The following is a 57,375-nucleotide window of genomic DNA, read 5'->3' on the forward strand; positions in this document are numbered from 1 at the left end:
GAGCCGGCCTGGATGTCCAGGTAGGCGTTATTCTCGTCCATTTCGCCGGAAAACATGCGGCGGAATTCGAGCTTTTCCAGGTCTTTGTCCAGCTCCGCCAGATCCGCCTGGACATCGGCACCCGCCTGCTCGTCCTCTTCCTCGGCGGCCATCTGGATCAGATCCTCGGCATCGGACAGCCCGGTGGTGAGCTTGTCGATCGTCGTGACGATCAGCTCCAGGTTAGCGCGCTCCTTGCCCAGGTTCTGGGCCCGTTCCGGATCCTCCCAAACGGCGGGGTTCTCCAGCTCGCGCTCTACTTCGACCAGTCGTTCACTCCGCTGATCGTAGTCAAAGATACCCCCTAAGCGCTTCAGTGCGCTCCCGGAGATCCTTGATGGTATTCAGTATCGGATTGATTTCCATGTAGCATCCATTTGACGAAAAGAATAAATCGGATACATGGCCGGAGGCTCCGGCCAGCCGGGCATTTTACCGGACTTCCGTCCCAAAATCAGCCGGCTCGATGTAGTCCACCAGCAACTGCAACTGCGTGCGCCCGCGGAAAGTGTTGGCGTCCGGCTTGTAAACGATGCGGGCGCCGGTTCGGGTGAAGTCGGGCACATCGGAGCCGGTATTGAACGCGATGCCGTCGATCACATCACCACCGCCCTGTGGACGCAGCACCATCTTGAGGTGCTTCTCGCCCACAATCCGCTGGTTGATGACTTCGAACTCACCATCAAACGCCGGCTCCGGGAAATGCTGCCCCCAGGGGCCCGAGCGTTTCAGCGTGTAGGCCGTATCCAGGTTCAGCTCGTGCGGCGCCAGCGTGCCGTCGGTGGTGATCGACGCCTCCAGCGCGTCGGCCGTGATGGCTTCGCGAACCACCCCGTCAAACGCCGCCGCGAAGGCATCCAATTGATCGGCGCCAATCGACATGCCGGCCGCCATGGCATGACCACCAAACTTTTTCAGCAGGCCCGGATGGCGGGCGTCCACGGCCGCCAGCACATCGCGGATGTGCAGGCCAGGGATCGAGCGCGCCGATCCTTTCAGCAGCTCGCCACCGTCATCCGGTGCAAAAGCGATCACCGGACGATGGGTCTGCTCGCGGATGCGCGCGGCCAGGATCCCGATCACGCCCTGGTGCCAGTCCGGATCGTACAGCGCCAGCCCCCAGGGCAGACCGTCGATATCCAGCGAGAGCGACGCCAGCAGTTCCTGGGCCTGCTCCTTCATGCCGGACTCGATACTGCGGCGCTCGCGGTTCATCTGGTCGAGTTCGGTGGCCAGGCGACGCGCTTCGTCCCGGGAGTCCGCCAGCAGACAGGCGATGCCCAGGCTCATATCGTCCAGCCGGCCTGCCGCATTCAGGCGAGGACCCACTACGAAGCCCAGATCCGTCGCGCTGATCTGGGTATGATCCCGGCCTGCCACGTCAAGCAACGCCAGGATACCGGGTCGTGCTTCGCCCTGGCGGATCCGGCGCAGCCCCTGCTCGACGAAAATGCGGTTGTTGTGGTCCAGCGGTACCACGTCAGCGACCGTGCCAAGGGCGACCAGATCCAGCAGACACCCCAGGTTCGGCCCCTTACCCTCAAGCATGCCCTGTTCCGCCAGATGGCGCCGCAAGGCAGTCAGCACATAGAACATGACGCCAACGCCAGCAGCGTTCTTGCTCAGGAAAGGACAGCCCTTCTGGTTGGGATTGACGATGGCATCCGCATTCGGCAGTTCGTCGGCTGGCAAGTGGTGATCGGTGACCACCACGCGGATACCCCGCTGCACGGCTGCCGCCACACCGTCAACCGCAGCGATGCCGTTGTCTACGGTAATCAACAGATCCGGCAGTGCGCCCTCCTCTTCCAGGCGCTCGATAATGCCCGGCGTCAGGCCATACCCGTCGGAGAAACGACTGGGGACCCGGAAATCCAGGGAAACAGCACCCATCATCTGGAGTCCCAGCATGGCGACGGTGGTGCTGGTAGCGCCATCGGCGTCGAAATCCCCCAGGATCAGGATGCGCTGCTTTTCCCGAATGGCTTCTGCAATCAGCGTGACTGCACGACCGATGCCGCGCAGGTCAAACGGCGACGCCAGCTCCCGCAGGGTGTAGCTCAACTCGGCTTCGGACCGGACTCCGCGCGCCACATAGAGTCGCTTGAGCAGGGGTGGCAGGGCATGGCCCCAGTCGGCTGGCTGGTCCGGCAGGGGACGCCGGACGATTTTGCGTGGCGTCATAGTGTTTTTTCAGACAGTTGAATGCAATGCGGCCCCGACGGGGCCGCACAACGATCAGGCGTGTTTCCAGTGGGAAGCGATGAAGCCCTGGACGGCGTCCAGGTCATCCTCCAGTACAGTGTAACGCTCCTCCCGATCGAACAGATCCGCGAGATGCTGGGGCAGTTCGGGTGTCGCCCCCACGCCCGACTGTTTGACCGCGTCCGGGAATTTGGCCGGATGCGCAGTTCCCAGCGTAATCATCGGCACGGCAGGATCGCGCCGGCAGGTCCGGGCGGCCTTGACGCCGATCGCTGTGTGCGGATCCAGCAGGTATTCGTTGGTCTCGAAGACATCGCGAATGGTATCGCAGGTGCCGGCATCGTCCACGGCGGCACTGTCGAACAGCTTGCGCGCGTTTTTCCAGCGGTAATCCTCGATGCTGACCGGCCCTTGCTGGGCCCGCTCCAGCAGGTCACGCACCGCATCCCCGTCACGACCGTGCAGATCGAAAAGCAGTCGCTCGAAGTTGCTGGAGACCATGATGTCCATGCTGGGCGACAGGGTATGTTCCAGCTGCTGCTGCTCGTAGCGGTTGCCGCTCATGAACCGGTGCAGGATGTCGTTCTGGTTGGTCGCGATAACCAGCTGGCTGATGGGCAGTCCCATTTCCCGCGCCAGATAACCGGCAAAGATATCGCCGAAGTTACCGGTGGGCACCGAGAACGCCATGCTGCGATCCGGACCGCCCAGCGCCAGCGACGCCTGGAAGTAGTAGACGATCTGGGCCATGATCCGCGCCCAGTTGATCGAGTTGACTGCCACCAGCTGGGTCTTGCCGTTGAGGAAAGACTGGTCGCTAAAGCTGGCCTTGACCATGCGTTGACAGTCGTCGAAGTTGCCCTTCACCGCGAGATTGTGGATGTTGTCGCCCTGCACGGTCGTCATCTGGCGACGCTGCACCTCGGACACCCGCTGGTAAGGGTGGAGGATGAAGATGTCCACGTGCTCGCAACGGCGACAGCCCTCAATGGCCGCAGAACCGGTATCGCCGGATGTAGCGCCCATGATGACCACGTGCTGTTTGCGCTTTTCCAGCACATAATCCAGCAAGCGGCCCAGCAGCTGCAGGGCAAAATCCTTGAACGCCAGGGTCGGACCGCGGAACAGCTCCATCACCCATTCATTGCTGTCCAGTTGCACCAGCGGCGCGACGGCCTTGTGGGCGAACTGGCTGTAGGTGTCGTCGAGCATCGCCCGGAAATCGTCTGCGGGAATGGCCTCCTCAACGAATGGGAACATCACCTTGAAGGCCAGCTCGCTGTACGACAGCCCCCGCCAGCTGCGGATTTCTTCCAGGCTGAACTTGGGCAGGGACTCCGGCACGTAGAGGCCACCATCGGTGGCCAGACCGGTCAGCAGAACATCTTCAAACCCCAGGGAAGGCGCGCTACCGCGCGTACTGATATATCTCACGATCAAATCCTGTCTGGGGTGGCGGCGCCCGGCCGGCCACCCGGATTACCAATGGACAGCAGCGCTGTCTCAGTTGAAGTTTTCAGCCCGGATACGAACCACTTTTTCCTGGATGTCGGACAGGGCTTCCAGCTCTTCAATGGCGCGGTTGATCTGCCGCTCCTGCACCGTGTGGGTGAGGATAATCACCGGAATCTTGCCCTCTTCCAGCTCGGATTCCTTCTGCATGATCGACTCGATGTTGATGCCATGTTCACTGAGAACGGAGGCGACTTTCGCCAGTACGCCCGGCCGGTCCAGAGCCTGAATTCGCAGGTAGTAGGCGGACTGGATATCTTCCATCGGCAGCACGTCGAGGTTTTCCAGGGCGCTGGGTTCGAAGCCCAGGTAAGGCACACGCTGCTGGCTTTCGGCGGCAACGCTGCGGGCCACGTCGACGATATCGGCAATCACTGCCGAGGCGGTGGCTTCGTCGCCGGCACCCGGACCGTAGTACATGGTCTGGCCAACGGCATCGCCATCAACCAACACGGCATTCAGCACGCCGTCGACCTGGGCAATCAGGTGGCTCTGGGGCACCAGCGTCGGGTGAACCCGTAATTCGATGCCGTTCTCGCGGCGGCGCGCAATGCCCAGGTGCTTGATGCGATAGCCCAGCAGTTCGGCGTGAGCAATGTCATAGGGGGTGATGCGGGAAATTCCTTCGGTGTAGGCGCGCTCAAACTGCAGCGGCACACCGAATCCAGCCGAGGCCAGGATGGTGAGCTTGTGCGCCGCGTCGATGCCCTCCACGTCGAAGGTGGGGTCGGCTTCGGCGTAGCCTTTGTCCTGAGCTTCACGCAGGACCTCGTCGAACGCTCGTCCGGCCCGCATCTCGGTCAGGATGTAGTTGCCGGTCCCGTTGATGATGCCGGCAATCCAGTCGATGCGATTCCCGGCCATGCCCTCGCGCACCGCCTTGATGACCGGAATGCCGCCGGCGACACCGGCCTCATAGGCAACGATCACGCCGCGCTTGGCTGCGGCTTCAAAAATCTCGTTGCCGTGGACGGCGATCAGCGCCTTGTTGGCCGTGACCACATGCTTGCCGTTTTCAATGGCGGTGAGAACCAGTTCCCGAGCCACGTCGTAACCGCCAATCAGTTCAACCACGATGTCGACATCTTCCGCTTTGGTAATCTCGAAGATGTCGTTGCTGAAAGGAATGTCACCCAGATCAATGTCGTCACGGCGCCGGCGGGACGCCACGCGACTAATTCGAATCGGACTCCCTGCCCGACCGGCAATCAGCTCCGCATTGCGCGTCAACACGTTGTAAGTACCGCCACCGACGGTTCCCAGTCCGCAGATTCCGACTCTGACCTCTTTCAAGCTCACACCCCTGATCCAGATGAATTGCACAGGGGACCACAACACAAACGCGGTCCCAGCGCGGCAGTTTATAACGATTGGCGCCTGAAAAAAACGCTCGCGGCGTTATCCTGTGATTCTGTCGGGATGGGGCCGGGGTCAGAGGATGCCCAGCCCCTTCGCCAGCTGATCGGGCGGAACATAGCCACGTACCATGCGGCCATCTTCCAGTACGATGGCAGGGGTTCCGGTCACGCCGACTTCGCCGCCCAGCCGATACTGTTCGAGCACGGGATTGTCGCAGGTTTTCGAGGGCACGGCATTGCCCGCCTTGGCATTATCCATGGCGGCCTTGGGGTCGTCGGAGCACCAGACCGAAACGTACTTGCGGAACGACGGCGTGTTGGGCCCGGTCCGCGGATACCCCAGGTAATGCACGGCTATCCCCAATTCGTTGAGGCGGGGAACGTCTTTATGCAGCTTGCGGCAGTAAGGGCAGTCGATATCAGTGAACACATAGATATTGGCCTTGGCCTGCCCCTTGGGCGAGAAGTTGATCATCTCGTCCCGATCCACATCGGCGATAAGCTTGGCACGGCTCTGAGCCCGGGACTTCTCCGTCACGTTGTCGAGGCCGCCCTGCTGACTCACGTGATAGAGATCGCCCACGAAGAAATACTGACCGTCTGCGGTCGAGTAGATCATGTCTGGATTGTTCGTGGACACCGCGTAGAAGCCATCAATGTCCGATGGCGCCACACCCTGGACCTGAAGCCCCGGAATAGCGGTTTCAAGACGCTGCGTGATCGCAGCCTCCACATCGCCGGAGGCGGTCTTTTCTGACGCCAGGGCAACGGGGGCAGCGGCCAGGCCGGCCAGTGCAAACAAGCAGACCGCCAGAATACGGCCCTGAATAAACTGTCTCATGAAGCCTCTTTAAAGGTCATTGGCACATCGAAGTCGTGGACAACAATACCCGCTGAAAGTTCGGGGCACCAGCCTCGTTTACACGATCAACCGCGGGGGTGATGTTCGCCGTGCAGGTCTTGCAGTCGCTGACGGGCCACGTGCGTATAGATTTGGGTGGTGGACAGGTCGGCATGCCCCAGCAGCATCTGCACCACCCGCAGATCGGCGCCGTGGTTCAGCAAGTGGGTCGCAAAGGCATGGCGCAGGGTATGGGGCGAGAGCTTCTTATTAATACCGGCGCGACGGGCGTACAGCTTGATCCGGTGCCAGAAGGTCTGCCGGGTCATGGCCTGGGCGCGATTTCCGGGAAACAGGGCATCGGCCGGACGCTGCCGCAACAGCTCGCCCCGTGCTTCCCGCATATAACGGGACAGCCAGTCGAGCGCCTCCTCCCCCATCGGCACCAGTCGCTCCTTGTCCCCTTTGCCGGTGATCCGGACTACGCCCTGGCGCAGATTCACCTGGTCCACGGTAAGATTGACCAGTTCGGACACGCGCAACCCGCAGCCGTAGAGAATTTCCAGCATCGCACGGTCACGCAGCTCGATTGGCACCGTCGGGTCGGGCTCGGTTAGTAGCTGCTCCACATCCTGTTCCGACAGGGTATCCGGCAGGCGCTTGGGCTGGTTCGGACTATCGATACGGAGGGTGGGGTCTTCGGCGATGATCCCTTCGCGCAACAGGAACCGATAGAAGCGGCGCAGTCCGGACAGGCGTCGAGCGGCCGTCGAGGCCCGCGTTCCCGCCGCCATGCCCTCCGAGATCCAGGCCAGAAGATTGATCCGGCTGGCGTCCCGCAACAACGGCTGGTCCGGTTGCTGATCCAGCCACAGAGACAACCGGGTCAGATCTCCCAGGTAGGCCTCCCGGGTCCGCTCCCCCAGACCGAACTCAAGCCAGAGCGCATCATTGAAACGCCGCATCAACGCCTGATTTTCTTCACGACACGTCGTCATGGACAGCCACCCCGAAACGCAAAAAGGCAGCCCCGCAAGGCTGCCTTTTCATTGCTCACAACAATCACGCCACAAGGGCAGTGACGCTTAGTTGAGCTTTTCCTTGATGCGTGCTGCCTTGCCAGACAGTTCGCGCAGGTAGTACAGCTTGGCCTGACGAACGTCACCGCGACGCTTCACGGAAACGCTGTCGATCAGCTTACTGAACGTCTGGAAAGTACGCTCAACACCGACGCCGTAAGACACCTTGCGTACGGTGAAGGACGAGTTGAGGCCGCGATTGCGCTTGCCGATAACCACGCCTTCGAAAGCCTGCAGACGTTCACGGTTACCTTCGGTCACACGGACCTGAACCACGACGGTGTCGCCCGGACCAAACTCCGGGATTTCCCGGGTCATCTGCTCCGTTTCAATCTGACTGATGATGTTGTTCTTGCCGCTCATCGTTAACTCCTGAATACCCAATCTATCAATGCCCTGATGACCCAAAGGCACCCGGTTCGTTCAAAGCCTGCTCCAGCAGCTCTCGCTCTTCATCGGAAAGCTGCCGCTTTTCCAGCAAATCGGGGCGCCTCTCCCAGGTCCGCTTCAGCGACTGTTTCAGCCGCCAGCGCCGGATCTGCTCGTGATGCCCGCCAAGGAGGACCTCCGGCACCCGCTGCCCCTCATAAACCTCGGGACGGGTGTAATGCGGACAGTCCAACAATCCATCGGCAAACGAGTCCTGTTCTGCCGACTGCGCATGGCCCAGTGCACCCGGAATGAAGCGGGTTACCGCATCAATCACGGCCATTGCAGCCAGCTCTCCCCCGGACAGGACAAAATCCCCCAGGGACACTTCGCGATCGACCTCTTCCGAGATCAAGCGCTCGTCAACCCCCTCGTAGCGCCCGGCGACAAGAACCAGTCGCTCGTCGCCCGCAAGCTCTTCAACCAAAATCTGGTTGAGCGGCTCACCCTGGGGCGACAAATAAACCACCGTTGCATCACCGCCCGCCGCCGTTTTTGCAGCGTGGATGGCGTCCCGCAAGGGCTGGATTTTCATCAACATGCCCGGGCCGCCACCGTAGGGGCGATCATCCACCGTCCGGTGACGGTCGTGCGTAAAATCCCTTGGATTCCAGCGCTCCACCGTCAGCAGCCCATCACGAACCGCGCGGCCGGTCACACCGTATTCCAGCACGGCATCGAACATGTCCGGAAACAGACTGACTGCGCCGATCCACACCGATCAGAACTCCGGGTCCCAATCCGCAACCAGCAATCCCGAATCCAGATCAATCCGCTGGACGACCTGGTCAGGCAGATACGGTATCAACCGTTCCCGGTTGTCGATCGAATCTTTGGTCGGCCGCACAACGATAACGTCGTTGGCGCCGGTCTCCATCAGATTCTTGACCGCACCCAGGCACTCGCCACCGGGCGTCTCGACGCGCAGCCCTTCCAATTGGTGCCAGTAGTATTCACCGGCCGGAAGGTCCGGCAACTCGTCCAGCGGGACGGTGATGTCGAGACCACAGTACGACCGGGCAACTTCCCGATCGTCGACGCCCTTGAGCCGGACAACAATGCCGGGCCCATGGCGCTTGCCTTCGGCTACTTCAAGGCTGATCCGTTTTCCCGCCTGGATTGCATGCCAGTGACGGTAATTGAGGATGCCTTCCATGGGATCCGTGTAGGAATAGACTTTCACCCATCCCTTGACCCCGAAAACCGAGGTAATGCGGCCGATCACAGTTTCCTGCGATTGTTCTGCCATACATAAGCCCCGGTTCGTAAAACGTAATGCCAGCGAATTACTGTGCTGCCGCTTCCTTCAGAAGCTTGGCAACGCGATCGCTGGTTTGCGCGCCCTGGCCAACCCAGTGCTGAACGCGCTCCTGGTTAACACGCAGACGCTCTTCGCCGCCGCGGGCAACCGGGTTAAAGAAACCGACACGCTCAATGAAACGACCGTTACGTGCGTTACGGCTGTCAGTGACTGTCAGATGGTAGAACGGGCGCTTCTTGGAGCCACCACGAGCCAAACGGATAGTTACCATTTCGACCAATATCCTGTTCTGTTGATACGAACGTTGTCCTGTTCGCGCCGGCAATATCAGCCCATGGCGCGAAGACCCATACTCGAAAGGGGCGCTATTCTATGCTAATTCCCGGCCAATGAAAACAGCTAAACGCTGCCTTTTTCGCCGGATCGGATCGTGGTTTTCACTGAGGTGCGATCCGGCTCACCGGCAAAGCGATATCAGCGACCGAACGGCGGCATCCCGCCGCCACCGCCACCCGGCGGCATCATACCCTGCATGCCGCGCATCATATTGGCCATGCCGCCTTTCTTGCCGAGCTTCTTCATCATCTTGGACATCTGCTTGTGCTGCTTGAGCAGGCGGTTGACGTCCTGAATCTGCGTGCCGGACCCCGTCGCGATGCGGCGCTTGCGGGAGTTATTGATAACATCGGGGTTGCGCCGTTCTTTCGACGTCATGGAGCAGATAATGGCTTCCAACTGCCCCATGCTCTTGTCGTTCACCTGCTGCTCTGCCATCTGGGCCATATTGCCCATGCCAGGCAGCTTATCCAGCAGACCGCCGACACCGCCCATGCTCTTCATCTGCTGCAGCTGATCGCGGAAATCTTCCAAGTCGAAGCTCTTGCCCTTCTTGATCTTGCGGGTGAGCTTGTCCGCCTTCGCCTTGTCGATCTTGCGTTCCGCTTCCTCGATCAGCGACAGCACGTCGCCCATACCCAGGATGCGTGACGCCACCCGATCCGGATGGAACGATTCCAGCGCCTCGGTCTTTTCGCCGACACCCAGGAACTTCACCGGTTTACCGGTAATGTGACGCACGGACAGCGCTGCACCGCCACGGGCATCGCCATCGGTCTTGGTCAGCACGACACCGGTCAGCTCCAGCGCGTCGTTGAACGCTTTGGCCGTGTTGGCCGCATCCTGACCGGTCATGGCATCGACCACGAACAAGGTCTCGACCGGCTTGACCGCTTTCTGCAGACGACCGATTTCACCCATCATCTGCTCATCCACGTGCAGACGACCGGCGGTATCCAGAATCACGACATCGATGTGCTTTTTGCGGGCCGCATCAATCGCGCCCTCAGCAATGGCAACCGGATCCTGGTCGGTGGAACTGGGAAAGAATTCAGCCTCTACCTCCCCGGCCAGGGTTTCCAGTTGCTGGATTGCGGCCGGGCGATAGATATCGGCACTGACCACCATCACCGACTTCTTGCGACGCTCCTGAAGATGGCGCGCCAGCTTGGCCACAGTCGTGGTTTTACCGGCACCCTGCAGACCCGCCATCATGACCACGGCTGGCGGCTGGGTGGCGAGATTGAGGTCTTCGTTGGCCGAGCCCATGACCCGGACCAGCTCGTCCTGGACCACTTTGATGAACACCTGGCCCGGTGTCAGGCTTCGCTTGACCTCGGTCCCCACGGCACGGCGACGCACGTCCGCAATGAAGTCCTTCACCACCGGCAGGGCCACGTCGGCTTCCAGCAGCGCTTTGCGCACTTCGCGCAGGGTGTCCTTTATATTGTCATCAGTCAGCTTCGCCTTGCCCTGAATTTTGCGCAGGCTACCTGACAGGCGATCGGTAAGATTCTCAAACATGGTGACTCGGCATTCTCTGTGAATAGCGCGTGAATACGAAACAGGCCCGATTTACAGCATGTTGCGGGCCGTCAAAGATTGATTCCAGTTGCACAATCGGCACATTATAACCAGACTGTCGCTCTCAGACGAACCAGCCAACGATAAACGGACTAACCAGAACACGCCATGGGCACCCTCATCCTCGCGGTAACGACACTCTTCCTTTATAGCGTGGGCACTGCCATGCAGACCCTCGTCTTCCGCGGAAGGATCAAGCCCAATCGCGGCCTGACGTCATTGATCGGCGTTCTGGCCCTGGTCAGCCACGGCGCCCTGATCTGGGATCGCATCCCGGAAACCAGCACCATTAATATGGGTCTGTTTCCGGCCTCCCTGCTCATCTCCTGGTTCGTGGTGCTGCTGTTGCTGATTCTCAACAGCCGCAAGCCGATGCAGATCCTGTTCCTGGCCGCCTACCCCCTGGCCGCGCTGACCGTCGTTTTTATGTTGCTGTTCCACTCGCCGCCGCATTACGTATCACAAAGCAACTGGGGCATGCTGGCGCATATCGCACTGGCAATCACCGCCTACAGCCTGTTCACCCTGGCGGCCATCCAGGCCTTTCTGGTCAACCTGCAGAACCGCCAGCTCAAGCGGAACTATAACAGCCTGCTGATCCGTAACCTACCGCCGCTACTGACCATGGAATCGCTGCTCTTCGAACTGCTCTGGGCCGGCGTCATCGTATTGACCCTCGCCATCATCACCGGGGCCCTGTTCATTCACAACATGTTCGACCAGAACCTGGCCCATAAAAGCCTGTTTTCCATCATGTCCTGGTTTGTCTTCACCGGACTATTGATCGGCCACTACACCCAGGGCTGGCGTGGTCAGACGGCCAGTCGCTGGACCCTCGCCGGCTGCGCACTGCTGATGATCAGCTACTACGGCAGCAAATTCGCCCTGGCGTTCATCTTCCACCAGCAATGATCGGCACGAGCGGCGGAATGACGCAGCACAACGCTTGACACCCCGCGCCGCAACTTCCTATCTTCACCTTTCTTATCGTCAGCAATAAAAGGATCCCCCTGCTTGAACGAGGCACCGCTTTCGGCGCTGTTCATCCTCCTCGCCGCCCTCATCGTCATGTCCGCGTTTTTCTCCAGTTCGGAAACCGGCATGATGACGCTCAACCGATACCGCCTGAAGCACCTGGCCAAGACCGGACACCGCGGCGCCAAGCTTGCCAACAAGCTTTTGCAGCGGACGGACCATCTGATCGGGGTCATCCTGATCGGCAACAACTTCGTCAACATTTTCGCATCGTCGATTGCGACGGTCATCGCCATCCGCCTCTGGGGCGATGCCGGGATCGCCATCGCCACCGTATTGCTGACTGTGGTTATCCTGATTTTTGCGGAAGTCACCCCAAAGACCCTTGCCGCCCTCTTCCCGGAGCGCATCGCCTTCCCGGCAAGCTATGTGCTCCGGCCGCTGCTGAAGATCCTCTACCCGTTCGTGTGGCTGGTTAATCTGTTCACCGGCGCGATCCTGAGACTTCTGCGAATCTCTGCCAAAGACGCCTCCAGCGACCACCTCAGCCGTGAAGAACTGCGCACCCTGGTCAACGAAGCCGGCGCGCTGATTCCGCGCAAGCACAAAGACATGCTGGTCAGCATCCTGGACCTGGAGAAGGTCACGGTGAACGACATCATGGTACCGCGCAACGAAGTGGTGGGGATCGACCTGGACGACGACCTGGAAACCATCCTGCGCCAGATGCGCAGCAGCCAGCACACACGCCTGCCAGTGTTCAAGGGCGACATCAACAACATCCAGGGCATGCTGCACCTGCGCAACCTGTCCAAGCTGCTGATGCAGGACGACATCAACAAGGCCATGCTGATGCAACTGTGCCGGGAACCCTACTTCATTCCCGAAAGCACCCCGCTGCACCTGCAGCTGATCAACTTCCAGAAGGCCAAGCGGCGCATTGGCGTGGTGGTGGACGAGTACGGCGACGTATTGGGCATCGCCACGCTGGAAGACATCCTTGAGGAAATCGTCGGTGACTTCACCACCGACTACGCCGCCACCAGCCCCGACCTGATTCCGCAGGACGATGGCACCTACATCATTGATGGCTCGGCCCACATCCGCACCATCAACAAGACCCTTGGCTGGAAATTGCCGACCGATGGCCCCAAAACCCTGAACGGCCTGATCACGGAAACCCTGGAAACCATCCCGGAGAACAACGTCTGCCTGACGGTCAAAGGCATTCGCATCGAGGTCCTGCAGATCAAGGATAACGTGGTCAAGGCGGCGACGGTCCACCCACCCCTGCGCCGCCAGAAGCAACGCGCCTGATCATCTCGGCCGCATTAGTCCGCCAGCGCATAAGAAAAACCGTTTTTGGACGATTAAAATTTAAGCGTTTGCTTGACCGCTCGAACGCCCACTCGGACACTGAACCCATGCTGTGTCGCCGGACAGCCTTCCAATCCGGCAACATGGCGCACCGGGCATGGAAGCGCACCGGATTTGAGCGACGACAGGCATCCACAATGGCCCGGACTGCCCCTGCTTCAGGGCGGTCTGCTCGTCGTTGTGATGTTATATTTTGTTAATGTCTCAGCACGTCCATACACTTTGAGAGGGTTTGTGTTTATTCTCAAAGAACGTGCATGAAGTGATAGCGATTCCGAATAACACCGTACAGGCACCCAGTGCCAGAATAACGATAACGATAAGGAAAGTTCCGCTCGGTCATGTATCCGGTTGAGGCGTAGCAAGGAGTTGGCCATGAACAAGCAGTCCGGCATACATTATCTCCACGAGCACAAGGGCCCGGGGAGCACTGCTGGCTTGCCCAAAGAAATCAGCAAGATACGGGATACCGTCGTGGCCGGTCTGGGTGACCTGCTGCAGGGCGCCTTCGACGCCGTGGACGACTCCCTGTTCGAGCTGGCCAACAACGCGCGCAGCAACAACGAGCAAAATCGCTACTTTGAAGCGATGCGGGAAATCCGCATCAAGCGCAAAGGCGTCGAGAAACACTTCCAGTCCGCCGTCGGCCAACTGTTTGTGACACCGCCGCGGAGCGCCGCCCCGGAAGTGGTCGATCACAGCGCCACGACCGCCGATACCCTGTCCCTGGTCCAGAACGACGAACTGGAAGAACAGGTGGCGATGAACGCCATGATTTCCAAGGCGCGCGCTTACTTTCAGGGCCCCCTGCTCCAGCTTCAGACCCGTTTCAGCTCGGTCTACCCCAACGCCACGGACGATGACCCCGTCAATCCGATGGCGCCCGAGCACCTGTGCAGCGCCTTTGTTGAGGCGGCCCAGGCACTGGAGATCCAGATTCGTGAGCGCCTGATCGTCCTCAAGCAGTTCGATCGCTACGTCGTCTCCAATCTCGGTATGCTGCTGGACGAAGCCAACCGGATCCTGATCCAGGCCGGCGTGATCCCCAATTTCCGTTATCACGGCAAGGCCAGCCAGACGGCCCAGAAGCCGGCTGACAGCAGTACCGAGAAATCAGCGCCGGCGCCGTCGGTCGAGGCGGAAAACGAGGGCGTCGATCGCGGCGCAGCGATCTTCGAGCAGATCCGCGATCTGCTGGCCCAGCAACGCAGCCATGGCGGGCAACCGCGCGCAGCCAACCCGAACGTCCATGTGCTCGGCGGCGCCGAGCTCTATCAGATACTGACACAGCTGCCCCAATCCGCGGATGTCCAGGCCAGCGACAACCTGAGCCGCGGCGAGCCGGTCGTCGTTGACCTGCACTCCATCGTCGAAAACCTGCTACAGCAGCAAAAGACCAGCGACGGCAAACCGGCAGCCCTCAACGAAAGTGACGAGGATCTGATCAACCTCGTCTCGATGCTGTTTGAATTTATCCTGGACGACTACAACCTGTCGGCGCCGATACAGGTGCTCATCAGTCGCCTGCAAATCCCGATTCTCAAAGTCGTCATCAAGGATAAGAGCTTCTTCAGCCGAGCCACGCATCCGGCCCGCAAGTTGCTCAACTCTCTCGCTCGTGCCGGTATCGGCTGGAGCGAAAGTGACGAGAAGACCCGGGACAAACTTTACGAACAGATTCATAACATCGTGTTGCGCATCCTGAACGAATTTGACGGAGACATCAGCCTGTTCGAACAGCTGAATGAAGAGTTCGACCAGTTCCTCGCCAAGGAAAACCGCAAAGCGACGCTGGTGGAACAGCGTACCCGAGAGTCCGAGCGGGGTCGCATCAAGTCACAGAAGGCCCAGGAGACCGTGGACAACCTGCTCCAGGAACGCCTGAACAAACATCAGGTTCCCGATACGATCCACAACATCCTGACCAACGGCTGGAGCCGCGTCATGTTCCTGGCCTATCTCCGCGACGATGTGGAGCATCGCTGGAACCAGTCGGTGCGAGTGGTTGATGACCTGATCTGGTGCCTGCATCCGCATCTCGAAGATGACGAACGGGATCAGTGGGTGCGCGTCGTGCCCGGGCTGCTCAAATCATTGCGCGCCGGACTGGAGGAAGTGTCCTACAATTCCGCGGGCCTCGACACCATGATGCGGGACCTAAAGCACGAACTGACCGAAGCCTTCCGGGCCCATGCCCTTGCCGAGGCCCAGGAAAGCAGCGCCCGCAGCGTGCCGCCAACCCCGACCAGAGCAGAAGAGCCGGAGACCGATGCCGACGGCCCGCCGACAGCGATCCAGCGTCAGCAGGAAATCGAAGACGCCGCCACGGCCGAGTACGTCAGCAAGATCGATGCGATCGACATCGGTCACTGGGTGGAATTCAACCTGGTCAACGGAGCCCGGTTCCGCTGTAAACTCTCGGCGATCATCGAAGAGGCAGACTGCTTTGTCTTCGTGAATCGGATGGGCCTGAAAGTCATCGAGAAAACCCGCATCGACCTGGCCCATGAAATGCGCCGCGGACGGTTAACCGTGCTCGAACAGGGCGCATTGATTGACCGGGCTCTCGATGCGGTGGTCGGCAGCTTGCGGCGCAATACCGGATAGGATAGTGTCCCCTGCAGTTGTTCGTTGATGCAGGAGCGCCATGCCGTTGCGCGGTCAATCCAATGCCCAGCCGGTGTCTGTCCGACTGGCCCTGACGCTGTCACTGGCTCTCCTGCTCCATACCCTGATCCTGGCCGCGGTGGTCCATTGGCTACGCCAGCAACCCGACAAACCGCCCGCGGCGATTCACTTTACCCTGCTTGATCCCGGCGACACGCCCAGCAAAGCCAGCACGCCCAGCGCTTCGGCGGCGCCGTCAGCGTCAACGTCCGCCGACCAGCCACCGAAACCGCCCCGGGAAGCCAAAGAACCCATTGTCACCCGGCAAGGCAAGCAGCCACGTGCTGAGACGCAACCCGAATCGACAGCCAACCGCCAGCCGACACACACGGTAGCGCCAGCATCGACTCAACAGACACAAAGTAGCACCAGCAACGCACGCGCGAGCGCCGCCAGCCCGGCGTCAGTGGCCAGCCAGGAAAGCGGCGCCGGCACGCCCGAGACCGCCCGGCAACCGGTCACACCGGATAAGCACACCCAAATTACACAGCGAAGGGCGGAACAGGATCCCTACGTGGCCCTGCTCTGGCAGCATATCAGCGAGGAACTGGACCACCGGCCCGTCCGCTCCATTCACGAGCTCAAACGGATACGCACGGTGCGACTGGAACTGGTCCTGATGGACAACGGGACACTCAGGCAGGTTGAAACCATCGAAAGTTCCGGGAAGCGGGAGTTGGACAGGGCCGCGGTGCAGAGCGCTCTCGCGGCGAGCCCCTACCCCGAACCGCCGGAATCGGCTCGGGATCAGGGTTTTCGATTTCAGGTGGAACTGCGCTTCTCGCCACGCAGCCCCTGATCAGCCTTCGGCGTCTTCCTGCTTGGCAGAGGCCGCCTTCACCATTTCGGCCAGCTCGCCGTTCTCGGACATTTCCAGCACGATATCGCAGCCGCCAACCAGCTCACCGTTGATGTAAAGCTGTGGGTAAGTCGGCCAGTTGGAGTAGACCTTCAGCGCCTCGCGCAACTCCTGGTTGTCGAGGATATTCACGTACGCAAACCGCTCGCCACAGGCCATCAGCGCCTGCACTGTGCGCGCCGAGAAGCCGCACTGCGGTTGCTGGGGAGAGCCCTTCATGTACAGGATAATCGGGTTGTCCTGGAGCTGGCTCTTGATGGTTTCGTTAATATCCATAGTCAGAATCTACCTCGTGGTCTTGCCGGCGATCGCCGGGAATCACCGTTCATTGGATTAGCGCCATTGTACACGGCTGCAAAAACCCTGGCCATGCGGGCCACCGCCCTGTGACATCGGGCTGCAGGCTTGCATTGTCAACATCCGGAATTACCGATACTATGTCTTGCCTGCTTTACAGCAGGCTCTCTGATCACAGTTCCTGTACGCTCAGCTTACCGGCGCGGACCAACCGCTCGCCGGCGTTTCCTATTTCTCTGAGCCCAGGAATTCCCTGAATCATCCCCGTCGCTGCCCTTCCCGGGCTGCTGTCGCGGGCATTCAGCGGTTACCCGGTTTATCCTGTGTCAGCGGGCCTTTATCCAGAACACCCTTGATGGGGAGAGGCTATGGCGGATCAGCCGCTGCTTAACACCTACGGGCGACTGCCAATCGTCTTCGATCACGGCCAGGGGCCGTGGCTCTACGACGAGGAGGGCAACCGGTACCTGGATACCTTTTGCGGTATTGCAGTGACCGGACTTGGCCACGCGCACCCAACGGTCACCCAGGCCATCCAGGAGCAGGCCGCGCGCCTGATGCACTGCTCCAACCTGTTCCACAGTACCACTCAACAAACACTCGCCCGCAAGCTGTGCGACATCTCCGGCATGGACGGCGTTTTCTTCGCCAATTCCGGCGCCGAGGCCAACGAGTGCGCCATCAAACTGGCCCGGCTGTATGGCCACAACCGCGGTATTCATTCACCGGCGATCATCGTCATGGATCGCTCCTTCCACGGACGCACTCTCGCCACCCTGACAGCCACCGGCAACCGCAGGGTCCAGGCCGGCTTCGAGCCGCTGGTCAGCGGTTTCGTGCGGGCGCCGTTCAACGATCTCGACGCCTTTGATGCCATCGCCCGCTCCAACCCGAACGTGGTGGCGGTGCTGGTGGAGCCGGTGCAGGGCGAAGGGGGTGTCAACGTGGCCGATCCGATCTGGCTGCAAGGCATTCGCGAAGTCTGTGACCATCATGGCTGGCTGATGATGCTGGATGAGATCCAGACCGGCAACGGGCGCAGCGGCCACCATTTCGCCTACCAGGCCTACGGCGTCACGCCGGATGTGGTCACGCTCGCCAAGGGTCTGGGCAACGGCTTCCCCATCGGCGCCTGCCTGGCACGGGGAGACGCCGCCCGGACCTTCCAGCCCGGCCACCATGGCTCCACCTTCGGCGGCAACCCTCTGGCCTGTGCAGCGGCCATGGCGGTGATCGAAACCCTCGAAAAAGACAATCTACTGGCTCGGGCCCGGTCACTGGCCGAGCGCATGCGCTCGCGGCTGGAAGCCGCCTTCGATGGTGCGGACTATGTCCGTGACATTCGCGGCCTGGGCTTGATGATCGGCATCGAACTGACGTCCCCCTGCGCCGAACTGGTCCCCCTGGCCAAGACCCAGGGACTGCTGCTGAACGTCACTGCCGATCGGGTCATTCGCCTGCTGCCGCCGCTGACCCTGACTGACGACGAAGCCGATACGATGATCGATCAGGTTATCCGTATCCTGCGCCTGTACGCTGGCGATGACCGTGACTTGCCGCGCCACGGGCAACCCCAGCCTCCGAAAACCCCCTGATTTTCCCAAGTATGGATGACACGCATGGCCGTTAGACATTTTCTGACCCTATTGGATTTTTCTCCCGCTGAACTGGACCAGCTCATCGACAATGCCATTGCCCTGAAGAAGAGCTGGCGTGCCGGTGATGTGCGCGACTCCCTGAAGAACCGCGTGCTGGCGATGATTTTCGAGAAATCCTCCACCCGCACCCGCGTTTCCTTCGAAGCCGGCATGGTGCAGCTGGGCGGCTCGGCCCTGTTCCTGTCCCCGCGCGACACCCAACTGGGTCGTGGCGAACCCATCGAGGACACCGCCCGGGTGATTTCCAGCATGTCGGATGCCGTCATGATCCGGACCTTCGAACACAATAAAATCGAGCGCTTTGCCAGCGTGTCTGCCAAACCGGTCATCAACGCCCTGACCGACGACTTTCACCCCTGCCAGTTGCTGGCCGACATGCAGGCGTATCGCGAACACCGGGGTAGCGTCAAGGGCGCCACGGTCGCCTGGATCGGTGACGGCAACAACATGTGCGCCTCCTACATCAACGCCGCACAACAGTTCGATTTCCACCTGAACATCGCCTGTCCCGAGGGCTACGAGCCCGACCGCACCCTGCTTGAAGAGAACGCCGACCGCGTCAGTATCGTTCGCGAGCCCGAGGAAGCGGTACGCGATGCCCACCTGATCGTCACCGACGTCTGGGCCTCCATGGGCCAGGAAGAAGAACAGGCGGCCCGGGCCCGGGCGTTTGCCCCCTACCAGGTCAGCCCGGCCCTGATGGCACAAGCCGACCGGGAAGCGGTGTTCATGCATTGCCTGCCAGCCCATCGGGGCGAGGAAGTATCCGAAGACATGCTTGACCATCCCAGCGCCATTGTCTGGGATGAGGCCGAAAACCGGTTGCACGCCCAGAAGGCGCTGCTCGAGTTCCTGATACTGGGTGCCTGAGTTGAGCGCACAGTCAGCGCCCCGCCCGGAAGAGGGCTGGCTGCTCGAGGTTGACGACCTGGCCTGCGGCTACAGCGGCAATCCGGTGGTGAGCCAGATCAGCCTGTCCCTGGGCCAGGGCGATATCGGCTGCCTGCTGGGTCCGAGCGGCTGCGGCAAGAGCACCATCCTGCGCGCTATTGCCGGCTTTCTGCCCCTGCAGTCGGGGCGCATCAGCCTGGCCGGACAGGTCATCAGCGTGCCAGGCAAAGCGGTCCCGCCGGAGAAACGTCGCATCGGCATGGTGTTCCAGGATTACGCGTTGTTTCCGCACCTGACCGTCGCCGACAACATTGCCTTCGGCCTCAAGGGCCTGGATCGCGCGGAACGCCAGCAGAAAATCCGGGAGCTGCTCGACCTGGTGCACCTGCAGGACCTGGCCGACGAACACCCGCACGCCCTGTCAGGTGGCCAGCAGCAGCGAGTCGCCCTGGCCCGGGCACTGGCACCGGAACCCACCCTGATCCTTCTGGACGAACCCTTTTCCAACCTGGACGCCGACCTGCGTCGACGCCTCAGCCTGGATGTGCGGGATATCCTGAAAACCCTCGGCATCAGCGCCATCCTGGTCACTCACGACCAGCAGGAAGCCTTTGCCATGTGCGATCAGGTGGCGGTGCTGAAAGACGGCCACATCCAGCAGTGGGACGTGCCCTACAACCTGTATCACGAGCCGGCCAACCGTTTTGTGGCCGGTTTTGTGGGACAGGGCGGATTCATCAAGGGAAAGTCACTGGGGCCGGACAGCATAGAGTCGGAACTGGGCGTGATCCGGGGTAATCGGGCCTACACCTGGCCGCCGGGGACGCTGGTGGATGTCCTGATTCGCCCGGACGATATCGTCTACGACCCCGACTCGCCGTTGAAGCCTAAAGTCATCGAGAAGACATTTGCCGGCACCTCGACTCTCTACCGCTTTCGGCTGTCCGCCGAGACGGAGTTTGAAGCGCTGTTCCGCAGCCATCTGGATTTTCGGCTGGGCGAACCGGTTCCCGTGCGAGTAGCGGCGGACCATTTGATCGCCTTCGAACGCACCTGAAAAACCCGGGCAGGCCGAGAAAATGCGGAGCCGTAACGGCCAGACATAAAAAAAGGGGCCAAAAATGGCCCCTCTAAAAATGACGAATGAAACAAGGAAAGTTCGTAAGAACTACAACCTCAAGTAGTCATCCCTTACGTTTTTCATCCTAGGCCGGCCGGAACAAGGCGTCAGTGGTGCTTGTGTAGCGGTTTGTTACAACACGTGTGCCGGTGCGACACGGTTCACATCACCATTGATCAATGGCTGTTTTCGCCCTGTCGGCGAGGCCACACCAGACTGAACGCAGCGCCGCCCATATCCGCACTGCGGGTCACAAAAGCCTGGCCGCCGTGCCAGTAGAGAATACGCCGTACGATGGACAGCCCCAGTCCATAGCCACCGGAGGTGCGAGTACGGCTGTCGTCAAGACGGGCAAAGGCCGTGAAGACCTTTTCCCAATCGCTCTCCGGGATCCCGGGACCGTCATCCTCCACGTCAATGCGGCAGTTCTGCTCATCGAACTGACAACGAACCCGCACCTTGCCCGCAGCATAGCGCCCGGCATTGCCCACCAGATTCTGCAGGGCCCGATGGATGTAACGCGGCTCCACGTCCGACAGGGCCCAGGATTCGCTGTCACCCACGAACTCCGCACTGAACTGCATGGCCGGTCGCAGTCGCTGCTGCTCGTCCACCACCTGCCGAGCGATGTCCGCCACGTTGGCTTCCTGCAGGTTCATGATGGGCCCGCCCTGCTCCAGCCGGGCGTAGGTGAGGATCTCGTCGATCAGCTCGTCCAGCTCCTGGATATCGCTGTCGATGCCGGTCAGCTGCTTTTCCCGGGACGCTTCGTCCGGGCAGTCTTCAATCATCTGCACGCCGAACCGGATTCGCGCTACCGGCGTGCGCAGTTCGTGGGACACGGCGTGAATCATTTCCCGCTGGACTTCCACCAGACGCTGGATGTGTTCGGCCATGCTGTTGAAGGTTCGACCCAGGCGGCGTACCAGCAGGCCGCGTCGCGGGTCGACCCGGGCGTTAAGCTCACCCCGGGCGATGCGCACGGCAACGGACTCCACCGCCCGCAGGTTCTGGTCCACGTCCCGCAGCAACAGGTACAGGAAGATGCCGGCGATGGCCGCCGCCACACAGAACACCAGCAGGATGACCGACCAGGCCAGGGCGTGAAACGGCTCGGGCATATCCATGCGCACCACGGCCCCATCGTTCAACCGCAGGTAGACCCGCGCCGCGTCCGATTTATCCAACTGGACGAAGGCCAGTCCCCGTTCCACCAGTCGCTCCAGCGTCGGTCCGCCGGGAATATCCGAGGCTCCTGTGACCGGCTCGATGGCCACATTCAGTTCATCAGACAGGCTGTCCATGCCCGCTGAGCGGTCCCGGGGCAGCAGGCCATTGAGATGGGTCAGGACCAGCAGGGCCGTCGCTTCACTGACGTCCCGATAGAGGTCGCGAAAGGTCACGTCGATGATGTCACCGGAGTTGGCCAGGCGCCGCACTCGCACTCCCAGTCCCTCGGTCGACGTCACGACCTGGCCGTAGGACAAACGCTCTTCGTCCACCGGATCGAGCGTCATCTGCCCGACCGGCTCCAGGCGCAGACCGTACAGCGCATCCAGCCACGGGTAACTCATCTGGGGGTGTGGGGAAACGGCGAGCCAGTCCATCAGCGGGGTGGCGAAGTGCTCCTGCCAATCGCGCTCACGGACCGAATTCACTCCGGAGTATAGCCCGGCAGACAGGGCCAGGATGACGAGCGCCACCAGCAGGAGGCGGCCGAACATATTCAGGAAGGGTACTAGGGGCATAGGGCCTTTCCGATGAACGCAACGTCGGACCGGATCAGGCCGGACAGCTTCCGCCGTTGCGATGGATCAGACAGAGATGGTCCCGTCAGGCTTCCTTGACGAACAGATAGCCCTTGCTGCGTACCGTCTTGATGCGACGCGGGTGTACCGGGTCGTCACCGATTTTCGGTCGGATACGGGAAACGCGCACGTCGATGGACCGGTCCTGGCCATCGTATTCAATGCCGCGCAGCGCGGTAAAGATTTCTTCCCGGCTCAGGACGCGGCCGGCGCTGGATGCCAGCAGCCACAGCAGATCGAATTCAGCGCTGGTGAGGTCGATGCTCTCGTTGTTGAGCCAGGCCTCGCGCATGGAACGATCGACCACCAGGTCGTTGAACTCCAGTCGTACCGGTTCTTCGGTGGACTTGGGTTCGGCTTCGCTCTCGCTCTTGTCGTTGACCCGGCGCAGCAGCGCCCGGATACGCGCCAGCAACACCCGGGGTCGCACCGGTTTGGAGATGTAATCGTCGGCGCCCATCTCCAGACCCAGAACCTGGTCCAGATCGTCGGTACGCGCCGTCAACATGAGGATCGGTCCGGTGTAGAACGGGCGCACCCGCCTGCAGATCGAGAGGCCATCCTCTCCCGGAAGCATCAGGTCAAGGACGATAATGTCCGGCTCTTCCCGGCGGATACGCTCGACGGCATTGGCTCCGTTTTCCTCAACAGACACCGTCAGACCGTTGCTTTCCAAATATTCCCGCGTTAGATCCGCCAGGCGCTTGTCATCCTCAACAATGAGAACTCTACAACTCTCGTTAGCTTGTTCCACGCCATCCATCTCTGATTTTGTTTTTCCGTTTACCGTCGATTGCCGCCGTCGGGTTCCGGCCCGTTCCGGGGTGCATTGCACCGGCCCTGCCGAGGAGGCCGGAAACCACTGAGGTTGTCACCGCGGCAATCACGCTGCCTGAAGCTACGCCATGTAACAGCAATTATACATGCTGTTCAGAAAAATACATGGAATAGCCCCACAGTAACAAGTCGTGACATGGCCCGAAATCACGATTCCTGTCACGGGGACGTCACACACCCTTCATTCAACTGCAATCCGCGCTTCATAGGCTCGACGGGAAACGGTCATAAAGAGAAACCTGTCATGTCAGCAGAACAAGCCCGTTCCGTCAGCAGCGCCCGCCGCCTGCAGGCCACCATCACACGCGATCCTGCACAGGTGGAGGCGGCCCAACGTTTGCGTTACCGCGTTTTCTCGGAGGAGTACGGCTCTGACCTCGGCGCCACAACACCCGGCATCGACCAGGACACCTACGATGCCTTTTGCGATCATCTGATTGTTACCGACAGCCAGACCGGCGAACTGGTGGCCACATCCCGCGTGCTGCACCAGCGCGACGCCGAAAACGCCGGTGGTTTCTACTCGGAAGGCGAGTTCGAACTGGACAGCCTGCGCCGGCTCCCGGGCCAGCTTGCCGAACTCGGGCGCACCTGCGTCCACCCGGATTACCGCAACGGCGCCACCATCAGCCTGCTGTGGTCCTCCCTGGCCGAGTACCTGATTCGCGAACAGGTCGACTACCTGATCGGCTGTGCCAGCATCGGGATGGCGGACGGCGGCCTGAAAGCCTGGCGCATCACCCAGCAACTGCAGAAGCGCTACCTGACCGACACCAGCCAGCGGGTCAAGCCCCGGCGCGACCTGCCCCACCTGACGCATGTGTCCGCAGCCAGCCAGACCAGCGTTGCCATTCCGCCACTGATTCGCGCCTATATGCGCTTAGGGGCAAGGGTTTGCGGCGAGCCCTGCTGGGATCCGGAGTTCCGCTGCGCCGACCTGCTGGTGCTGCTGGAAGTCAGCCAACTGGCTGGCCGCTACAGTCGCCACTTCATGCGTCCTGCGGAGGCGTCTGCCGCATGTTGATGCGACCGCTGCGCCTCACCTCACGGCTGACCCTGTTCGGCGTAGCGCTGCTGTTTTGCGCCGCGCTGGCGTCTGTGATCACCGTGTTCGAGACGATCACCCGCCGATCCGTCGGGCGGGCTCCGTTTGCCCGGTTCTGTTTCGCGCTGGCCTCCCGCTGCCTCGGCTTTCGGGTCACCATCCGGGGGCAGCGTCCCGACACCACAGCGTTGATTGTCAGCAATCACATTTCCTGGTCGGACATACCGATCCTGGGCGGCGTGGTGCCCCTGCGGTTCCTGTCCAAGATTGAAGTGCGGCGCTGGCCAGTGATTGGCTGGCTGGCCGAGCAGGCGGGTACGCTGTTTATCCGCCGCGGCGGCGGACAGGCCCATGCCACCCGGGATCAGATCACGGAGACGCTGAGCCATGGGGAATCGGTGCTGGTTTTCCCAGAAGGCACGACCACGGTAGGCATCACGGTCTTGCCGTTCCACAATCGGCTATTGGCGGCGGCGGTGTCGGCCGGCGTGCCGGTCCAGCCTATCAGCATCGGCTACCGACGCGATCAGCATCCCGACCCTCTGGCCCCGTTTGTGGGGGATGACCAGTTCGAGAAGCACCTGGTGCGCATGCTGCGGGAACCGGCCGTCCAGGTGGATATCATCCTGCATGCCCCGGTTTACCTGACGGCGGACGACGACCTCCCGGCTAAAGTCCAGGAGCTGCACACCACTGTCCGACAGGGTCTGGCGGACATCCATCGTGGCGCCGGCCAGCCGGGCACCCAGCCCGACGGCCAACCGCCGCGTCCGCACCTGGGCACCTGAAGCGGGATCAGGGTTCCAGCGGCTGGCCGGCGGCCATTTCGTCGTCGGTGGCCGCGCGCTTGTTGATGATCTCCAGTTCGAAGTAGAGCGTAAAGCCCGCCAGCGGGTGATTGGCGTCCACCTTCACCAGGTTGCCGTCGATCGCCACCACCTGCACGATCTGCGCGTCCTCACCGCTGTTGGTCTGGAATTTCATGCCCGGCTTGAGATCCTCCACACCGGCGAACGCCGACCGTGGCACCTTGCGGATCAGCTCGGGATTGATCTCGCCGTAAGCCATTTCCGGAGGAATGGTCACTTCCAGGCAGTCACCGATACCGCGGTCCTTCACCGCTTCCTCGAGGCCCTGGATGACGTTGCCCGCACCCAGCATGAACTGCAGTGGTTCCGCGCCATCGGAGGTATCCACCACTTCGCCTTCCTGGTTTTTCAGACGGTAGTGAACGGTATAGATGGAAGAGCGTTGCATAACTCCGGTCCTGTCTTGCGGCCGCGCACCTTCAGGCGCACAGCAGAATTAAATGTGTCGCAGTGCGTGAATCAACAACCGCTGATCCAGCTTGGCCCGCCACCCCGCAGGTGATTCGAGATCCATGCGGCGTAAATACGGTGCCAGGGCGTCATCCGCCGGCTCCGTCCGCATCGCCTGCCACAACAGCTTGAATTTTCCGCTCCGTGACTTGGAGGCGCCCTGCAGCCGTTTCAATGCCCGCATCAGGGTCAGTTCATCATCGGTGAACTCACAGCCGAAAGGAAACTCGGGAAATCCGTTATCCCCCGCCGCCCGCAATGCCTGCCGAACGGAGTCGGGGGTATTGCGCTGCCAAGCGTCCGGCAGCTTGAACGAGGCGCGCACCTTACCGGCTTTCTGCGCCTGTTTCAGCAATTGCGGCTGGAAACGGGCATCGGCGATACGGATCAAAGCCAGGTAGACGTCTTCGTCGGAACGACCGCGCAGATCCGCAATGCCGTATTCGGTGATCACGATGTCCCGCAGGTGACGCGGAATCGTGCAGTGGCCGTAGCTGAAGACGATATTGGACTGCGCCTTGTCGCCACTGCCCCGGGTACTGCGCAGGGCCAGGATCGAGCGGCCCCGCGGCAGTTCGTGGGCCATGGCGACGAAGTTGTACTGACCACCGACGCCGCTGACCACCCGGCCATCGTCCAGACCGTCCGAGACCACGCTGCCATCGAGGGTCGCCATCATCGCCGAATTGATGAAGCGGCTTTCCTGCCGCTGGGCGACCTTGAGACGCTGATCCCCAAATCGGTGATCGTAGAGATGGTTGATAAAATTCACGCTGGTCATGCAGATCTGTGACGCCTCGTGGGGCGGCAGGTGCCGCAACTGCTCATAGAAGTCCGCAGGACCCAGGTAGAAGCCACCGTGCAGCACCGTGCCACCGGTCAGCCGGGTGCCCAGAATCGCCGCAATGAGCGCGCGGGCTTCCTCGTCGTCCAGGTCCGGATCGAAGCTGATGTCACTGACCTGCAAACGCCCTCCACGGAACGCCACGTCGTCACGCACAATACCGAATTGCTGCAGCCACTGGACATCCCGTGCCCGGAGCGGTGAATCGATCAACTCCTCCGCTCGCAGGGTGTCGAGCGTGGCCAAGGACACATCGTGCCCCAGTTTGCCGGCGTTGATCAGTTCCTGCAGGGCCGTATCCGGGTAGACCGCCCGGGTCAGGATGCCGGCCTTGAGCAGATGCAGGAAGCCGTCGACCATCATTTCGCTGCAGCCGTACAGCCCTTCATCGAACGGTTCGACGCCGCCCCACTCGGTTGCGACCGGGAAACGACCGGCCACATCCAGATGGTCATACACGCGCCGATAGGCCTCGTTGTCCCGATGGCGCAGGATGGCTGAATGCACCACCGCGGCGCCCAGCGAGCCGATACCCACCTGAAGCGTGCCACCATCACGCAGCAGCGTACTGGCGTAGAACCCGATCAGGTGATCGGCGGGCTTGATGGGCTGCTGGGGCACAGGAAACAGCGGATAGTCATCGGCCGGCGCGTCCACCATCAGATCGAACACGTGAGCCGGCACTTCCGCGTCATTGGCCAGATAGGGCAGCGCCCGGTTCACCTCGCCGACAATCGCCACCGCGCGCCCTTCGCTTTCCTGTTCTCGCAGCCGCGGAATGAGATCCAGCGTCAGGTCCGGGTTGCAACTGAGACTGTAGGAATCGTCACCGCCGTCCGGTTGCGGCGCCACCATCTGCGCCACCACATTGACGCCCAACGCCATTAGATCCCGCACCGCATGGGTGTAGTTGGTACAGATGTAATTCTGCTGCTGCTGGCGATTGTTCAGGAAGGAGCCGGCCTTGAAGAAAAACTCGGAGACCGTGACGTTGTCGGGCAGCCGGCCAATCACCACATCCCGCGCGTAGGCCAGCTCGGGAATGTGCCCGAACAGCCGTTCCGCGAAGGGCTGGATGAAGCGTTTTTCCAGGGACGACTTGCCTGCGGGCGCGAGTGGCGAGATCGCGGTCACGATGTGCAGCTTCAGCCCGGGGTCGGCTTTGGCCCGGGCATACAGGGCATTGGCCAGATGAATGGGTTTCCCCAGTCCCAGGGGCAATCCCAGGACGATGTCACGCCCCACCCGTTCGATAATGGCATCGACACAGGCATCGGGCCGGGGAAACACAATCGGTGCAACCGCCATAAATCTCTCCTTGACCAGAGCGGGACGTCATCCGGTGAATCGACCGGAAGGCCCATCGTTCAGTGCCAAAAGATCATCACATGAGGGCGGCGGCGGGACAACGTTTTCAGGGGAAAATCGGGAGGCTAATCAGGCCGGTTGGCTCAGAAATCCCACTTCAGGTTCAGGCAGGCGCCGTCACCCTGATCGATCAGTGCCAGGCCGTGATCGGCCTGAAAGCTTTCGGATGCGTAGTGTTTGCCGTCATCATCGGTGCGTGAAAAACGCCACTGCAGTAGCCGTGAGCCCAGCTCGACCGCGGCATCCACATCGTCCTGCTGCAGATCGTCCGGCATGGTGTCCTGCGAGGTATAGCGGTTGTCGAAAGCATCCTGACGGTATTCGGCACGTTCGGCCGCATCTGCCTTGACCATGAAGGCCAGCGAGTTGAGAACCAGCAGCAGGAGGAAGATGCGAATGACCATGGAGACGCCCGAAAATGCCCGATATTTATTCAAATTGGTTAGACATTAGTCTATCAATGAACGATCTGTAAAATGTGATTTAACGCAAACTTTGACGGCATTCCGGCGTCCGGCGGCCACTTTTTTGTCAATAAACGGTCACGCCATGTAACGTTATTTTTCAGGCCTGCCCGAGTGCGGCTAATCGGACCGTTTCGACAGCCAATCCGCACTGATCCGCCAGGTATTTTCCGGCGCACTGGCACCGGCAAAAACACCGGCGTGACCGCCTGGAACCACGCAGAACTCGCGGTCCTCGGACGCGACGATATCCATCACCTTGTGGGCAGCCGGCACCCTCACCAGCTTGTCGGTTTCTCCGGCAAACGCCAGCAACGCGCAATCGATGCGATCAAACGTGGCCTTTTCTCCGCCCAGTCGGATGCTGCCCCGGGCCATGCGGTTGTTGAGCGCCATGTGGACCACCATGCCCTTGATGGTCTCGCCCGGATAATCAACCATGTCGTTGAACCACTTCTGCATGGTGCTGTGCACCTTCACGTAGTCCCGATCCCACAGATTGACCGCCAGCTCCAGCGAACTGACCAGACTTCCGACCGGATTGGTCAGTTTGAACGCCAGGGCATTCATCCAGCCCGGAATGTGGAAGTAGCGCGCCGGCAGGTCCAGCAGGGACACGTTGAGCACGCCGGAAACGATCTGGGCCGGCCGATAGACCGCGGACAGGAAGCCACCGGCAATCCCCATCTGGTGCATATCCACCGGGCTGGCCACCGTCACCATGTTGCGAATGTGACGATCGCCGGAGGCCGCCGCATACATCAGCGACAGCAGTCCGCCCATGCAGTAGGCGAAGATGGACACATCGGCCTGACCGCTGTCATCCCGAACCGCCTCAAGGGCAGCCGGCATCCAGTCGAGCACATAGGTTTCCAGGGAGAGATCGCTGTGATCGGCGGTCACCTCGCCCCAATCCACCAGATAGACGTCAAAGCCCCTGGCCAACAGGTAGCGCACCAGCGAGCGCTGCGGCAACAGATCGAAAATCATGGAGGTAGCGGCCAGCGGCGGCACCAGCAGGACCGGCACCCGGAAGCAGTGCGGCGACACCGACAGCGGTTCGTTGCCAACCCGGATTTCGTCAACGCCGAGAGGCTGGTAATGACGAACGCTCATGATGCCGTCACGATGGATCGTGCGGTACGGCGTCTGGTTGGAAATGTTGAAGTTGTCCGAAAGCAGGCGCCGTTCCACCGAATGGACGGCAGCCGAGAGCAGCTTGCCGGTGAGGCTGTCTTTGCGACGCGGGCGCATTCTGAAAAGTCCGTTATTGTTATCAGCAGGTTTGCGATGATGCGTCAGCCGCGCCGGGCGCGCAATGGCACCCGGCGCGGCTGGATCCTGCGGTTCCGGCCAATTGCCGGCCGAACCGCCCGTTACGGGCAGGGATAGGTGAATTCGGCGTGCAGGTCTTCGATGGTCTGCAACGCGTCATCCGAGAGCGTCACCTCCGCCGACGCCACGTTTTCCTGCAACTGCGCCATGGTGGTGGCGCCGATAATGTTGCTGGTCAGGAAGCTCCGACTGTTCACGTAAGCCAGCGCCAGTTGCGTCAGGCTCAGGCCGTGCTGCGCCGCCAACTCAGCGTAGGCCCGGGTGGCCGCATCGGCCCGCTCGCCATTGTAGCGCTGGAAACGCTCGAACAGGGTCAGGCGGGCGCCGTCCGGCTTCTGCCCCCCCAGGTATTTGCCGGACAGCACGCCGAACGCCAGCGGCGAATAGGCCAGCAGTCCCACATCCTCACGATGGGCGATTTCCGCGCCGCCCACCTCGAACGAGCGGTTCAGCAGGTTGTAAGGATTCTGGATACTCACGGGCCGCGGCCAGCCGTGCTGCTCCCCCAGTTGCAGGTAGCGCATGGTGCCCCAGGGCGTTTCATTGGACAGGCCGATGTGGCGGATCTTGCCTTCCTGCACCAGCTCAGCCAGGGCCTCCAGCGTCTCCTCGATCGGGGTCGACTGCTCGTCGGCATTATGCTGATAGCCCAGCTTGCCGAAGAAGTTGGTGTTCCGGTCCGGCCAATGCACCTGGTACAGGTCGATGTAGTCGGTTTTCAGCCGCTGCAGGCTGGATTCCACTGCCGCGCGGATATGGGGCCGCGTCAGGCGGGGACCATCACGCAGGTAGTCCAGACCATTGCCCGGACCGGCGACTTTTGAGGCGATGATCAGGTCGTCCCGGCGACCACGCTGGTGCAACCAGTTGCCCAGACAGGCCTCGGTCGCCCCCTGGGTCTCTTTACGCGGTGGCACCGGGTACATTTCGGCGGCATCGATAAAGTTGATGCCATTGGCCGTCGCGTAGTCCAACTGTTCGAACGCCTCGGCTTCGTTATTCTGCTGGCCCCAGGTCATGGTTCCCAGGCAGATCAGGCTGACCTCGAGGTCGGTACGTCCCAACTTGCGCTTTTGCATATCTACATCTCCAAAGCCGGTGCATTGTTCAACGGAATGTCACGGGGCTGTCGTCTAACTGTCATCTGGCCTTTCCATAGTGGAATGAGCGGCAACGGCGCACCCTGAGTGCGCATTGCTCCAGAGATTCACCCGGACTCGCTGGCAGGAAAGCGTACTGACTATACCCCAAACCATCCAGCCGGCCCGAGTCGCCGTCATGACGGAGCGCACTTGATCGAGCGTCAGCGACATATCGCCATCGTCACCGAGACCTTCCCGCCGGAAATCAACGGCGTGGCCCACACCCTCGGCAAACTCTGCGAGGGCCTGCGCAGCCGCGGCCATCGGTTGTCGGTGATCCGCCCACGTCAAAAGGGCGAGAGCAAATCTGCCACATCGCCCGGCATTGATCAGACCCTCACCCTGTTTGGCCTGCCCCTGCCCGGCTACCCAGAGCTGCAGTTCGGACTGACCCGGGCCGGACGACTGGTTCGTCACTGGCAGAAGGCGCGACCCGATGTCGTCTATGTCGCCACCGAAGGCCCCCTTGGCCTGGCGGCACTGAATGCGGCTCGCCGGCTGCAAATTCCGGTCTGCTCCGGCTTCCACACTAATTTCCACCAGTACAGCCAGCACTACCGGGCCGGCTGGCTGAAGAAAGCGATCGAAGGTTACCTGCGCTGGTTCCACAACCGGACGCAGCTCACCCTGGTGCCGACACGCTGCATGCAGTCGCGGCTGCATCGCATGGGTGTTGCCCCGGTGGCGGTCTGGAGCCGCGGCGTGGATTGTGAGCGCTTTGCACCGGCCCGTCGGGACAAGGCCCTGCGAGAAAGCTGGCACCTCGGCGATCGCGACCTCGGGGTCATTTACGTGGGCCGCCTGGCTGCGGAGAAGAACCTGGCGCTGGTGGTGTCCACCTTCGAGCGCCTGCGCCACATCCACCCGCGCGCCAAGCTGATCCTGGTCGGAGACGGGCCGCTGCACCGACGCCTGCAGGAACGCCATCCCGACTATATCTTCTGCGGCATGCAGCGGGGCGAGGCACTGGCCCGCCACTACGCATCGGCCGATCTGTTCCTGTTTCCCAGCAAGACAGAAACCTTCGGCAACGTGGTCACCGAAGCCATGGCCAGCGGCCTGGCCCTGGTAGCCTTCGACGACGCGGCCGCCAGCGAGCACCTGCGCCATGAGGAAAACGGCATGAAAGTGCCCCTCGACGACGCCGCAGGCTTTGTCGAAGCCGCCCTGCGACTGGCGGATCAGCCGTCGCTGGTCAGCCGACTGCGCAGCCAGGCCCGCCTGGATGCCCTGGATATCCACTGGCCCGGACTGGTCGAACAGTTCGAAAACATTGTGTTCAATCTCCGTTACCGGGAGAAACGTCATGCCGGCAAGCAAAGCGTCTCGCTTCTTTGAACGGGTCGACCAGCGGGAATTCCTGCTGTGTCAGAGCATCAACGGTTGCCTGCGCTACCGGTTCGTCCTGCCCTACTTCCGGGTGGTGAGCCGGCTGGGTGACGGCTGGTTCTGGTACGCCCTGATCCTCGCCTTGCCCATCCTGCACCCCCAGGCCGGCCTTGCGCTCGCACTGCTGATGGCGGCGACGGGCGGCGCCTGCACCCTGACCTACAAGGGGTTGAAAAAAACCCTGATCCGCGAGCGGCCGTTTATTTCGTTCCCGGCGATCCATTGCGGTACACCGCCTCTGGACCGCTACAGCTTCCCGTCTGGCCACACGCTGCACGCGGTCTGCTTCAATACGCTGCTGGCCATGACGCTGCCGGACCTGGCCCTGCTGATCCTGCCGTTTACACTCAGCGTGGCGGCGTCCCGCGTGGTGCTGGGCCTGCACTACCCCAGCGACGTGCTGGCCGGTGCCGTAATTGGCGGGAGCATGGGAACCGTGGCGTCTTACGCCCTGCCGACGTTTATGCTGCTCGCCTGATCAGCCGGTTTACTCAAACAGACGTAACTGGCGCGTTGGCGCCGCGTCATCACGGAAGCGCACCCCCAGCCCCAGCAGACGCACCGGCCGGTCGGCCTGCTTGTAAAGCTCTTCCAGCAACGGCTGGAAATCCTCCGCGGCCGGCGCCTCAATACGATCCCGCACCCGCTCCAGTGTGTGGGTGGAAAAGTCGCTGTAGCGCAATTTGACGAACAGTTTGTGAATCGGCCGGTCGGACTTGCGGCTCAGGCGGCGCTCCAGATCCTGCACCAGCGACGCCATCACGCGATAGCAGGCCTCGCGATTGGGCAAATCCTGGGAAAACGTCCGCTCCACCGACACCGACTTGGCGATCCGGGTAACCGTCACCGGTCGGTTATCCTCACCTCTGGCCATGTGATAGAGGCGGGCGCCGTGGCGGCCAAAGCGCTCCACCAGATCCTCCCGGCTGAATTGCTGCAGTTGGCCGCAGGTGGTCGCGCCCATCTCGTGCAGTTTGCCGGCGGTGACTTTGCCGACACCGAACAGTTTTTCCACCGGCAGGTTGACCACGAACGCGTCCACATCTTCCGGTCGGATCACGAACAGGCCATCGGGCTTTTCCCAGTCACTGGCGATCTTGGCGAGAAATTTGTTGGGCGCCACACCGGCCGACACCGTAATGCCCACCTTTTCCCGCACCTGCTCACGCAGGTAGCGCGCCATCAGCGTGGCACTGCCTTTATGATCCTCGACATCGCTGACATCCAGGAAGGCCTCGTCCAGGGACAATGGCTCGATGAGATCGGTCAGCTCCCGAAAAATGGCCATCACCTGCTGCGACACCGCCCGGTAGCGCGCCATATCCACCGGCACAGTGACCAGATCCGGACAACGCCGCCGGGCCTCGGCGCCGGGCATGGCCGAGTGGATGCCGTATTCCCGGGCCAGATAGTTGCAGGTGGACACGACGCCGCGCGCCCCACCGCCACCCACGGCCAGTGGCACGGTTCGCAGCGACGGATCGTCCCGCATTTCCACCGCCGCGTAGAAGCAGTCACAGTCCAGATGAATGATTTTGCGTTGCGCCATAACCCCGGGGCTAACCTGCCAGATCGAATGGCTGTATATTTATACAGACTTGTATCTTACCGCTGTATGCCGAGAATGTCAGGATTCATCAAGAGGAGACGTCTGCAATGACTGACCGGACCCCGGATCAAACCGAAATCGAAGCGGCGGTGTTTCGTCGGCTGGTCGAGCATCTGCGCACCCACACCGACGTCCAGAACATCGATCTGATGAACCTGGCCGGATTCTGCCGTAACTGCCTGTCCAAATGGTATCGCGCCGAAGCCGAATCCCGCGGTCAGGAACTGTCCGACCCGGAAGCCCGGGAACTCATCTACGGCATGCCTTATGAGGAGTGGAAGGCCCGCTACCAGACCGGTAGCAAGCAGCCCACCGGCAAGTCGGACCAATGATGGATTTCCAGAACGCCCTGCGCATCCATCTTGCGGCCCTGGACGCAGGTCGTTCCGATTTCGAGGACACCCTGGCGCTGGTGGACCGTTTCTTCGAGTTCACCCCGACTGCGTTTCGCAACGGACTTCTGGAAAATCGCCCCGACGAAAACAGCGGCTCCTGCCGCATCTTCGCCCTGGGCCAACTGGCTGGCCTCGCCGAACAGCAGACCTTGGCGTGTTTCGGGCGCCATTACCGCACCGTAATGGATGATCCGTCCGGAAGCAGCCACGCTAACATCAGACAATTCATGAGCACCGGCTGGTCGGGCATTGCATTCGACGGGCGGGCGCTGGTCTTCCGGGCGTCGCCGCTCGACTCCCCGGATTCCGAATCCACTGACGACAACACCAACAACGGAGAAGGACGCTGATGCCGGAAGCGGACGCCACTCAAACCAGTCAATGCTTCCAGCTCAAGGGCGCGAACGTCCCGCTGACCGCCCTGGAACTGCATTTCTTTGAGGAAGACGCCTTCGAGGAAACCCTGCGTGACAAGATCCGCCAGGCACCGGGCTTTTTCCGGGACATTCCGCTGGTCGTGAGCCTGGAAAAATACGAAGGCCCGACGGCCGAGTTGGACTTCTTCAAACTGATTGGCATCTGCCGCCGCCACAACATCCATGTGGTTGCGGTTCGCGGGGGCGACGACGACCAGCGACGGTTGGCCCGAAATGCCGCCTTGGCACTGCTGCCGGCCACCGCACAGCGCGAACCCCGGGCGCCGGAACCGGCCGAACCCGCGGTTGAGGAAGCGGCGCCGACCACGCCCGATCCAGCGCCAACCGCCGCCGGCCCTGCTCCGGCAGCAGCTCGGCTGGTTACCCAGCCAGTCCGCTCCGGCCAGCAGGTCTATGCACCTGAAGGCGACCTGATTATCCTGGCGCCGGTTCAGGCCGGAGCCGAAGTTCTGGCCGCCGGCAACATCCATGTGTACGGCCCGTTGCGCGGTCGCGCCCTGGCGGGTGTGCACGGCCTCTCAGAAGCGCGGGTTTTCTGCCAATCACTGGAAGCAGAGCTTGTCTCCATTGCCGGACACTATAAAATCTCGGAAGATCTGCAGGAACACGGCTGGAAGCAGGCTGTACAGCTCCAGCTCAAGGATGATTTGCTGGTGGTCACGCCACTCGATAAATAAAGGGACCTTTCCGAAGGTTCCAAAAACAGGCCTCAGGCACACATCTGAAAGGCCGGAAACAGGGAATTGCCCTACGGGGCCATTAGATTGATAGAACGCTTCACTTTCAGCTAACAGGACTGCAACCTTGGCTAAGATAATCGTCGTTACCTCAGGTAAAGGTGGCGTGGGCAAGACCACAACCAGCGCCTCGATCAGCACCGGCCTGGCGCGTCGCGGCTTCAAGACCGTAGTCATCGACTTCGACGTGGGCCTGCGCAACCTCGATCTCATCATGAACTGCGAGCGTCGTGTGGTGTACGACTTCGTCAACGTGATTCAGGGCGAAGCCTCCCTCAACCAGGCGCTGATCAAGGACAAGCGGGTTGAAACCCTCTACATCCTGCCCGCCTCCCAGACGCGCGAGAAAGAAGCGCTGACCCAGGAAGGCGTCGAGAAGGTTCTGAACGAACTGGCCGAAACCTTCGATTACATCGTCTGCGACTCCCCGGCCGGGATCGAGCACGGCGCGCAGATGGCGCTCTACTACGCCGACGAGGCGATCGTTGTCACCAACCCGGAAGTCTCCTCGGTGCGCGATTCGGATCGCATCCTGGGCATTCTGCAGAGCAAGTCACGGCGTTCGGAGATGGGGCTGGATCCGGTCAAGGAACACCTGCTGCTGACCCGCTACAACCCGGACCGCGTCGATCGGGGCGAGATGCTGTCGGTCGGCGACGTGGAAGAGATCCTCGCCATTCCGCTGTTGGGTGTCATTCCGGAGTCCCAGATCGTTCTGAACGCGTCGAACCAGGGGCTCCCGGTCATCCTGGAAGACGACAGCGATGCCGGCCAGGCCTATGAGGATGCGGTGGGCCGACTGCTGGGCGAAGAGCGCGAGCACCGCTTCCTGACTGCGGCCAAAAAGGGATTTTTCTCACGCATGTTCAAGGGGTGACGCCGAATGAGTTTTTTCGACTACTTCAAGAGTAAGAAGAAGAACACGGCAAATGTCGCCAAGGAGCGATTGCAGATCATCGTCGCCCACGAGCGCGGCATGCGGGATCAACCGGACTACCTGCCGCAATTGCAGCAGGAGCTGATTGCCGTGATTCGCAAGTACGTGCAGATCGATGACGACATGGTGCAGGTCGAGCTGGATCGCAATGACGATTGCTCGGTACTGGAACTGAACGTCACCCTGCCCGAACACCAACAGTAGATCATCCGGACCGGCGCGCCTCGTGTCGGTCCGTGATTCGCCTACCAGCGGGCAAAATGATCCTCCATCAGCCCGCGCATGCCTGACACCGCCACCCGTTGCCCGTCGTTGCCCACAACATGGCCGTTGAACGTCCCCGCGTATTGGCGGAAATTGGACGCCAGCAGCCCCACATTCAGCTTCTCTCGCCGCACGCCGGCCGGTTCAAACGTGAGGTCGACGCGCCCGTCGGACGTGGTGACCCGCCAGGCGGAATCCGGCGCATAACGATCGAACTCGAACCGGGCCAGATCCAGCTTGATGAGGGCACCATCCAGCCACAGGGCGTTTTCGGTCACCCCGGTCTCGTTGACGCCCGCAGCCAGGTTCAGACCGACAACCGTGCCGCCGTCAGCCGTTCCGGCCAGACAGGCCCAGTTCCAGGCCGTTTCCCGGCGCATGAAACCCGCACTCCAGTCGATGGTGCCGCGCGTGCGCTCGTCCATCGCATACATCCGATCGCCCCAGCGAGCCTCACCGCTCACCGCCAGACCGGCCGATTTACGGGTGAAGACCCAGCCGTCATAGCCGGCGCGACTGCAGACCCGCAGAGGAGCCGAGTCACCGCTCAGCGTCAGGTTCAAAGACACATCGCCCGCTGACAGCTCAACATGTCGCTGGCGCCCGTCACCCTGGATATCGATGCGCGTCCTGCCCCGATGAAAGCGACCATGGCCATGCTCCGGATACTGATCGCAATCGGTGCCCAGCGCCAGCGGACTGAGCCAGCTCTGCTCGTGCATCTCTCCCGTGCGGAAATCAAAGATATAGAAGAAGGCATTGCTGACCAGCCGCAGGTCCACCACCGCCAGTCCCATCAACCAGTCCGGTCCCATCGCGCTGATGAACTGAAACTGATTGAATCGCCAATAACGGGCCGCCCGGGAACGCGGTCGGTCCATCACCGAGCGCAGGTCAAAATCGCGATAGTTAACATGGTCAACCGGCGTATCGAGAACACCGGTACAGGGCTGGCCGGAGGGCTGGATCAGGTCCATGAGTTGTTGTTGTCCTTATTCTGACAGCGCCCGATCAGGCCGATGGGGACAGCGCTCGGCGGATCCCCAAAACTGCCGGTCAAGTATCATTCTGGCGTTTAAAGCGCGTGTTATCGTACCGCCCACTATCGCCGAAAAGAAGGATCCCCCGTTGAGACTGACGACACGCACACGCTTTTCCCTGCTGCTGGCCGCCCTGCTCACACCGGCATGGGGCCATGCCGGCTCCCTGCCGCCACTGGACGCGGACTGGCAGTTGCAGAAGGAGGACGACAACATCCGCATCTACACCACCGAGGTCAAGGATTCGGATTTCGAAGCCTTCAAGGCGGTGGCGGACCTGAAGGTGTCCATGGCGGAGCTGATGGCGGTGATGATCAATCCCAAATCCTGCCTGGAATGGGTCCACAACTGTGCGGCATCGGAAGCGTTCGGTGATGGCAATTTCCACGATCGCTACGCCTATTCCGTCAACGACATGCCCTGGCCGGTGCAGGATCGCGACTACGTCCTGCGCATTCGTACCCATGGCGACCAGCAAAGCGGCGTGGTGGAAATGGATCTGAACGCTATCCCCGGGGCGCGGGCGGCAGATGACGACTACGTGCGCGTGGATAAATCCGACACCCTGTATCGTTTCGAGCCTCTGGGTCCGGAACGCACCCGCATGACCTGGGTCCAGCACACCGAACCCAACGGCACCCTCCCCAGCTGGCTGGTGAATTCACTGGTGATCGACATTCCCGTCAAGTCGATGCGCAGCCTGGAAAAGGTCGCGCACAAGCCCCGCTATGCGGGCTACCGGCTCGTCTACAACGACCAGGGCGAACTGGTGAATGTGGTCAAATCGGGTCACGCGGAGGGTGACGACGATTAGAAGAGCGTATAAGCTTCCAGTTAGAATCCTGAATAGGATGCAGGTGACAGGCACCGGAAGAGCGCCGCACCTGTTGGTACACCAGGGGCCTGAAGCAGTCCAGCTGGACGGGACGCCAACACCGGTTTAAAGGCCCCACGCGTCAGAGCAGGATAGCGATAATGACGGTTCTCGCACGCGAGATCATGACACCCAGTGTAAAAGCAGTCCCCCAGTCCTGGACGATGGACCAGTTCACCCGGTTCCTAACCGACCACGAAATCACCGGCAGCCCCGTCACCGATGATGAGGGCCGTATCATCGGCATTGCTACCCTCAAGGATGTGGCCGAATTCCGCTGGTCGTCTTCCCGCCCCTCCGATGCCGAACAACAGTTGACGCCGGAAGAGCAGAAGGAAGCCCGCCGCCTGCGCATGTTCATCTTCGAGGAAATGGGCAAACTGCCGGTGGAAGTCCGGGACATCATGACCCCGATTGTCGTCTCGGTCGCCGAGGACACCCCCGTGCGGGAAATTGCCGACCTGATGATGGAAGAACACCTGCACCGCATCTTTGTTACTCACGAAGGAGAAGTCACCGGCATCATAACCACCTACGACATGCTGAAACTGATCTCCGACAACGCGCTGACACAGCGCTGCCTGCTATGACAGAAACGGCAACGCGTGCCCACGCGTCTGCGGAGAACGATCAAAACGTCCATTGCGAGGTATCGAGCCCTATGCCCTCAGCACCGCAAGAGCGGAAAAAGATGTACGTCCTCGACACCAACGTCCTGATACACGACCCCAACGCCCTGCTCAATTTCGAAGAACACGATGTGATCATTCCCATGACCGTTCTGGAGGAGCTGGACAGTCTGAAGTCCGGTAAACAGGCGGTTGCGGCGGATTGCCGCCAGGCCATCCGCAATATCGACAAGCTCCTGGGCGACGCCACCCCGAAGGATATCGAACGCGGCGTGCCCATTGTCCGGGCCCGCAAGGCGGACCCGCTGGGTACGCTGTCGATCCTGATGAGCACCGAACACTCGAGCAATCACGCCCTGCCCGAGCACCTCAACGACAACAAGATCATCAACACCTTAGCAGCACTGCAGGCCCGCAACACCGACCGGGACATCATCCTGGTCAGCAAGGACATCAACATGCGCCTGAAGGCGCGCGGCTTCGGCGTCGAGGCACAGGACTACCACAACGATCAGCTACTGGACGATATCGACCTGCTCCCGAAGGGCTACCGGGAATTCAGCGGGTCGTTCTGGGACACCATCAACAAGGTGGAAACCGTACAGCGCGAAGGGGTCACCGAGCACATCCTGCGACGCGAAGAGGAGCTGGCCAAACTCAACATCAACGAGTTCGTACTCGACGAGCAGGGCTTCGTCGGCAAGGTCGTGGATATCGAAGAGGATCGTCTGGTCCTGCAGGACCTGCATCAGCAGGATCTGCTGAACCGGGAGGTCTGGGGCCTGGTGCCGCGGGACATCTACCAGGCAGTGGCCCTGAACCTGCTGATGGATCCGGACGTCCACCTGGTCAACCTGACCGGTTCTGCCGGCTCCGGTAAAACCATCCTGGCCCTGGCCGCCTGCATCGAGCTGACCGTCGCCAGCAAGACCTACAAGCGCATCATCGCCACCCGCAGCACCCAGGGCCTGGATGAGGACATCGGCTTCCTGCCGGGCACCGAGGCGGAAAAAATGGAACCCTGGCTGGGGGCCATCGTCGACAACCTGGAGGCACTGCACGAGGACGACGAGAACATGACCGCCAGCGTGGACTACATCCTGTCCAAGGTGCCGCTGCACTTCAAATCGCTGAACTACATTCGCGGGCGCAGCTTCCAGCACAGCCTGATCATCATCGATGAGTCCCAGAACCTGACACCGCACCAGATCAAGACCATCATCACCCGGGCCGGCAACGGCTCCAAGGTGATCTGCCTGGGCAACCTGGCGCAGATCGATACGCCTTACCTGAGCGGCCTGAGCTCCGGTCTGACCTATATGACCGAACGCTTCAAGGGCTTCCGCCACGGTGGGCACATCCACCTGCAAGGGGTGCCGAGGTCGGCTCTGGCGGAGTTTGCGGAAGCGAATCTTTAGGGAGATCCATCAACGAATGGGCTGGGCTCCCGAGCCAAGCCCATTCCCCGACCAATGTAGCCGATGTTTTAGAGGGTGTTGCAAAAGCTTTCGGGTAAAAGCCTCTCTCCCCTAGCGGGAGAGAGGTTTGGAGAGAGGGGGGCGAGGCGAAAGCCTCGCCGGAGATAATCGCCTGGAATAGAAGGGCGCCTGACGGCGCCTCCCCCTCTCCCCGGCCCTCTCCCTCGAGGGGAGAGGGAGTGTACGACGCAGCTCTTGTAGTACCGGGGCTTTTGCAACACCCTCTTTAGCTTCGGAGGTGCCATAGGCGCCCGGGCAGGAGGAATATCAACGTCGGGTCGGAAAAGACGGGGCCCTGGCGGGCCCTCCGAAGCTAAAGCGTCGGCTACATTTCGAATGCAACCCGCCTCGCGAAATCTCTACTTCTCCCGATCGTCCCAAGGATGCACCGGCAACACCGCCTCGGTCACCTCCGAATCGAACTTGGAGCGGAAATAGTCCATCGCCTTCTCCGCTTCCGCCAGCTCCTCAAAGCGGGCAATGTGATAGATCGCCTCACCTTCGTTCACCAGCGGCAGGTTGTTCATGCCGATGACGATGCCGGACACTGACGCCAGCAGTGCGGTTTCCGTCTCGCCGAAGGGATCGGCAATCACCGCCAGCTTCTGCCCTTTGCGCACCCGCTGCCCCAGGCGCACGATCGGCCGCATGATCCCGTCGATGTCGGCCCGCACCCAGGTGGAGCTTTCCGCCAACTCCGAGCGTTTCCGGACCTTGATGCGCGATGCCTTCTGGGGAAGCATCTCCAGCGCCCGCATCACCCGGATAATGCCCCGCACGCCGCTGGAGATGATCACATCGTCAAAACGAAGCGCCTCGCCGCCTTCGAACGTGATAACCGGAATATCCAGTGAATCCGCATACTCACGCAAGGTGCCTTCACGAAGGCTCGCATTCAGGATCACCGGCGCCCCAAAAGCCTCCGCGATACGGATCGTTTCCGGGTTCTTCAGCTCCGCACGAACCTGCGGCAGGTTGAAGCGATGGATCGCGCCCGTGTGCAAATCGATGATGTGGGTCACGCTCTCCATAATCTGGGTGCGGAACAGGTAAGCGATCCGACCGCCCAGGGAGCCGGTCTCCGACCCCGGAAAACACCGGTTCAGATCACGCCGGTCCGGCAGGTAGCGGGTGCGCTGCACAAAGCCGAACACATTGACGATGGGCACCGCTATCAGCGTGCCGCGCAGGTGGCGTAACGCCCCATAACGCAGGACCCGACGGATGATTTCCACACCGTTGATCTCGTCGCCGTGGATGGCGGCACAGACCAGCATCACCGGGCCATCGCGCCGACCGTGAACCACTTCCACGGGAATATGCAGCGGCGTATGGGTGTAGAGCTTGGCCACCGGCACTTCGACGGTCTGTCGTGACCCGGCGGGGATTTCGTGTCCCGCAATCTTGAATGGGGCGCGCGCCATCGTCAGCCTCTCCCTTTGGTCCGTGTCTTCCACGGCTTCTGGTTCTTTTCCGTCCAGTCGACGATCATGCCCGCCACATTCTTGCCGGTCGCGGTCTCAATACCTTCCAGGCCCGGTGACGAGTTCACTTCCATCACCAGTGGCCCACGGCTGGAGCGCAGCAGATCCACCCCGGCCACGTTCAGGCCCATCGCCTTGGCGGCGGCAATCGCCGTACGGCGTTCTTCGGGAGAAATACGGACCAGGGAGGCCGTGCCGCCGCGATGCAGGTTGGAGCGGAACTCGCCCTCGCCCGCCTGACGTTTCATGGCGGCAATCACCTTGTCTCCGATCACGAAACAGCGGATGTCGGCCCCGCCGGCTTCCTTGATGAACTCCTGCACCAGGATGTCCGCCTTCAGGCCCATAAAGGCCTCGATCACACTTTCGGCCGCCTTGCGGGTTTCCGCCAGTACCACGCCAATGCCCTGGGTGCCCTGCAGTAGCTTGATGACCACCGGCGAGCCGCCCACCATTCGGATCAACTCGGGCACGTCGTCAGGCTTGTTGGCGAAACCGGTCACCGGCATGCCCACGCCCTTGCGGGCCAGCAGCTGCAGCGAACGCAGCTTGTCCCGGGAGCGGCTGATGGCCACCGATTCATTGACCGGGAATACCCCCATCATCTCGAACTGGCGCAGCACGGCTGTCCCGTAAAACGTCACTGACGCGCCGATACGCGGGATCACCACATCGAAATCGTCCAGGATTTCCTTTCGATAATGGATCTCCGGATTGGCGGAGGTGATGTTCATGTAGCAATGCAGGCAGTCGATTACCCGCACATCGTGCCCGCGGTTAATCCCCTCTTCGACCAGTCGGCGGGTGGAGTACAGGGATTTGTTGCGAGAAAGCACGGCAATCTTCATTTAGAGCTCCCAGGGGCCGGGTGACCGGCCAGATAAGAGTGTTCGGGAACGACCAGCGCACGGCCGGACATGGCGGTGCGCCCCAACAGCATGCGGAAGCGCATGGTATCGCGGTTGGTCAGGGTCATTTCAATGGGCCAGTGGGCTTCGCCAACCACCACATTCGTGCTGATCACCAGACGTTGCTCGCGGTGGCCGCCGGAATCCGAGACCATCCGTTCGTCCAGCACCAGGGCATCGCATTCCACCACCGAGTGCAGGTTGTTCTGTTCCGGGTGGACCCAGAATCGGACACGGCGCTCTCCCTTCTCCGTGTAGGGTTCCATTCGGAAAGTGTGCAAACAGGAGGTGCGCGCCCCGGTGTCGATCTTTGCCTTGATGCGATCGATACCCAGATCAGGCAGGCCCAACCATTCGCGCCAGCCGAGTGGCGTCAGCGCCAGGGGATCAACGTTCTTCTTGCTTGTCGTCATCGGTTCCTTCCTGTCGGTTCTTCTCCGGAATCAACTGCACCTGGAACGGCGCCGAGGCGCTGCCCGCGTGAACGCTCGTCTGCGGGAAAGGAATCTCAATGCCTTCCCGATCAAACAGGGCCTTGATGGCCTCCATCATGGAACTGCGGCCTTCAAGCACCTTGTCGGCCGGGACCCAATACGAAAACTGCAGGTCTACCGAGGATGGACCGAAACCGGTGGTCAGGACAAACGGCTTCGGTTCCTCCAGGCAAGCCGGGTTGTCGCCAGCCAGCCCCAGCAGCAAGGTCTGGACGCGCTTCAAGTCCTCCCGATAGGCCACGCCAACGTTCAGGTCGAGGCGGCGAATCGGGAAGCGCGAGCGGTTAATGACCCGCGTCTTGATCAGCGTTTCGTTGGGAATCCTGACGTACAGGTTGTCCGCCGTTCGCAATTTAACGCTGAGCATGTCGATCCCGATCACCTCCCCGATGGTCCCATCCACTTCAATGAAGTTGCCAATCTCGAACGGCTTCTCCACCAGCAGGAACAGTCCGCTGATCATATTCGAGGCGGAAGTCTGGGAGGCGAAGCCAATGGCGACGGTGAGAATGCCGGCCGCACCCAGCAGGACGTCCGGCGCAAAACCGGCTTCCCGCAGTGCCGCGATAATGAAGATGACAAAGACAGCATAGAACACCAACCGTCCGAACATCGCCGTTACATGCCTCGACGAACGGCTGCTCAGCAGCCCCCCCATCCCTCTCGAAGCCAGGCTTGCCAACACAAACCCCAGCGCCAGCAGGATGGCTACCCGTATCCAGGCAAACCAGTCGATACCGCCCAACTCCGTGGTCAGCGCTTGTCCAATTCCGTCCAACAATCGTCTCCTATCCGAAAATCCGGTCCAGCGCCTTGGTCAGCACGCCCCGGTCATAGCGCATGCGACCGGCCGCAAGCATCTCGCAGGTTCCGGCTTCCGCCGGCAAACGCCGGGACATCCGCATAGCCGCATGTTCCATATCGGTGTCGCAGGTCACGGTCACCCGGGGCGTCCAGAGTTGCCCACGCTCGTTCATGTGCAGCGACAGATATTGTGTCGGCAGACTGAAGCGCTCCAGCAGCAGTGGCGACGGCCGCCGGTTGCAGATCCGCACCGGGCTGATGGCGCGCCACGGCCGCTTGGGCACCGCATCCAGCACCAGCCGGGCGTAGGTGGGCGCTGTATAGCACAGTTCGCCGTCCATCGTGGATCGGCCCACCCAGGTCAGGGACGGCTCCGCCAGCGGCAGCTCGATCAACTGGGTTCGTGTATTGCCCACCAGGATGCGCAACCACACCAGGGTCGCCACATAGATGGTGCATTCACGGCCGGCGGGAATGGTGAGCGGCTGATAGGAGCGGATCATAGTCGGCCGGTCCGCCAGCGCCGGCATGAACAGCACGTCGCCCCCCTCATCCGGGCGGATAAAGCGGTGCTGCTTGACTTCGCTGCCGGGCAGGACGTGGCTGACCAGCTGGCGCCAGTCGGTCCGGTCCGTTTCGCCGGCATCCCGCTCCCAGCGGACCTGCCATTCATTGTCGAGCAGCGTCACCCAGAGTCGGGTTTCACTGAGTTCGTGTTTCTGGGTCTGGCCGGACTGCAGCGCAAATGCGTGATTCCAGCGGCCGGGGGCATCCTGTGCCTGCTCCATGGTCTGTCGTGTGTCTCGCTTGAAATGGGGATGGGCGGTTCCAGGCGCACTATTTAGGCCGGAACGCGGACTCGCTCAAGTAAGCATTAACCCCCATGGGGAGTTGCCCATAAAATCCAATAATTTCATTTAACTATAATCCAAACATCCGGGGGCCGCGAATACATGGGACAGCATTGGCTCACGGCAACACAGTGAAAGGACATGACATGACGCAGCTCGCCTGGTTCCGCAACGATCTCCGGGTCGCCGACAACCCCGCCCTGGTGGCCGCCTGTGCCGGTGACGGGCCGGTGGAAGCCTGCTTCCTGATGACGCCGGGCCAGTGGACCGAGCACGACTGGTCGCCGGCGCGTGTGGCACTCGTACTCGACCATCTGGAAGATCTTGGCAGGCAACTGGCCGGCCTCGGTATTCCTCTGCACATTCTGGAAGCGGACCGGTTTGACGACAGCCTCGACGCACTGGAAGCCCTCGCACGCGAGCGCAAAGTGACCACGATCCATATCAACGAGGAGTACGGCGTCAACGAACGGCGCCGGGACAAGGCCGCTCACCATCGGTTGGCCAACCAGGGTATCGCCTTGCACAAATACCGGGATCAGACCGTTGCGCCAGTAGGCAGCGTGCTGACCCAGCAGGGTGATCCCTACTCGGTGTTCACCCCGTTCTCCCGCCGCTGGTGGGACTGGGTGGAAACCACGCAACCGGAATGCCTGGCCATTCCCGAGCCCCAGGGCCCGAAAATCAAGGCACCGCCACGCCCGACCACCCCCGAAGCCTTCCGGAATCCCCCGCCGTCATTGGTCGCCGTGGGTGAAGACGCCGCACACCGTGCGCTGATCGATTTCCTGGAAGAACGGGCGAGTCGCTACAAGGAAGACCGGGACTTTCCGGCAATCGACGGCACCAGCCTGGTCTCCCCCTACCTGGCCAGCGGTATCCTGTCGGGCCGCCAATGCCTGCAGGCCGCGCAGGAAGCCATGCGCCACCAGAAAGACGCCACCGGCATTCGCGGCTGGATCAACGAGATCTGCTGGCGCGACTTCTATGTACACATCCTCTACCACTACCCGCGGGTGAGCATGCACCGGGCCTTCAAACCGGAAACCGAGGCGCTGGTCTGGAACACCTCCGAGGACCATCTGAAAGCGTGGCAAAACGGCGAGACCGGCATCCCGCTGGTGGACGCCGCCATGCGGCAACTGAAGGAAACCGGCTGGATGCACAATCGCCTGCGCATGGTGACGGCCATGTTCCTGTCCAAGAACCTGTTCCTGGACTGGCGCCAGGGTGAGGCCTGGTTCATGAGCCACCTGGCAGACGGTTTCCTGGCCTCCAACAACGGCGGCTGGCAGTGGAGCGCCTCGACCGGGACCGACGCCGCGCCCTACTTCCGGGTCTTCAATCCGGCGACCCAAAGCGAACGCTTCGATCCGGACGGCGCGTTTATCCGCCGCTTTGTGCCGGAGTTGCGGGATCTGGACAACAAGCGCATCCACAACCCCGCCGCCGGTGGCACGGTGCCCAAGGGGTATGTCCGGCCGATTGTGGATTTGAAGGAAACGCGGAAAGAGGCGATCGCCCGCTTCCAGGCGCTGCGCGATCAATGACGGTCGCGACAGACCGGGCAGCCCGGATCGCGGGCCAGTTTCATTTCACGCCACTCCATGCGCCAGGCATCGAGTAGCAGAAGCCGGCCGGCCAGGGAAACGCCCACACCGGCCAATACCTTGATGGCTTCCATCGCCTGGCAGGCGCCAATCATGCCCACCAGCGGTCCGATCACACCGGCTTCGGAGCATCGCAAATCCTCATCGCCGGTTTCCGGATACAGGCACTGATAGCAGGGCTGCTTCGTATCCCGGGTGTCGAACACGCTGACCTGCCCTTCCCCGCGAATGGCGGCGCCGGACACCAGCGGTACGCCGGCGTCGACGCAGGCGCGGTTAATGGCAAAGCGGGTGGCGAAGTTGTCGGTGCAATCCACCACCAGGGCCGCGGCAGCGACTTCTGCCTGCAGGGCATCGCCCTCGAGGCGCGATTCGACGGCGTCCACGGCGATCTCCGGGTTCATCGACCTCACGGCTTCCGCCAGACGGCCCGCCTTGGACTGATCCAGGTCGGCCTGCCGGAAAGCCACCTGGCGCTGCAGGTTCGCAACGTCGACCCGATCGTCGTCGGCGATCACCAGACGGCCCACGCCGGCCCCGCCCAGGTAGAGCGCCACCGGGCAACCCAGGCCGCCGGCGCCGACAATCAGCACGCGCGCCTGCTTGAGACGCAGCTGCCCCTGCACATCCAGCTGCGGCAACAGCAACTGGCGGCTGTAGCGCATCAGTTCGTTATCCGTCAGCATCGATTTCTCCCTTTTCGATTCTTCCCAGGGTATACCGGTCATTGTCGCCATAATCCCGGCCGGTCTCGACCTCGCAAAACCCCGACGCCGTGAACAGATCGCGTACGGCCGGACCCTGATCGTACCCGTGCTCGACTAGTAGCCATCCCCCAGGGCGGAGCCAGTTCGGCGCGGTGGCGGCAATCTCACGAATATCGTCAAGCCCGTCGGCACCCGCCACCAGAGCCGACGCCGGCTCGAAGCGGACATCCCCTTGGTCCAGGTGATGGTCTCTCTCGGCAATGTAAGGCGGGTTGCTGACGATCAGGTCAAAACGGGCGGACGCCAGGTCCCGGAACCAGTGGCTGCGGCTCACCTGAACGGGCAGGCCTAACTGCTCCGCATTGCGACGGGCCAACGCGACCGCATCGTCCACCGCATCGGTGGCATGGACCAACCAGTCCGGTTTCTCGCTGGCCAGCGCCAGGGCGATCGCGCCCGTGCCGGTGCCCAGATCCAGGACGCGAGCCTGTTCGGGCAACGGCAGAGCCAGGGCGGCTTCCACCAGGCACTCGGTATCGGGACGGGGAATCAGTGTGCGGTCGCTGACCTCCAGCGTCAGTGACCAGAAGCCCTGATGACCCAGCAGGTGGGCCACGGGATGGCCGGTCATCCGGCGTTCGACGAGGGTATTGAAGCGGGCAATATCCGTCGGCGTCACCTCATGTTCCGGCCAGGTGCGGAACCAGGTGGGACTGCGTTCGAGCACGGCCTCCAGCAGCAACTCGGCATCCAGCCGGGGCGAATCACCGCCAATACGGGCGGCGGCATCGGCAAGCAGACGGGCGACGGTGTCGGGCGCGTTACTCATCCGCCTGACTGGCCAGCAACTCGGCCTGGCGTTCCTGCTGCAACGGGCCAATCACCGGGGACAGGTCGCCGGCAATGACTTCGTCGAGCTTGTACAGGGTCAGGTTGATACGGTGATCGGTCACCCGGCCCTGGGGGAAATTGTAGGTCCGTATCCGCTCCGAGCGATCGCCGCTGCCTACCAGGCTTTTGCGCTGGGCCGCTTCAGATTGCTGCTGACGCTCGGTTTCGGCGTCCTGCAGCCGGGCCGACAGGAGACTCATAGCCTTGGCGCGGTTCTTGTGCTGGGAGCGCTCGTCCTGACACTCCACCACAATGCCGGTTGGCAGGTGGGTAATGCGGATCGCGGAATCCGTCTTGTTGACGTGCTGCCCACCGGCGCCGGACGCGCGGAAGGTATCCACCCGCAGGTCTGCCTTGTTGATCTCGATGGCGTCCGCCTCGTCGGCTTCCGGCATCACCGCCACCGTGCAGGCCGAGGTGTGGATGCGACCCTGGGATTCGGTTTCCGGCACCCGCTGTACCCGGTGGGCGCCAGACTCAAACTTGAGGGCACCATAGACCTGGTCGCCGGTCACCCGGGTGATGATTTCCTTGTAGCCACCATGCTCGCCCGGGCTGTCGCTGATGACTTCCACTTTCCAGCCGCGGGTTTCGGCAAAGCGGCTGTACATGCGGAACAGGTCGCCTGCGAACAGGGCCGCTTCGTCGCCGCCGGTACCGGCACGGATCTCCAGGAAAGCGTTCTTGCCGTCGTCCGGATCTCTCGGCATCATCAGACGCTGCAGTTCTTCGTCAAGCGCTTCAACTTTCTGCCGGGCTGACGCCAGTTCTTCCTCCGCCATTTCCCGCATGTCGGCATCGCCATCGCGGAGCAGTTCCCGGGCTTCGGCCACGTCGTCGTTAGCCCGCTGATAGGCCTGGTAGCACTGGACGACCGGCTCGATGTCCGCGTACTCCTTGGATAGATCCCGGAAGCGATCCTGATTGGCAATGATGGACGGGTCGCTGAGCAACGCGCTCACTTCCTCGAATCGGTCATTGAGCCGATCAAGTTTGGTCTGAATCGAAGATTTCATGCAGTGTCCAGGTCAGCGGACCCGGGCGGGTCCGGAAAATACGTGGTCAGATCTTATCATTGAATTGGGGTTGGCGCGCAGGGTCGGACTCATCGGTCGTGTCCGCTGCTGACGGGGGTGCCAGCAGATCATCCTGGGCTCGGCCCAGCTGGTGCAGTTCACGCAGCCAGTAGGTCACTTCGGTGCGGCCTTCCGCGGTGGCCTTGCGCACCTGGACGGACGGTTCATGCAGCAGCTTGTTGGTGATCCCCCTCGCCAGACTGCGCAGCAGGGTTTCCGGATCGCCGCCATTGCGCAACTGCTTGAGTGCGCGTTCGACTTCCAGGTCGCGCAGGTCTTCGGCATGGTTGCGATACTGCTTGAGGGTCGATACCGCATCCAGCGCCCGCAGCTGGTAAAGGAAGTCTTCGGTGCCGGACTCGATCAATCGCTCGGCTTCCCGCGCCGCCCCTTCCCGGGAGCGGAGGTTTTCCTCGATCACCTGACGCAGGTCGTCGACCGCATAGAGGTAGACGTCGTCCATCTGCGCCACTTCCGGCTCAATGTCCCGCGGGACCGCGAGATCCACCATAAAATACGGCCGGTGCTTGCGGATTTTCAGGGCGCGTTCAACGGCTCCCTTGCCCAGTACCGGCAACTGGCTGGCGGTGGAGGCAATCACGATGTCCACGCCGGGCAGATGTTCGGGAATCTCTGACAGCAGGATGCCGTGACCGCCGTGTTGCCGGGCCACTTCCTGGGCCCGTTCCAGCGTCCGGTTGGCCACGATCAGGGACGGCACACCGGCTTCGCGCAGATGGCTGGCAACCAGATCGATGGTGCGGCCGGCGCCGATCAACAGGGCCTTGTTGCGGCGCAGGTCGGAAAAGATATTACGCGCCATGCTCACCGCGGCGTAGGCCACAGACACCGGGTTTTCCCCAATGGTGGTTTCCGTGCGGACCCGCTTGGCCACGGAGAAACTCTGCTCGAACAGACGGGACAATAACGAGCCACTGGCCCCGTGGGACCGGGACAGCGCGTAGGCTTCCTTCAATTGTCCCAGAATCTGGGGTTCGCCCAGCACCATGGAATCCAGCCCGGAAGCCACCCGCATCATGTGACGCACGGCTTCGGCGTTGGTGTAGATATAGAAGGACTCGGACAGCTCGTCGACATCCATATCGTGGAAACCGGCGATCCAGCGCAGCACAGCGTTCGCGCAATCGTCCTCGGCGGCAAGGAAGAGCTCGGTGCGATTACAGGTGGACAGGATGGCGGCTTCACTGACGCCAGCCACGACTTTCAGGGCGGAGAAAGCCTCCCCCATGCGCTCCGGGGTGAACGCCACCCGCTCCCTCAGTTCAAGGGGAGCCGTACGGTGATTGATGCCCAGAGTCAGTAATGCCATCGAACAGCGCAAACCTGTATAAAAAGCGGGATGTAGGATGCTTCTTAACACCCCATTCTAGCGACGCCATCCCGATGGCGCTACCCACGGGTTACCGCTACGCCACCTACTTTGGTACCGAATCCGCCTTGAAGCGCATGAGAAAACAGTCATTGGGCAAGCGTTTAGCCTTGTGCCATTATAAGCCAGCAATAAGGGAGCCTCTGAGTCACTCCAGAGCATCTCTGGCTTTCGGGGCACGTCACGCTCTGGACCGTGTTTCCAGATCATGGCGATCCACAACGACCAGCCCCGACCGGAAAGCCGCGTCGATTTGCCGCACCAGATCGAGCTGCTTTCATAGGGTGGAGAACCGTCAGGAGTGATTCAGCGGCGCCGGACTCAGGAACTTTTTCCAACGGTTCCGCGAACTTTTACAGGGACGAACTGACAGACGTGACGACACGCGAATGGATTAATCAGAGGTCCCTCAAGCCAATGGCCATCGGACGTACCATGAAACCTGTTTTTTCTGTTGTAACCGTCCTTCTGGGACTCGGGCTCGCAGGCTGCGCCAACCTCTCCGGAACAGACGATCAGACCGATACCGGAAAATCGACCGAACAGCAGGCCGTCACGCCGCCCCCCGAAGACAAGATCAATTACGCCGACTTCGATCAGGACACCCTCTATAGCCTGCTGGCAGCCGAAGTCGCCGCCCAGCGCGGCCGCTATGACGTGACCCTGGTCAATTATGTGGAAGCGGCCAAATCCTCCCGGGACCTGGGCGTGATCAAACGCGCCATGCGGATCGCCCAGTCACTGAACGCGGACAATGCCCAACTGCAGCTGGCCAACCTGTGGCTGGAAGTCGAACCGGACAGTCTTGAGGCCCACCGGGTTGCCGCGATCCAGTACGTGCGCCAGAAGGACTTCGATCTGGCGCTCTATCACATGGAACAGATCCTGGCCCAGGGTGAGGACGCGGATTTTGACGATCTCGCGGCGCTCTCGGCTCGTTTGCCCAAGGAAGACCAGGCGCAATTGCTGGGACTTTACCAGGATCTGGAAAAACGCCACCCGGACAATCGTGAGATCCAGTACGGCATCGCCCTGCTGCTCAAGTCCCAGGGCGAAACCCAGGCCGCTATGGACAAGCTGGAACCGCTGCTGGACGAATCCGAGCAGCCTGCCTTCCAGCCGGCCATCATCCTGCGCGGCGACCTGCTCTACCAGATGGGCCAGAAGAAAGAAGCGCTGGACTACCTGCGCCACCAGTCCCGTCGCTACCCGGACAATCGCAAGCTGGGCACCCTTTATGGCCGCATGCTGATCGAAGAACAGCAGATGCAGGCCGCCGAAGACCAGTTCGAGGATCTGATGACGCGCTTCCCGGACGTGCCCGAGTTGCGCCTGTCCTACGCCCTGGTCGCCCTGGAAAACGGCAACACCGATGACGCCAAGGAATCGCTGCAGATCCTGATCGACAAGGAGCAGCACGTCAGCGAGGCCCACTATTACCTGGGTCGCATTGCCGACGAAGGGGGTGACACGGAGGAGGCCATTGCCCAGTACAGCCAGGTTGGCGAAGGCAATCACTTCCTCCCGGCGGTGTCCCGGGCCACGTACCTGCGGGGCAGCAGCGGCGATCTCGATAACGCCCTGCGGGATCTGCGAGCGCTGCGCCAGCAGATGCCGGACCTGGCCGAGAACCTGTGGCTGGTCGAGGTCAACACCCTACTCGACCTGGATCAGAATGACGACGCCCTCGGCGCCGCCACCGAAGCCCTGCAAACGTTCCCGGACAACGCCCGTATCCGCTACGCCCGGGCCATGCTGTTCGACGAAATGGGCCGCACCGAAGAAGCGGAAGCCGACCTGCGCCAGATCATCGACACCCATCCGGACAACGCCGTGGCGCTCAATGCTCTCGGCTACATCCTCACCGAGAAAACCGACCGCCTGAAGGAGGCGCGCGAGTTGCTGGAGAAGGCCCTCAAGCTGGATCCGGACAACCCCGCCATCCTCGACAGCGTCGGCTGGGTTCACTTCAAGCTCGGCCACATGGCCCAGGCCCTGGACTTCCTGCGCCGCGCCTATGACGCCTTCCCCGATCCGGAAGTGGCCGCCCATTACGGCGAAGCCCTCTACGTCAGCGGCGACGAGGATCAGGCCCGCGTGATCTGGCGCCGCGCCCTGGACGAACACCCGGACGACACCCAGATCCCCGCCACCATGAAGCGGCTGGGTGAGGAGCAGGATCTTTGAGTCGGTACCCGATGACTGTCCTGCGTTACGGCTTTGCCCTGATCCTGACCCTCACACTGGCCGCCTGCGCCAGCGTTCCCAAAGCGCCCCTGCCGGACGGCCTCACCAACCAGCCGCCGGCGGACTGGGCCCAGCGCAGTGCCCAGCTGACGCAACTGACCCGCTGGGAGCTGCAGGGCAAGCTGGCCGTCAAGCAGCCCGACGACAGCGGCTCGGCCATCATCAACCAGTGGCAACAGGTGGACGAGCAGTACCATCTGCTGCTTTCGTCGGCGTTCCTCGGCGTTGGACGCACCGAACTGGAAGGCATGCCCGGCTACCTCAGCCTGACCATGCCGGATGGCAAGAACTACCGATCCAACGACCCACAGCAGCTGATCCAGGCGGCCACCGGTTGGCATTTCCCGCTGGAAAGTCTGACCTGGTGGATCCGCGGCCTGCCCGCCCCGGGCGACGACTTCGAGCTGCTGTTCGACAACAGCGGCGAGCTGGCCGCCATTCGCCAGCAGGGCTGGGATATCCGCATCGATCGCCGCCAGTCGTTCATCGACGGTTATCCGGCGCTTCCGGCGCGCATCACGGCCCTGAAAGGCGAGCGCCGTATCCGACTGGTCATCACCCAATGGCAGGCGCTCGGCACCTCATCATGACGTTTACGCTGCCGGCGCCGGCCAAACTCAATCTGTTCCTGCACATCATCGGCCGCCGCCCGGACGGCTACCATGAGCTTCAAACGCTGTTCCAGTTCCTGGAGCACGGCGACGAGCTGACCTTCTCCCCCGCTGCCGGCTCTGAGGTCATCCTGGAACCGGCCATCGAAGGCGTGCCTGAGGACAGCAACCTGATCATACGAGCCGCGCGCCTTCTGCAGGCTGAATCGGCACGTGAACTGCCGGGTGTCCACATCCACCTGACCAAACGTCTGCCCATGGGCGGCGGTATCGGAGGCGGCAGTTCCGACGCCGCCACCACCCTGCTTGGCCTCAACCATTTCTGGCAGTTGGATATCCCGATCGATCGACTGGCCGAACTCGGCTTGCAACTGGGCGCCGATGTGCCGGTGTTCGTCCGCGGTCACGCCGCGTTTGCCGAGGGTGTTGGTGAGCGCCTAACCCCCTGTTATCCCCCGGAAGACTGGTTCGTTGTGGTCAAACCTGACTGCGAAATAAACACTGGAATGATTTTTTCCGAGGAAGGGTTGACAAGGAATACGCCGCCGATCACAATAGCGCCCGCTTTTGAGGGAGACGCCTCAAGGTACCGAAACGACTGTGAGGATATAGTCTGTAAGCTGTATCCTGAGGTTGAAAAAAGCCGGGACTGGCTTTCAAAATTCGGACCTGCAAGATTAACCGGAACCGGGGCTTGCATATTTGGACGTTTCCCAACAGAATCCAAGGCCCGCGAGGTTTGGGATTCTAAGCCCTCCGGCATCACCGGGTTCGTCACGAGAGGGGTGAATCGCTCACCGCTTCACGCAAAGCTGACAGAGCTAGACTGATGCCGAAAAAGCACGATACTGGGGTGTCGCCAAGTGGTAAGGCAACGGGTTTTGATCCCGTCATGCGCAGGTTCGAATCCTGCCACCCCAGCCACCTTTCTCCCGCTTCTTCTGAACTCAACGCTGAAACTGAGAAGGACTCCGTCGTGTCCAAGTTAATGATTTTCGCCGGCAACGCCCACCCGGAACTCGCCCGTAGTATCGCCCAGAAACTGCACATTCCATTGGGTGAAGCGACCGTCGGTAAATTCAGCGATGGCGAAACCACCGTTGAAATCAATGAGAATGTCCGTGGCCACGATGTCTTCATCATCCAGCCAACCTGCTACCCGACCAACGACAACCTGATGGAACTGATCGTGATGGCTGACGCCCTGCGTCGCGCATCCGCCACACGCATCACCGCCGTCGTGCCCTACTACGGCTACGCCCGTCAGGACCGTCGCGTTCGCTCCACCCGGGTTTCCATCAGCGCGAAGGTCGTCGCGGACATGATTACCAGCATCGGCATCGACCGGGTATTAACCGTCGACCTGCACGCCGATCAGATCCAGGGTTTCTTCGACATCCCGGTGGACAACATCTACGCCACCCCGGTCCTGCTCGACGACATCGAACGCCAGCGTTTTGACAACTTCATCGTCGTGTCTCCGGACGTCGGCGGCGTGGTTCGCGCCCGTGCCGTGGCCAAGCGCCTGAACGACGCCGACCTGGCGATCATCGACAAGCGCCGCCCGAAAGCCAACGTCTCCCAGGTGATGCACATCATCGGTGACGTGCAGGACAAGACCTGCATCCTGGTGGACGACATCGTCGATACCGCCGGCACCCTGTGCAAGGCAGCCAACGCGCTGAAAGAGCATGGCGCCGCCCGGGTTGTGGCCTACATCACCCACCCGGTCCTGTCCGGTCCGGCGATTGAGAACATCAACGCCTCGCAACTGGATGAACTCGTGGTTTGTGACACCATTCCACTGGGTGACAAAGCGCGCAATTGTGATAGAATCCGCCCCCTCGCAATGGCTGAACTGCTCGCCGAATCGATCCGTCGCGTCAGCAACGAAGAATCGATCAGCGCAATGTTCGAATAAGCCCGCGATTTTATTGAATTAATGAACAGGGAGCCCTCATTCGGGCTCCTTGTTTGTTTGAGCCCCGGAAAATGGTTACGGCTGACTTCCGGGATATTGGAACCACCCTGCAATCACTTGGTCGCGAGTCTGCACGGGTGTTTATTGAGGTAATGATCATGGCCCAAGAATTTGTTCTCGAAGCATTCCTTCGTGACGACCAGGGGAAAGGTGCGAGCCGCCGCCTGCGTCGCGAAGAGCGTAAAATCCCTGCTGTCATCTACGGCGGCGGTAAAGATGCGCAAGCCATCTCCATGTGGCACAACGACCTGAAAAAGGCCCTGGAAAACGAAGCTTTCTTCTCTCACATCCTGACTCTGGATGTTGCGGGCAAGAAAGAAAGCGTGATCCTGAAAGACCTGCAGCGTCACCCGTACAAGCCGACACTGTTCCACGCTGACTTCCTGCGCGTCGACAAGGACCACGAGATCCACGTCAACGTACCGCTGCACTTCCTCAACGAGGAAAATGCACCGGCCATCAAGCTTCAGGGCGGCGCGGTCAACCACCAGCTGAACGAAGTGGAAGTCATCTGTCTGCCGCAGGATCTGCCTGAGTTCATCGAAGTCGACATGATGGACATCGAAATGGACCAGACCCTGCACCTGAGCGACCTGAAACTGCCGAAAGGCGTCAAGGTTGCGGCTCTGCTGCAAGGCGAAGACTACGACCAGGCGGTTGTCTCCGTTCACCTGCCGAAGGGCACCAAGGCTGACGAAGCCGAAGATGCCGAAGCAGAAGGTGAAGAAGGCGAAGACAAGGAGTAATCGCTCCAGGGGCGCAGTCGCATGGCACAGGCAGTACGCATGGTGGTGGGTCTCGGTAATCCCGGAGCGGATTACGAGAACACCCGTCATAACGCCGGCGCCCTCTTCGTGGAAGCTCTGGCCCGCGCCGCGGGCCAGAGTCTTCGTCCCGAAAAGAAATACCACGGTCTCTACGCCCGCATTCAGTGGCAGGGTCACGACCTGCACCTGCTGAACCCCACCACGTTTATGAATCGCAGCGGCCTGTCCGTCAAAGCCCTTGCGGACTTCTTCAAGATCCAGCCCGAAGAGATCCTCGTCGCCCACGACGAACTCGACCTGCCACCCGGCACGGCCCGCTTCAAGAAAGGCGGCGGCCACGGCGGTCATAACGGTCTGCGGGACATCATCGCCCATCTGGGCACCAAGGAATTCCAGCGCTTGCGCCTTGGCATCGGCCATCCCGGCGACAGTCGCAAAGTCACCGGCTACGTGCTCAGCCGCCTGACCAAAGCCGACACCACTCACCTGGACAACATCAGCGACGACATCATGCGCGTGCTGCCAGACGTTCTCAACGGCGACCTGGCCAAGGCCATGAACGCCCTGCACAGCGTTCGCCCCGGCGCCTGACCTTCTTCCGGCATCACCAGACCGGTCCAATCCGTCTTCGGCCTTTCCATATTCGCACCGGTCGGGCCACATCGGTATAATCCAGCATCAAATTTTCGCATCCAGCAGAGGCTTTTCATGGGTTTTAACTGCGGCATCGTCGGCCTTCCCAACGTCGGCAAATCCACCCTGTTCAACGCGCTGACCAAAGCGGGTATCGGGGCGGAAAACTTCCCCTTCTGCACCATTGAGCCGAACGCCGGCGTCGTTGGCATGCCCGACCCGCGCCTCAACAAGCTCGCGGAAATCGTCAAGCCGCAGAAGGTCATCCCGACCACGATGGAGTTCGTTGACATTGCCGGCCTGGTGGCCGGGGCGTCCAAGGGCGAAGGCCTGGGTAACCAGTTCCTGGCGAACATCCGTCAGACCGACGCCATCGCCCAGGTCGTCCGCTGCTTCGAGGACGACAACGTGATTCACGTGTCCAACAAGGTCGACCCGGCGGCCGACATCGAAGTGATCAACACCGAACTGGCCCTGGCCGA

General features: G+C 61.4%; 57 protein-coding genes and 1 tRNA gene (2 of these 58 running past the window's edge). 28 read left to right on the top strand and 30 right to left on the bottom strand.

Annotated elements, in window-relative coordinates; all coding sequences use genetic code 11:
* The 11 genes from prfB to ffh form a co-directional block, all read right to left on the bottom strand.
* Nucleotides 1–405, bottom strand: a protein-coding gene (gene prfB, locus J3364_RS18300) for a peptide chain release factor 2 (protein WP_349559638.1) whose coding sequence is annotated in 2 segments (ribosomal slippage) — nt 1–341 and nt 343–405 — 1,095 coding nt in all (it extends 691 nt beyond the left edge of the window). Because the reading frame shifts where the segments join, the coding sequence is not laid out codon by codon here.
* Between the two features lie 66 nt (nt 406–471).
* On the bottom strand, nt 472–2,223 hold the full coding sequence (gene recJ, locus J3364_RS18305) for a single-stranded-DNA-specific exonuclease RecJ (protein ID WP_349559639.1): 1,752 nt from the start codon (nt 2,221–2,223) through the stop codon (nt 472–474).
* Nucleotides 2,224–2,277: 54 nt separating this feature from the next.
* Nucleotides 2,278–3,678, bottom strand: coding sequence for a threonine synthase (thrC, locus tag J3364_RS18310; protein ID WP_349559640.1), 1,401 nt, complete (start codon nt 3,676–3,678; stop codon nt 2,278–2,280).
* A 69-nt stretch (nt 3,679–3,747) separates the two neighbouring features.
* Complete coding sequence (locus tag J3364_RS18315; RefSeq protein ID WP_349559641.1) at nt 3,748–5,049, bottom strand: homoserine dehydrogenase; 1,302 nt, start codon at nt 5,047–5,049, stop codon at nt 3,748–3,750.
* Nucleotides 5,050–5,187: 138 nt separating this feature from the next.
* Nucleotides 5,188–5,955: a DsbC family protein gene (locus J3364_RS18320; protein ID WP_349559642.1), complete on the bottom strand. Its 768-nt coding sequence runs from the start codon at nt 5,953–5,955 to the stop codon at nt 5,188–5,190.
* A gap of 86 nt (nt 5,956–6,041) precedes the next feature.
* On the bottom strand, nt 6,042–6,953 hold the full coding sequence (gene xerD, locus J3364_RS18325) for a site-specific tyrosine recombinase XerD (RefSeq protein WP_349559643.1): 912 nt from the start codon (nt 6,951–6,953) through the stop codon (nt 6,042–6,044).
* Between the two features lie 87 nt (nt 6,954–7,040).
* The gene (gene rplS / locus J3364_RS18330; RefSeq protein ID WP_123635843.1) at nt 7,041–7,397 is read right to left on the bottom strand and encodes a 50S ribosomal protein L19; all 357 of its coding nucleotides are present in this window, start codon (nt 7,395–7,397) and stop codon (nt 7,041–7,043) included.
* Nucleotides 7,398–7,422: 25 nt separating this feature from the next.
* Entirely contained in the window at nt 7,423–8,181 is a 759-nt protein-coding gene (gene trmD, locus J3364_RS18335) for a tRNA (guanosine(37)-N1)-methyltransferase TrmD (RefSeq protein ID WP_349559644.1), read from the bottom strand.
* A 3-nt stretch (nt 8,182–8,184) separates the two neighbouring features.
* Nucleotides 8,185–8,712 carry a ribosome maturation factor RimM gene (gene rimM / locus J3364_RS18340; RefSeq protein ID WP_123635845.1) on the bottom strand — a complete coding sequence of 176 codons (528 nt, stop codon included), beginning with the start codon at nt 8,710–8,712 and terminating at the stop codon, nt 8,185–8,187.
* 37 nt (nt 8,713–8,749) lie between these two features.
* Nucleotides 8,750–8,995, bottom strand: a complete 246-nt coding sequence (gene rpsP, locus J3364_RS18345) for a 30S ribosomal protein S16 (protein ID WP_123635846.1) — start codon at nt 8,993–8,995, stop codon at nt 8,750–8,752.
* A gap of 203 nt (nt 8,996–9,198) precedes the next feature.
* Complete coding sequence (gene ffh / locus J3364_RS18350; protein ID WP_123635847.1) at nt 9,199–10,584, bottom strand: signal recognition particle protein; 1,386 nt, start codon at nt 10,582–10,584, stop codon at nt 9,199–9,201.
* 168 nt (nt 10,585–10,752) lie between these two features.
* On the opposite strand from ffh, the gene J3364_RS18355 reads away from it, so the two are divergent.
* From J3364_RS18355 to J3364_RS18370, 4 genes are all read left to right on the top strand, one after another.
* Nucleotides 10,753–11,556: a cytochrome C assembly family protein gene (locus J3364_RS18355; protein WP_123635848.1), complete on the top strand. Its 804-nt coding sequence runs from the start codon at nt 10,753–10,755 to the stop codon at nt 11,554–11,556.
* A 102-nt stretch (nt 11,557–11,658) separates the two neighbouring features.
* A complete protein-coding gene (locus J3364_RS18360; protein ID WP_123635849.1) occupies nt 11,659–12,936 on the top strand; it encodes an HlyC/CorC family transporter in 1,278 nt (425 codons plus the stop codon).
* Nucleotides 12,937–13,371: 435 nt separating this feature from the next.
* The gene (locus J3364_RS18365) at nt 13,372–15,603 is read left to right on the top strand and encodes a DUF1631 domain-containing protein (RefSeq protein WP_349559645.1); all 2,232 of its coding nucleotides are present in this window, start codon (nt 13,372–13,374) and stop codon (nt 15,601–15,603) included.
* A gap of 40 nt (nt 15,604–15,643) precedes the next feature.
* Entirely contained in the window at nt 15,644–16,462 is an 819-nt protein-coding gene (locus tag J3364_RS18370; RefSeq protein WP_349559646.1) for an energy transducer TonB family protein, read from the top strand.
* Here J3364_RS18370 and grxD read toward each other — a convergent pair whose 3' ends face one another.
* Nucleotides 16,463–16,798: a Grx4 family monothiol glutaredoxin gene (gene grxD / locus J3364_RS18375; RefSeq protein ID WP_123635852.1), complete on the bottom strand. Its 336-nt coding sequence runs from the start codon at nt 16,796–16,798 to the stop codon at nt 16,463–16,465.
* 389 nt (nt 16,799–17,187) lie between these two features.
* Here grxD and J3364_RS18380 point away from each other — a divergent pair, with 389 nt between their 5' ends.
* Genes J3364_RS18380 through J3364_RS18390 form a run of 3 tightly spaced genes read left to right on the top strand, consistent with a single transcriptional unit; the run spans nt 17,188 to nt 20,425 of the window.
* Nucleotides 17,188–18,414: an aspartate aminotransferase family protein gene (locus J3364_RS18380; RefSeq protein WP_349559647.1), complete on the top strand. Its 1,227-nt coding sequence runs from the start codon at nt 17,188–17,190 to the stop codon at nt 18,412–18,414.
* Nucleotides 18,415–18,438: 24 nt separating this feature from the next.
* Nucleotides 18,439–19,347, top strand: coding sequence for an ornithine carbamoyltransferase (argF, locus tag J3364_RS18385; RefSeq protein WP_349559648.1), 909 nt, complete (start codon nt 18,439–18,441; stop codon nt 19,345–19,347).
* Between the two features lies 1 nt (nt 19,348).
* Nucleotides 19,349–20,425 carry an ABC transporter ATP-binding protein gene (locus J3364_RS18390; RefSeq protein ID WP_349559649.1) on the top strand — a complete coding sequence of 359 codons (1,077 nt, stop codon included), beginning with the start codon at nt 19,349–19,351 and terminating at the stop codon, nt 20,423–20,425.
* 239 nt (nt 20,426–20,664) lie between these two features.
* Here J3364_RS18390 and J3364_RS18395 read toward each other — a convergent pair whose 3' ends face one another.
* Nucleotides 20,665–22,236 (bottom strand): ATP-binding protein, encoded by a 1,572-nt coding sequence (locus tag J3364_RS18395; protein WP_349559650.1) that lies wholly within the window; start codon nt 22,234–22,236, stop codon nt 20,665–20,667.
* Between the two features lie 85 nt (nt 22,237–22,321).
* A complete protein-coding gene (locus tag J3364_RS18400) occupies nt 22,322–23,059 on the bottom strand; it encodes a response regulator (RefSeq protein WP_123635721.1) in 738 nt (245 codons plus the stop codon).
* A 318-nt stretch (nt 23,060–23,377) separates the two neighbouring features.
* Here J3364_RS18400 and J3364_RS18405 point away from each other — a divergent pair, with 318 nt between their 5' ends.
* Nucleotides 23,378–24,157, top strand: coding sequence for a GNAT family N-acetyltransferase (locus J3364_RS18405; RefSeq protein WP_349559651.1), 780 nt, complete (start codon nt 23,378–23,380; stop codon nt 24,155–24,157).
* On the top strand, nt 24,151–24,966 hold the full coding sequence (locus J3364_RS18410; RefSeq protein ID WP_349559652.1) for a lysophospholipid acyltransferase family protein: 816 nt from the start codon (nt 24,151–24,153) through the stop codon (nt 24,964–24,966). The genes J3364_RS18405 and J3364_RS18410 overlap by 7 nt, the downstream gene beginning before the upstream one ends.
* 7 nt (nt 24,967–24,973) lie before the next feature.
* Here J3364_RS18410 and J3364_RS18415 read toward each other — a convergent pair whose 3' ends face one another.
* The 5 genes from J3364_RS18415 to J3364_RS18435 form a co-directional block, all read right to left on the bottom strand.
* Nucleotides 24,974–25,435 carry an FKBP-type peptidyl-prolyl cis-trans isomerase gene (locus tag J3364_RS18415; protein ID WP_349559653.1) on the bottom strand — a complete coding sequence of 154 codons (462 nt, stop codon included), beginning with the start codon at nt 25,433–25,435 and terminating at the stop codon, nt 24,974–24,976.
* A 48-nt stretch (nt 25,436–25,483) separates the two neighbouring features.
* A complete protein-coding gene (locus J3364_RS18420) occupies nt 25,484–27,649 on the bottom strand; it encodes an acetyl-CoA hydrolase/transferase C-terminal domain-containing protein (protein ID WP_349559654.1) in 2,166 nt (721 codons plus the stop codon).
* Nucleotides 27,650–27,792: 143 nt separating this feature from the next.
* Nucleotides 27,793–28,113, bottom strand: coding sequence for a hypothetical protein (locus tag J3364_RS18425; protein WP_349559655.1), 321 nt, complete (start codon nt 28,111–28,113; stop codon nt 27,793–27,795).
* A 180-nt stretch (nt 28,114–28,293) separates the two neighbouring features.
* A complete protein-coding gene (locus tag J3364_RS18430; protein WP_349559656.1) occupies nt 28,294–29,427 on the bottom strand; it encodes an alpha/beta fold hydrolase in 1,134 nt (377 codons plus the stop codon).
* Nucleotides 29,428–29,549: 122 nt separating this feature from the next.
* On the bottom strand, nt 29,550–30,587 hold the full coding sequence (locus J3364_RS18435; RefSeq protein WP_349559657.1) for an NADP(H)-dependent aldo-keto reductase: 1,038 nt from the start codon (nt 30,585–30,587) through the stop codon (nt 29,550–29,552).
* A 213-nt stretch (nt 30,588–30,800) separates the two neighbouring features.
* On the opposite strand from J3364_RS18435, the gene J3364_RS18440 reads away from it, so the two are divergent.
* Entirely contained in the window at nt 30,801–31,988 is a 1,188-nt protein-coding gene (locus tag J3364_RS18440; RefSeq protein WP_349559658.1) for a glycosyltransferase family 4 protein, read from the top strand.
* Nucleotides 31,957–32,517: a phosphatase PAP2 family protein gene (locus J3364_RS18445; protein WP_349559659.1), complete on the top strand. Its 561-nt coding sequence runs from the start codon at nt 31,957–31,959 to the stop codon at nt 32,515–32,517. Before J3364_RS18440 ends, J3364_RS18445 begins: the two co-directional genes overlap by 32 nt.
* A gap of 9 nt (nt 32,518–32,526) precedes the next feature.
* Here J3364_RS18445 and dinB read toward each other — a convergent pair whose 3' ends face one another.
* Complete coding sequence (gene dinB, locus J3364_RS18450; RefSeq protein ID WP_349559660.1) at nt 32,527–33,588, bottom strand: DNA polymerase IV; 1,062 nt, start codon at nt 33,586–33,588, stop codon at nt 32,527–32,529.
* A gap of 107 nt (nt 33,589–33,695) precedes the next feature.
* Between dinB and J3364_RS18455 the strand changes: the two genes are divergently transcribed.
* From J3364_RS18455 to minE, 5 genes are all read left to right on the top strand, one after another.
* The gene (locus tag J3364_RS18455) at nt 33,696–33,980 is read left to right on the top strand and encodes a DUF1244 domain-containing protein (RefSeq protein WP_123635732.1); all 285 of its coding nucleotides are present in this window, start codon (nt 33,696–33,698) and stop codon (nt 33,978–33,980) included.
* On the top strand, nt 33,980–34,393 hold the full coding sequence (locus tag J3364_RS18460; protein WP_349559661.1) for a HopJ type III effector protein: 414 nt from the start codon (nt 33,980–33,982) through the stop codon (nt 34,391–34,393). Before J3364_RS18455 ends, J3364_RS18460 begins: the two co-directional genes overlap by 1 nt.
* Nucleotides 34,393–35,157, top strand: a complete 765-nt coding sequence (minC, locus tag J3364_RS18465; protein ID WP_349559662.1) for a septum site-determining protein MinC — start codon at nt 34,393–34,395, stop codon at nt 35,155–35,157. The genes J3364_RS18460 and minC overlap by 1 nt, the downstream gene beginning before the upstream one ends.
* Nucleotides 35,158–35,284: 127 nt before the next feature.
* On the top strand, nt 35,285–36,094 hold the full coding sequence (minD, locus tag J3364_RS18470; RefSeq protein WP_123635734.1) for a septum site-determining protein MinD: 810 nt from the start codon (nt 35,285–35,287) through the stop codon (nt 36,092–36,094).
* Nucleotides 36,095–36,100: 6 nt separating this feature from the next.
* On the top strand, nt 36,101–36,358 hold the full coding sequence (minE, locus tag J3364_RS18475; protein ID WP_123635735.1) for a cell division topological specificity factor MinE: 258 nt from the start codon (nt 36,101–36,103) through the stop codon (nt 36,356–36,358).
* 41 nt (nt 36,359–36,399) lie between these two features.
* Here minE and J3364_RS18480 read toward each other — a convergent pair whose 3' ends face one another.
* A complete protein-coding gene (locus J3364_RS18480; protein WP_349559663.1) occupies nt 36,400–37,395 on the bottom strand; it encodes a DUF2804 domain-containing protein in 996 nt (331 codons plus the stop codon).
* 151 nt (nt 37,396–37,546) lie between these two features.
* Between J3364_RS18480 and J3364_RS18485 the strand changes: the two genes are divergently transcribed.
* The 3 genes from J3364_RS18485 to J3364_RS18495 all read left to right on the top strand — a co-directional run bounded on the left by J3364_RS18485 (nt 37,547) and on the right by J3364_RS18495 (nt 40,379).
* Complete coding sequence (locus J3364_RS18485; protein WP_349559664.1) at nt 37,547–38,272, top strand: START domain-containing protein; 726 nt, start codon at nt 37,547–37,549, stop codon at nt 38,270–38,272.
* Between the two features lie 161 nt (nt 38,273–38,433).
* Nucleotides 38,434–38,922, top strand: coding sequence for a CBS domain-containing protein (locus tag J3364_RS18490; protein ID WP_349559665.1), 489 nt, complete (start codon nt 38,434–38,436; stop codon nt 38,920–38,922).
* Between the two features lie 101 nt (nt 38,923–39,023).
* Complete coding sequence (locus J3364_RS18495) at nt 39,024–40,379, top strand: PhoH family protein (protein ID WP_123635739.1); 1,356 nt, start codon at nt 39,024–39,026, stop codon at nt 40,377–40,379.
* A 419-nt stretch (nt 40,380–40,798) separates the two neighbouring features.
* On the opposite strand, the gene J3364_RS18500 is transcribed toward J3364_RS18495, so the two are convergent.
* Genes J3364_RS18500 through J3364_RS18520 form a run of 5 tightly spaced genes read right to left on the bottom strand, consistent with a single transcriptional unit; the run spans nt 40,799 to nt 44,917 of the window.
* Complete coding sequence (locus tag J3364_RS18500; RefSeq protein ID WP_123635740.1) at nt 40,799–41,863, bottom strand: succinylglutamate desuccinylase/aspartoacylase family protein; 1,065 nt, start codon at nt 41,861–41,863, stop codon at nt 40,799–40,801.
* Between the two features lie 2 nt (nt 41,864–41,865).
* On the bottom strand, nt 41,866–42,771 hold the full coding sequence (rimK, locus tag J3364_RS18505) for a 30S ribosomal protein S6--L-glutamate ligase (protein WP_123635741.1): 906 nt from the start codon (nt 42,769–42,771) through the stop codon (nt 41,866–41,868).
* Nucleotides 42,768–43,244: an ATP-dependent zinc protease family protein gene (locus J3364_RS18510; RefSeq protein WP_349559666.1), complete on the bottom strand. Its 477-nt coding sequence runs from the start codon at nt 43,242–43,244 to the stop codon at nt 42,768–42,770. Before J3364_RS18510 ends, rimK begins: the two co-directional genes overlap by 4 nt.
* Nucleotides 43,219–44,106 (bottom strand): mechanosensitive ion channel family protein, encoded by an 888-nt coding sequence (locus J3364_RS18515; protein ID WP_407944063.1) that lies wholly within the window; start codon nt 44,104–44,106, stop codon nt 43,219–43,221. Before J3364_RS18515 ends, J3364_RS18510 begins: the two co-directional genes overlap by 26 nt.
* Nucleotides 44,107–44,113: 7 nt before the next feature.
* Nucleotides 44,114–44,917, bottom strand: coding sequence for a DUF432 domain-containing protein (locus J3364_RS18520; protein WP_349559667.1), 804 nt, complete (start codon nt 44,915–44,917; stop codon nt 44,114–44,116).
* A gap of 209 nt (nt 44,918–45,126) precedes the next feature.
* On the opposite strand from J3364_RS18520, the gene phrB reads away from it, so the two are divergent.
* Nucleotides 45,127–46,530 carry a deoxyribodipyrimidine photo-lyase gene (phrB, locus tag J3364_RS18525; RefSeq protein ID WP_349559668.1) on the top strand — a complete coding sequence of 468 codons (1,404 nt, stop codon included), beginning with the start codon at nt 45,127–45,129 and terminating at the stop codon, nt 46,528–46,530.
* Here phrB and J3364_RS18530 read toward each other — a convergent pair.
* Genes J3364_RS18530 through hemA form a run of 4 tightly spaced genes read right to left on the bottom strand, consistent with a single transcriptional unit; the run spans nt 46,524 to nt 50,594 of the window.
* Complete coding sequence (locus J3364_RS18530; RefSeq protein WP_349559669.1) at nt 46,524–47,276, bottom strand: HesA/MoeB/ThiF family protein; 753 nt, start codon at nt 47,274–47,276, stop codon at nt 46,524–46,526. The two genes, phrB and J3364_RS18530, sit on opposite strands and share 7 nt — an antisense overlap.
* Nucleotides 47,263–48,126: a peptide chain release factor N(5)-glutamine methyltransferase gene (gene prmC / locus J3364_RS18535; protein ID WP_349559670.1), complete on the bottom strand. Its 864-nt coding sequence runs from the start codon at nt 48,124–48,126 to the stop codon at nt 47,263–47,265. The genes J3364_RS18530 and prmC overlap by 14 nt, the downstream gene beginning before the upstream one ends.
* Entirely contained in the window at nt 48,119–49,204 is a 1,086-nt protein-coding gene (gene prfA / locus J3364_RS18540; protein ID WP_349559671.1) for a peptide chain release factor 1, read from the bottom strand. Before prfA ends, prmC begins: the two co-directional genes overlap by 8 nt.
* A 46-nt stretch (nt 49,205–49,250) precedes the next feature.
* Entirely contained in the window at nt 49,251–50,594 is a 1,344-nt protein-coding gene (hemA, locus tag J3364_RS18545) for a glutamyl-tRNA reductase (RefSeq protein WP_349559672.1), read from the bottom strand.
* A 495-nt stretch (nt 50,595–51,089) separates the two neighbouring features.
* Here hemA and J3364_RS18550 point away from each other — a divergent pair, with 495 nt between their 5' ends.
* The 8 genes from J3364_RS18550 to ychF all read left to right on the top strand — a co-directional run.
* Nucleotides 51,090–52,841: a tetratricopeptide repeat protein gene (locus tag J3364_RS18550; protein WP_349559673.1), complete on the top strand. Its 1,752-nt coding sequence runs from the start codon at nt 51,090–51,092 to the stop codon at nt 52,839–52,841.
* A gap of 11 nt (nt 52,842–52,852) precedes the next feature.
* Complete coding sequence (gene lolB, locus J3364_RS18555) at nt 52,853–53,491, top strand: lipoprotein insertase outer membrane protein LolB (protein ID WP_349559687.1); 639 nt, start codon at nt 52,853–52,855, stop codon at nt 53,489–53,491.
* The gene (gene ispE / locus J3364_RS18560) at nt 53,488–54,342 is read left to right on the top strand and encodes a 4-(cytidine 5'-diphospho)-2-C-methyl-D-erythritol kinase (protein ID WP_349559674.1); all 855 of its coding nucleotides are present in this window, start codon (nt 53,488–53,490) and stop codon (nt 54,340–54,342) included. The genes lolB and ispE overlap by 4 nt, the downstream gene beginning before the upstream one ends.
* Before the next feature lie 19 nt (nt 54,343–54,361).
* Nucleotides 54,362–54,436 (top strand) — tRNA-Gln (locus J3364_RS18565).
* Nucleotides 54,437–54,488: 52 nt separating this feature from the next.
* Nucleotides 54,489–55,433 carry a ribose-phosphate diphosphokinase gene (locus tag J3364_RS18570; protein ID WP_123635752.1) on the top strand — a complete coding sequence of 315 codons (945 nt, stop codon included), beginning with the start codon at nt 54,489–54,491 and terminating at the stop codon, nt 55,431–55,433.
* Between the two features lie 158 nt (nt 55,434–55,591).
* Nucleotides 55,592–56,239, top strand: coding sequence for a 50S ribosomal protein L25/general stress protein Ctc (locus J3364_RS18575; protein WP_203142478.1), 648 nt, complete (start codon nt 55,592–55,594; stop codon nt 56,237–56,239).
* A 21-nt stretch (nt 56,240–56,260) separates the two neighbouring features.
* Nucleotides 56,261–56,851 (top strand): aminoacyl-tRNA hydrolase, encoded by a 591-nt coding sequence (gene pth, locus J3364_RS18580; RefSeq protein ID WP_349559675.1) that lies wholly within the window; start codon nt 56,261–56,263, stop codon nt 56,849–56,851.
* Nucleotides 56,852–56,968: 117 nt separating this feature from the next.
* Nucleotides 56,969–57,375, top strand: partial view of a redox-regulated ATPase YchF gene (ychF, locus tag J3364_RS18585; protein ID WP_123635755.1) — the start only. 685 nt of this gene lie beyond the right edge of the window; the window shows 407 of its 1,092 coding nt (coding positions 1–407); the start codon lies at nt 56,969–56,971; the stop codon falls past the right edge of the window.

It is taken from the genome of Marinobacter sp. NFXS9 (assembly GCF_040148665.1).
Lineage (GTDB): Bacteria > Pseudomonadota > Gammaproteobacteria > Pseudomonadales > Oleiphilaceae > Marinobacter_A > Marinobacter_A mangrovi.

Coding starts and splice junctions, on each gene's coding strand:
- recJ (WP_349559639.1), bottom strand. CDS start 2,223: ATGACGCCACGCAAAATCGTCCGGCGTCCCCTGCCGGACCAGCCAGCC.
- J3364_RS18320 (WP_349559642.1), bottom strand. CDS start 5,955: ATGAGACAGTTTATTCAGGGCCGTATTCTGGCGGTCTGCTTGTTTGCA.
- xerD (WP_349559643.1), bottom strand. CDS start 6,953: ATGACGACGTGTCGTGAAGAAAATCAGGCGTTGATGCGGCGTTTCAAT.
- rplS (WP_123635843.1), bottom strand. CDS start 7,397: ATGAGCGGCAAGAACAACATCATCAGTCAGATTGAAACGGAGCAGATG.
- rimM (WP_123635845.1), bottom strand. CDS start 8,712: ATGGCAGAACAATCGCAGGAAACTGTGATCGGCCGCATTACCTCGGTT.
- rpsP (WP_123635846.1), bottom strand. CDS start 8,995: ATGGTAACTATCCGTTTGGCTCGTGGTGGCTCCAAGAAGCGCCCGTTC.
- ffh (WP_123635847.1), bottom strand. CDS start 10,584: ATGTTTGAGAATCTTACCGATCGCCTGTCAGGTAGCCTGCGCAAAATT.
- J3364_RS18355 (WP_123635848.1), top strand. CDS start 10,753: ATGGGCACCCTCATCCTCGCGGTAACGACACTCTTCCTTTATAGCGTG.
- J3364_RS18365 (WP_349559645.1), top strand. CDS start 13,372: ATGAACAAGCAGTCCGGCATACATTATCTCCACGAGCACAAGGGCCCG.
- J3364_RS18370 (WP_349559646.1), top strand. CDS start 15,644: ATGCCGTTGCGCGGTCAATCCAATGCCCAGCCGGTGTCTGTCCGACTG.
- grxD (WP_123635852.1), bottom strand. CDS start 16,798: ATGGATATTAACGAAACCATCAAGAGCCAGCTCCAGGACAACCCGATT.
- J3364_RS18380 (WP_349559647.1), top strand. CDS start 17,188: ATGGCGGATCAGCCGCTGCTTAACACCTACGGGCGACTGCCAATCGTC.
- argF (WP_349559648.1), top strand. CDS start 18,439: ATGGCCGTTAGACATTTTCTGACCCTATTGGATTTTTCTCCCGCTGAA.
- J3364_RS18395 (WP_349559650.1), bottom strand. CDS start 22,236: ATGCCCCTAGTACCCTTCCTGAATATGTTCGGCCGCCTCCTGCTGGTG.
- J3364_RS18400 (WP_123635721.1), bottom strand. CDS start 23,059: ATGGATGGCGTGGAACAAGCTAACGAGAGTTGTAGAGTTCTCATTGTT.
- J3364_RS18405 (WP_349559651.1), top strand. CDS start 23,378: ATGTCAGCAGAACAAGCCCGTTCCGTCAGCAGCGCCCGCCGCCTGCAG.
- J3364_RS18410 (WP_349559652.1), top strand. CDS start 24,151: ATGTTGATGCGACCGCTGCGCCTCACCTCACGGCTGACCCTGTTCGGC.
- J3364_RS18415 (WP_349559653.1), bottom strand. CDS start 25,435: ATGCAACGCTCTTCCATCTATACCGTTCACTACCGTCTGAAAAACCAG.
- J3364_RS18420 (WP_349559654.1), bottom strand. CDS start 27,649: ATGGCGGTTGCACCGATTGTGTTTCCCCGGCCCGATGCCTGTGTCGAT.
- J3364_RS18425 (WP_349559655.1), bottom strand. CDS start 28,113: ATGGTCATTCGCATCTTCCTCCTGCTGCTGGTTCTCAACTCGCTGGCC.
- J3364_RS18430 (WP_349559656.1), bottom strand. CDS start 29,427: ATGCGCCCGCGTCGCAAAGACAGCCTCACCGGCAAGCTGCTCTCGGCT.
- J3364_RS18435 (WP_349559657.1), bottom strand. CDS start 30,587: ATGCAAAAGCGCAAGTTGGGACGTACCGACCTCGAGGTCAGCCTGATC.
- J3364_RS18445 (WP_349559659.1), top strand. CDS start 31,957: ATGCCGGCAAGCAAAGCGTCTCGCTTCTTTGAACGGGTCGACCAGCGG.
- dinB (WP_349559660.1), bottom strand. CDS start 33,588: ATGGCGCAACGCAAAATCATTCATCTGGACTGTGACTGCTTCTACGCG.
- J3364_RS18455 (WP_123635732.1), top strand. CDS start 33,696: ATGACTGACCGGACCCCGGATCAAACCGAAATCGAAGCGGCGGTGTTT.
- J3364_RS18460 (WP_349559661.1), top strand. CDS start 33,980: ATGGATTTCCAGAACGCCCTGCGCATCCATCTTGCGGCCCTGGACGCA.
- minC (WP_349559662.1), top strand. CDS start 34,393: ATGCCGGAAGCGGACGCCACTCAAACCAGTCAATGCTTCCAGCTCAAG.
- minE (WP_123635735.1), top strand. CDS start 36,101: ATGAGTTTTTTCGACTACTTCAAGAGTAAGAAGAAGAACACGGCAAAT.
- J3364_RS18480 (WP_349559663.1), bottom strand. CDS start 37,395: ATGGACCTGATCCAGCCCTCCGGCCAGCCCTGTACCGGTGTTCTCGAT.
- J3364_RS18490 (WP_349559665.1), top strand. CDS start 38,434: ATGACGGTTCTCGCACGCGAGATCATGACACCCAGTGTAAAAGCAGTC.
- J3364_RS18495 (WP_123635739.1), top strand. CDS start 39,024: ATGTACGTCCTCGACACCAACGTCCTGATACACGACCCCAACGCCCTG.
- J3364_RS18500 (WP_123635740.1), bottom strand. CDS start 41,863: ATGGCGCGCGCCCCATTCAAGATTGCGGGACACGAAATCCCCGCCGGG.
- rimK (WP_123635741.1), bottom strand. CDS start 42,771: ATGAAGATTGCCGTGCTTTCTCGCAACAAATCCCTGTACTCCACCCGC.
- J3364_RS18510 (WP_349559666.1), bottom strand. CDS start 43,244: ATGACGACAAGCAAGAAGAACGTTGATCCCCTGGCGCTGACGCCACTC.
- J3364_RS18520 (WP_349559667.1), bottom strand. CDS start 44,917: ATGGAGCAGGCACAGGATGCCCCCGGCCGCTGGAATCACGCATTTGCG.
- phrB (WP_349559668.1), top strand. CDS start 45,127: ATGACGCAGCTCGCCTGGTTCCGCAACGATCTCCGGGTCGCCGACAAC.
- J3364_RS18530 (WP_349559669.1), bottom strand. CDS start 47,276: ATGCTGACGGATAACGAACTGATGCGCTACAGCCGCCAGTTGCTGTTG.
- prmC (WP_349559670.1), bottom strand. CDS start 48,126: ATGAGTAACGCGCCCGACACCGTCGCCCGTCTGCTTGCCGATGCCGCC.
- prfA (WP_349559671.1), bottom strand. CDS start 49,204: ATGAAATCTTCGATTCAGACCAAACTTGATCGGCTCAATGACCGATTC.
- hemA (WP_349559672.1), bottom strand. CDS start 50,594: ATGGCATTACTGACTCTGGGCATCAATCACCGTACGGCTCCCCTTGAA.
- J3364_RS18550 (WP_349559673.1), top strand. CDS start 51,090: ATGAAACCTGTTTTTTCTGTTGTAACCGTCCTTCTGGGACTCGGGCTC.
- lolB (WP_349559687.1), top strand. CDS start 52,853: ATGACTGTCCTGCGTTACGGCTTTGCCCTGATCCTGACCCTCACACTG.
- ispE (WP_349559674.1), top strand. CDS start 53,488: ATGACGTTTACGCTGCCGGCGCCGGCCAAACTCAATCTGTTCCTGCAC.
- J3364_RS18575 (WP_203142478.1), top strand. CDS start 55,592: ATGGCCCAAGAATTTGTTCTCGAAGCATTCCTTCGTGACGACCAGGGG.
- pth (WP_349559675.1), top strand. CDS start 56,261: ATGGCACAGGCAGTACGCATGGTGGTGGGTCTCGGTAATCCCGGAGCG.